The 57,253-nt window shown below is 68.4% G+C and carries 51 protein-coding genes (2 of these 51 only partly in view); 30 read left to right on the forward strand and 21 right to left on the reverse strand.

All coding sequences use genetic code 11. The annotated features are described in order from the left end of the window. From pgeF to JK358_RS25750, 8 genes are all read left to right on the forward strand, one after another. On the forward strand, positions 1-291 hold the 3' portion of the coding sequence (pgeF, locus tag JK358_RS25715; RefSeq protein ID WP_201951810.1) for a peptidoglycan editing factor PgeF. The gene continues 450 nt to the left of window position 1, outside the view; 291 of the gene's 741 nt are visible here — the last part of the coding sequence; its start codon lies beyond the left edge, outside the window; it ends in the stop codon at positions 289-291. Next, positions 288-1,070 (forward strand): YggS family pyridoxal phosphate-dependent enzyme, encoded by a 783-nt coding sequence (locus tag JK358_RS25720; protein WP_201951812.1) that lies wholly within the window; start codon positions 288-290, stop codon positions 1,068-1,070. The genes pgeF and JK358_RS25720 overlap by 4 nt, the downstream gene beginning before the upstream one ends. 104 nt (positions 1,071-1,174) lie before the next feature. Beyond that, entirely contained in the window at positions 1,175-1,963 is a 789-nt protein-coding gene (locus JK358_RS25725; RefSeq protein WP_201951814.1) for a cell division protein SepF, read from the forward strand. A gap of 276 nt (positions 1,964-2,239) precedes the next feature. After that, positions 2,240-2,542, forward strand: a complete 303-nt coding sequence (locus JK358_RS25730; RefSeq protein ID WP_181585602.1) for a YggT family protein — start codon at positions 2,240-2,242, stop codon at positions 2,540-2,542. A 72-nt stretch (positions 2,543-2,614) separates the two neighbouring features. Beyond that, entirely contained in the window at positions 2,615-3,439 is an 825-nt protein-coding gene (gene wag31, locus JK358_RS25735) for a DivIVA-like cell division protein Wag31 (protein WP_201951815.1), read from the forward strand. Positions 3,440-3,559: 120 nt separating this feature from the next. After that, positions 3,560-3,763 (forward strand): hypothetical protein, encoded by a 204-nt coding sequence (locus tag JK358_RS25740; protein ID WP_201951816.1) that lies wholly within the window; start codon positions 3,560-3,562, stop codon positions 3,761-3,763. Between the two features lie 281 nt (positions 3,764-4,044). Further along, positions 4,045-7,236, forward strand: a complete 3,192-nt coding sequence (gene ileS / locus JK358_RS25745) for an isoleucine--tRNA ligase (RefSeq protein ID WP_201951817.1) — start codon at positions 4,045-4,047, stop codon at positions 7,234-7,236. A 378-nt stretch (positions 7,237-7,614) separates the two neighbouring features. Next, a complete protein-coding gene (locus JK358_RS25750) occupies positions 7,615-8,154 on the forward strand; it encodes an NlpC/P60 family protein (protein WP_201951818.1) in 540 nt (179 codons plus the stop codon). A gap of 12 nt (positions 8,155-8,166) precedes the next feature. Here JK358_RS25750 and JK358_RS25755 read toward each other — a convergent pair whose 3' ends face one another. Further along, positions 8,167-8,580: an organic hydroperoxide resistance protein gene (locus tag JK358_RS25755; protein ID WP_201951819.1), complete on the reverse strand. Its 414-nt coding sequence runs from the start codon at positions 8,578-8,580 to the stop codon at positions 8,167-8,169. Positions 8,581-8,656: 76 nt separating this feature from the next. On the opposite strand from JK358_RS25755, the gene JK358_RS40115 reads away from it, so the two are divergent. Continuing rightward, positions 8,657-9,199 carry a TetR/AcrR family transcriptional regulator gene (locus JK358_RS40115; RefSeq protein WP_201951821.1) on the forward strand — a complete coding sequence of 181 codons (543 nt, stop codon included), beginning with the start codon at positions 8,657-8,659 and terminating at the stop codon, positions 9,197-9,199. A gap of 14 nt (positions 9,200-9,213) precedes the next feature. On the opposite strand, the gene JK358_RS25765 is transcribed toward JK358_RS40115, so the two are convergent. Beyond that, positions 9,214-10,260, reverse strand: coding sequence for a hypothetical protein (locus JK358_RS25765; protein ID WP_201951824.1), 1,047 nt, complete (start codon positions 10,258-10,260; stop codon positions 9,214-9,216). A gap of 56 nt (positions 10,261-10,316) precedes the next feature. Between JK358_RS25765 and JK358_RS25770 the strand changes: the two genes are divergently transcribed. Then, on the forward strand, positions 10,317-10,775 hold the full coding sequence (locus JK358_RS25770) for a MarR family winged helix-turn-helix transcriptional regulator (protein ID WP_201951828.1): 459 nt from the start codon (positions 10,317-10,319) through the stop codon (positions 10,773-10,775). Positions 10,776-10,893: 118 nt separating this feature from the next. Then, complete coding sequence (locus tag JK358_RS25775; RefSeq protein WP_201951831.1) at positions 10,894-11,901, forward strand: SMP-30/gluconolactonase/LRE family protein; 1,008 nt, start codon at positions 10,894-10,896, stop codon at positions 11,899-11,901. A gap of 17 nt (positions 11,902-11,918) precedes the next feature. Here JK358_RS25775 and JK358_RS25780 read toward each other — a convergent pair whose 3' ends face one another. After that, on the reverse strand, positions 11,919-12,800 hold the full coding sequence (locus JK358_RS25780; protein WP_201951833.1) for a UTP--glucose-1-phosphate uridylyltransferase: 882 nt from the start codon (positions 12,798-12,800) through the stop codon (positions 11,919-11,921). A gap of 125 nt (positions 12,801-12,925) precedes the next feature. Between JK358_RS25780 and JK358_RS25785 the strand changes: the two genes are divergently transcribed. From JK358_RS25785 to JK358_RS25795, 3 genes are all read left to right on the forward strand, one after another. Next, positions 12,926-14,251 (forward strand): DNA polymerase IV, encoded by a 1,326-nt coding sequence (locus JK358_RS25785; protein ID WP_201952591.1) that lies wholly within the window; start codon positions 12,926-12,928, stop codon positions 14,249-14,251. A 179-nt stretch (positions 14,252-14,430) separates the two neighbouring features. Beyond that, a complete protein-coding gene (locus JK358_RS25790; protein ID WP_201951835.1) occupies positions 14,431-14,931 on the forward strand; it encodes a WKL family lipoprotein in 501 nt (166 codons plus the stop codon). A gap of 92 nt (positions 14,932-15,023) precedes the next feature. Beyond that, entirely contained in the window at positions 15,024-18,338 is a 3,315-nt protein-coding gene (locus JK358_RS25795) for an arabinosyltransferase domain-containing protein (protein WP_307817741.1), read from the forward strand. Between the two features lie 50 nt (positions 18,339-18,388). Here JK358_RS25795 and JK358_RS25800 read toward each other — a convergent pair whose 3' ends face one another. From JK358_RS25800 to JK358_RS25810, 3 genes are all read right to left on the reverse strand, one after another. After that, the gene (locus tag JK358_RS25800) at positions 18,389-18,859 is read right to left on the reverse strand and encodes a VOC family protein (protein ID WP_201951837.1); all 471 of its coding nucleotides are present in this window, start codon (positions 18,857-18,859) and stop codon (positions 18,389-18,391) included. 78 nt (positions 18,860-18,937) lie between these two features. After that, on the reverse strand, positions 18,938-19,660 hold the full coding sequence (locus tag JK358_RS25805; RefSeq protein WP_201951839.1) for a sensor domain-containing protein: 723 nt from the start codon (positions 19,658-19,660) through the stop codon (positions 18,938-18,940). A 47-nt stretch (positions 19,661-19,707) separates the two neighbouring features. Then, entirely contained in the window at positions 19,708-20,712 is a 1,005-nt protein-coding gene (locus JK358_RS25810) for a hypothetical protein (protein WP_307817742.1), read from the reverse strand. Between the two features lie 78 nt (positions 20,713-20,790). On the opposite strand from JK358_RS25810, the gene lspA reads away from it, so the two are divergent. The 4 genes from lspA to JK358_RS25830 are packed head-to-tail and all read left to right on the forward strand — an operon-like array spanning position 20,791 to position 23,639. Further along, the gene (lspA, locus tag JK358_RS25815) at positions 20,791-21,432 is read left to right on the forward strand and encodes a signal peptidase II (protein ID WP_232851903.1); all 642 of its coding nucleotides are present in this window, start codon (positions 20,791-20,793) and stop codon (positions 21,430-21,432) included. Further along, positions 21,429-22,355: an RluA family pseudouridine synthase gene (locus tag JK358_RS25820; protein ID WP_201951844.1), complete on the forward strand. Its 927-nt coding sequence runs from the start codon at positions 21,429-21,431 to the stop codon at positions 22,353-22,355. The genes lspA and JK358_RS25820 overlap by 4 nt, the downstream gene beginning before the upstream one ends. Positions 22,356-22,386: 31 nt before the next feature. Beyond that, positions 22,387-23,034 carry a hypothetical protein gene (locus JK358_RS25825; protein WP_201951847.1) on the forward strand — a complete coding sequence of 216 codons (648 nt, stop codon included), beginning with the start codon at positions 22,387-22,389 and terminating at the stop codon, positions 23,032-23,034. 41 nt (positions 23,035-23,075) lie between these two features. After that, complete coding sequence (locus JK358_RS25830; RefSeq protein ID WP_201951850.1) at positions 23,076-23,639, forward strand: SRPBCC family protein; 564 nt, start codon at positions 23,076-23,078, stop codon at positions 23,637-23,639. A gap of 37 nt (positions 23,640-23,676) precedes the next feature. Here JK358_RS25830 and JK358_RS25835 read toward each other — a convergent pair whose 3' ends face one another. Further along, positions 23,677-24,195, reverse strand: a complete 519-nt coding sequence (locus JK358_RS25835; protein ID WP_201951853.1) for a pyridoxamine 5'-phosphate oxidase family protein — start codon at positions 24,193-24,195, stop codon at positions 23,677-23,679. 73 nt (positions 24,196-24,268) lie between these two features. Then, entirely contained in the window at positions 24,269-24,844 is a 576-nt protein-coding gene (locus JK358_RS25840) for a winged helix-turn-helix transcriptional regulator (protein ID WP_201951856.1), read from the reverse strand. An 86-nt stretch (positions 24,845-24,930) separates the two neighbouring features. On the opposite strand from JK358_RS25840, the gene JK358_RS25845 reads away from it, so the two are divergent. The 4 genes from JK358_RS25845 to JK358_RS25860 all read left to right on the forward strand — a co-directional run bounded on the left by JK358_RS25845 (position 24,931) and on the right by JK358_RS25860 (position 29,432). Then, entirely contained in the window at positions 24,931-26,148 is a 1,218-nt protein-coding gene (locus JK358_RS25845) for a pyridoxal phosphate-dependent aminotransferase (protein WP_269811904.1), read from the forward strand. Between the two features lie 161 nt (positions 26,149-26,309). Further along, the gene (locus JK358_RS25850; protein WP_201951859.1) at positions 26,310-27,227 is read left to right on the forward strand and encodes an ADP-ribosylglycohydrolase family protein; all 918 of its coding nucleotides are present in this window, start codon (positions 26,310-26,312) and stop codon (positions 27,225-27,227) included. A gap of 14 nt (positions 27,228-27,241) precedes the next feature. Next, positions 27,242-28,120, forward strand: coding sequence for an ABC transporter ATP-binding protein (locus JK358_RS25855; protein ID WP_201951862.1), 879 nt, complete (start codon positions 27,242-27,244; stop codon positions 28,118-28,120). Positions 28,121-28,265: 145 nt separating this feature from the next. Continuing rightward, positions 28,266-29,432: an ABC transporter permease gene (locus tag JK358_RS25860; RefSeq protein ID WP_201951866.1), complete on the forward strand. Its 1,167-nt coding sequence runs from the start codon at positions 28,266-28,268 to the stop codon at positions 29,430-29,432. Between the two features lie 15 nt (positions 29,433-29,447). Here the strand turns inward: JK358_RS25860 and JK358_RS25865 are convergent, their stop codons facing one another. The 5 genes from JK358_RS25865 to JK358_RS25885 form a co-directional block, all read right to left on the reverse strand. Beyond that, on the reverse strand, positions 29,448-30,275 hold the full coding sequence (locus JK358_RS25865) for a PhzF family phenazine biosynthesis protein (protein ID WP_201951869.1): 828 nt from the start codon (positions 30,273-30,275) through the stop codon (positions 29,448-29,450). A gap of 132 nt (positions 30,276-30,407) precedes the next feature. After that, complete coding sequence (locus JK358_RS25870) at positions 30,408-32,900, reverse strand: cation-translocating P-type ATPase (protein ID WP_201951873.1); 2,493 nt, start codon at positions 32,898-32,900, stop codon at positions 30,408-30,410. Between the two features lie 82 nt (positions 32,901-32,982). Continuing rightward, positions 32,983-34,470 (reverse strand): serine/threonine-protein kinase, encoded by a 1,488-nt coding sequence (locus tag JK358_RS25875; RefSeq protein WP_201951876.1) that lies wholly within the window; start codon positions 34,468-34,470, stop codon positions 32,983-32,985. 10 nt (positions 34,471-34,480) lie between these two features. Further along, positions 34,481-35,677 (reverse strand): DUF7373 family lipoprotein, encoded by a 1,197-nt coding sequence (locus tag JK358_RS25880; RefSeq protein ID WP_201951879.1) that lies wholly within the window; start codon positions 35,675-35,677, stop codon positions 34,481-34,483. Continuing rightward, positions 35,664-37,115, reverse strand: coding sequence for a serine/threonine-protein kinase (locus JK358_RS25885; protein WP_307817743.1), 1,452 nt, complete (start codon positions 37,113-37,115; stop codon positions 35,664-35,666). Before JK358_RS25885 ends, JK358_RS25880 begins: the two co-directional genes overlap by 14 nt. A 125-nt stretch (positions 37,116-37,240) precedes the next feature. Here JK358_RS25885 and rarD point away from each other — a divergent pair, with 125 nt between their 5' ends. Continuing rightward, positions 37,241-38,185, forward strand: coding sequence for an EamA family transporter RarD (gene rarD, locus JK358_RS25890; protein ID WP_201951882.1), 945 nt, complete (start codon positions 37,241-37,243; stop codon positions 38,183-38,185). A 7-nt stretch (positions 38,186-38,192) separates the two neighbouring features. Here the strand turns inward: rarD and JK358_RS25895 are convergent, their stop codons facing one another. The 3 genes from JK358_RS25895 to JK358_RS25905 are packed head-to-tail and all read right to left on the reverse strand — an operon-like array spanning position 38,193 to position 40,943. Beyond that, positions 38,193-39,245 carry an ABC transporter substrate-binding protein gene (locus JK358_RS25895; protein ID WP_232851904.1) on the reverse strand — a complete coding sequence of 351 codons (1,053 nt, stop codon included), beginning with the start codon at positions 39,243-39,245 and terminating at the stop codon, positions 38,193-38,195. A 5-nt stretch (positions 39,246-39,250) separates the two neighbouring features. Further along, positions 39,251-40,147 carry an ABC transporter permease gene (locus JK358_RS25900; protein ID WP_307817744.1) on the reverse strand — a complete coding sequence of 299 codons (897 nt, stop codon included), beginning with the start codon at positions 40,145-40,147 and terminating at the stop codon, positions 39,251-39,253. After that, positions 40,137-40,943: an ABC transporter ATP-binding protein gene (locus tag JK358_RS25905; RefSeq protein WP_201951885.1), complete on the reverse strand. Its 807-nt coding sequence runs from the start codon at positions 40,941-40,943 to the stop codon at positions 40,137-40,139. Before JK358_RS25905 ends, JK358_RS25900 begins: the two co-directional genes overlap by 11 nt. Positions 40,944-41,102: 159 nt before the next feature. On the opposite strand from JK358_RS25905, the gene JK358_RS25910 reads away from it, so the two are divergent. The 4 genes from JK358_RS25910 to JK358_RS25925 all read left to right on the forward strand — a co-directional run bounded on the left by JK358_RS25910 (position 41,103) and on the right by JK358_RS25925 (position 44,392). Next, complete coding sequence (locus tag JK358_RS25910; RefSeq protein ID WP_307817745.1) at positions 41,103-42,947, forward strand: Spo0B domain-containing protein; 1,845 nt, start codon at positions 41,103-41,105, stop codon at positions 42,945-42,947. Continuing rightward, complete coding sequence (locus JK358_RS25915) at positions 42,929-43,618, forward strand: response regulator (protein WP_201951891.1); 690 nt, start codon at positions 42,929-42,931, stop codon at positions 43,616-43,618. Before JK358_RS25910 ends, JK358_RS25915 begins: the two co-directional genes overlap by 19 nt. Before the next feature lie 53 nt (positions 43,619-43,671). Continuing rightward, positions 43,672-43,878, forward strand: coding sequence for a hypothetical protein (locus JK358_RS25920; protein ID WP_201951893.1), 207 nt, complete (start codon positions 43,672-43,674; stop codon positions 43,876-43,878). A 112-nt stretch (positions 43,879-43,990) separates the two neighbouring features. Further along, positions 43,991-44,392, forward strand: a complete 402-nt coding sequence (locus JK358_RS25925; protein WP_201952617.1) for a VOC family protein — start codon at positions 43,991-43,993, stop codon at positions 44,390-44,392. Positions 44,393-44,464: 72 nt separating this feature from the next. On the opposite strand, the gene JK358_RS25930 is transcribed toward JK358_RS25925, so the two are convergent. Beyond that, a complete protein-coding gene (locus tag JK358_RS25930; RefSeq protein ID WP_201951896.1) occupies positions 44,465-45,082 on the reverse strand; it encodes a class I SAM-dependent methyltransferase in 618 nt (205 codons plus the stop codon). Positions 45,083-45,137: 55 nt separating this feature from the next. Further along, positions 45,138-46,322, reverse strand: coding sequence for an alpha/beta hydrolase family protein (locus tag JK358_RS25935; protein WP_201951899.1), 1,185 nt, complete (start codon positions 46,320-46,322; stop codon positions 45,138-45,140). A gap of 198 nt (positions 46,323-46,520) precedes the next feature. On the opposite strand from JK358_RS25935, the gene JK358_RS25940 reads away from it, so the two are divergent. The 3 genes from JK358_RS25940 (at position 46,521) to JK358_RS25950 (ending at position 52,682) form a co-directional block, all read left to right on the forward strand. Further along, the gene (locus JK358_RS25940; protein WP_201951901.1) at positions 46,521-47,771 is read left to right on the forward strand and encodes a serine hydrolase domain-containing protein; all 1,251 of its coding nucleotides are present in this window, start codon (positions 46,521-46,523) and stop codon (positions 47,769-47,771) included. Positions 47,772-47,917: 146 nt separating this feature from the next. Then, positions 47,918-51,463, forward strand: a complete 3,546-nt coding sequence (gene dnaE / locus JK358_RS25945) for a DNA polymerase III subunit alpha (protein ID WP_201951904.1) — start codon at positions 47,918-47,920, stop codon at positions 51,461-51,463. Between the two features lie 100 nt (positions 51,464-51,563). Beyond that, the gene (locus JK358_RS25950; protein ID WP_307817746.1) at positions 51,564-52,682 is read left to right on the forward strand and encodes a cellulase family glycosylhydrolase; all 1,119 of its coding nucleotides are present in this window, start codon (positions 51,564-51,566) and stop codon (positions 52,680-52,682) included. On the opposite strand, the gene JK358_RS25955 is transcribed toward JK358_RS25950, so the two are convergent. The 3 genes from JK358_RS25955 to JK358_RS25965 all read right to left on the reverse strand — a co-directional run. Beyond that, the gene (locus JK358_RS25955; RefSeq protein ID WP_307817768.1) at positions 52,683-54,353 is read right to left on the reverse strand and encodes an ArnT family glycosyltransferase; all 1,671 of its coding nucleotides are present in this window, start codon (positions 54,351-54,353) and stop codon (positions 52,683-52,685) included. Positions 54,354-54,439: 86 nt separating this feature from the next. Then, entirely contained in the window at positions 54,440-55,912 is a 1,473-nt protein-coding gene (locus JK358_RS25960; protein ID WP_201951910.1) for a glycosyltransferase, read from the reverse strand. Then, positions 55,909-57,253, reverse strand: partial view of a YoaK family protein gene (locus tag JK358_RS25965; protein ID WP_201951913.1) — the 3' portion only. 164 nt of this gene lie beyond the right edge of the window; the window shows 1,345 of its 1,509 coding nt (coding positions 165-1,509); the start codon falls outside the window, past its right edge; it ends in the stop codon at positions 55,909-55,911. Before JK358_RS25965 ends, JK358_RS25960 begins: the two co-directional genes overlap by 4 nt.

The raw sequence follows: 57,253 nt of genomic DNA on the forward strand, positions 1-57,253 counted from the left end.
GCGTTCCTCGGCCCGGCCGCGAGTGGCAGGCAGTATGAAGTGCCCGCCGCCATGCGCGCCGACGTCGACGCCCATCTGCCGGGCAGTGCGACCACCACCGCCAAGGGCACGCCGGGCCTGGATCTGCGCGCGGGCATCCGCCGCCAGCTGGAGGCGGCCGGTGTCGGCGCGGTGGCCGTGGATCCGCGGTGCACCATCGAGGACAAGACCCTGTTCAGCCACCGGCGCGGCGCGCCGACGGGACGACTCGCCGGTGTGATTTGGATGTCATCCGAAGGAATCGCAGAATGACCGAGACCCCCATCGCCGCAACAGCTTCCGCCGGAGCCGAGGTGGCGCGTGTCACCGGGGACGAGGATCGGGTCGCGGAGCTGTCGGCTTCGCTGGCCGCGCTCGGCGACCGCATCCACGCAGCGTGCCGGGCCGCCGACCGTGATCCGCGCACCGTCCGCCTGCTGCCGGTGACCAAGTTCTTCCCCGCCTCGGATATCGAGATCCTCTATGGCCTGGGCCGCCGCGAGTTCGGCGAATCCCGCGAGCAGGAGGCCGCCGCCAAGGTGGCACAGCTGGGCCAGCTGTCCCAAATACGCTGGGAATTCATCGGCCGCCTGCAGCGCAATAAGGCGAAATCCGTTGCACGCTGGGCCGATACCGTCTACTCCGTCGACAGTGACCGCTTGGCAACCACCCTGGACGCCGGGGCGGAGGCGGCGCTGGAGGCGGGGGAGCGCTACACCCCCTTGCGCGTACTGCTGCAGGTGAGTCTCGACGGCGACACCGCGCGCGGCGGCGTCACCGAGGCCGACCTCCCTGCCCTCGCCGATCGGGTCGCGTCGCTGCCATCGCTGCAGCTCGGGGGCCTGATGGCGATTCCGCCGCTGGAGTCCGATCCCGAGGCCGCGTTCGCGCAATTGCAGTCGGTCCACTCCTATCTCTTGGCCTCACATCCCGAGGCCAGGGAGCTGTCGGCGGGTATGTCGGGGGATCTGGAGGCCGCGATCCGCCACGGATCCACATGCGTGCGTGTCGGTACGGCGTTGATGGGCGCGCGACCGATAACCTCGGCGTAGCAAACAAACCTCATCAGTCACATTTGAAACATATGCTTGGTGACAGAAGAGGGCTGAGCAGGACAACACCCCAGGCCAACCGGGGCCGAAGGAAGGTCGACCAGATGAGCACGCTGCATAAGTTCAAGGCGTACTTCGGGATGGTTCCGCTCGAGGATTACGAAGACGATTACGTCGACGATCGCGGACCCGCGCCCCGGAGCGCCGATGAACGCGGTCAGCGCCGCCCTCGGCCTTATGCCGATCGGGATTACGACCGGTACGAGCACGAGCGCGACCGGTACGAGGACGAGCCCGCGTACGAGCCGTCGTACAAGGCCCCCTACAAGCCGGGCTACAGCGTGTCGCGTCGTGACGACTATGCCGAGGACCGTTACGAAGACGAGCGTGACCGCTACGACGCCCCGCGTCGTCCCACCCGCATCGACACCGCGCCGTCCAGCCGCACCCGCGGTATGGGTGGTCCTGGTGGCGCGTCCATGGTGCGCGGCACCACGCGCGGTGCGCTCGCGGTGGACCCGGAGGCCGAGCGGCGCATGGAAGAACTGCGGATGGAGGAGCGCCGGATCGACACCGCGCCTCGCCGTTCTCAGATCTTCGAGGACGGAGGCCCCTTGTCCAAGATCACGACGCTGCGTCCGCGGACGTACGCGGAGGCCGCCATCATCGGCGAGCGTTTCCGCGACGGCACCCCGGTGATCATGGATCTGGTGGAGATGAGCAACGCGGACGCCCGCCGGCTGGTGGACTTCGCCGCGGGACTCGCCTTCGCCCTGCGTGGTTCGTTCGACAAGGTCGCCACCAAGGTGTTCCTGCTGTCGCCGGCCGATGTGGACGTCTCCGCCGAGGAGCGCCGCCGGATCGCCGAAACCGGCTTCTACAACCAGAAGTAAGCCGCTGTCGCAATCGAGTAATCGATGCGACAGCCGGATTCGGCGCAAACGGGCCGAAAACCAACGCGCTCACCGTAATGCGCGTGCGTCAACGGGGGTTGCGACAGGTTCGCTGTCGCATGCAGGGGGACTCATGAGCCTGGTGTCCAGGCCGCTGGGCAACATTGTGGCGGCCCGCACCGGTACCCACACTCAGAGCCATCGAAACCGGTTTGTGAGCGGCGCGATCCCGCGTCTTATTTTGCAAGGCACCGTTTCTGAGGCAGAGTGAACGGCGTGGCCCTGTTCCAGGTGTTGAACCTACTGCTGTTCCTCTTCTGGCTGCTGCTGATCAGCCGAGTCATCGTCGAGTTCATTCGCAGCTTCGCGCGCGACTGGCGGCCGACCGGCTTCGTCGTGATCGTGCTGGAGGTGATCTTCACGATCACGGACCCGCCCGTGAAACTTCTGAGGCGTTTGATACCTCCAGTGAATCTTGGGGGAATTCGGCTCGATCTGTCGATTATGGTCCTGCTATTCATCGTCTTCATCCTGATGTCGATCACCGGCTCGCTCGGGCAGTCGGTAGCTCAGGTGTGACAGAATGGGCCCAAAGAAAGCTTGCCCAGATCTACCGCTAGATCTCCATACGAAGCGTGAAGGGATCGTTCCATGCCGCTGACCCCCGCCGATGTTCATAACGTCGCGTTCAGCAAACCACCGATCGGGAAGCGCGGATACAACGAGGACGAAGTCGACGCCTTCCTCGACCTGGTCGAGCAGGAGCTCTCACGCCTCATCGAGGAGAACGCGGATCTTCGCCAGCGCGTTGCTGAGTTGGACGCCGAGCTGGCCGATGCGAAGAAGAACCGGGGTCCGGTTCAGCAGGTCAAGCAGCCGCCCGTGCCGGAGCCGGTGAAGCAGGCGCCGGTCGCGCCGCCGCCGCCGATGCCCGCCCCCGCGCCCATGCCGGTCAAGGCCGAGGCCCCCTCCGCGGATGCGAATCTGCAGGCCGCCAAGGTGCTTTCGCTGGCTCAGGAGATGGCCGATCGCCTCACCTCCGACGCCAAGACCGAGGCCGAGCAGCTGCTGGCCAACGCCAGAGCGAATTCCGAGCGACTGGTCAGCGACGCCCGCACCCGCTCCGAGGCCATGATCGCCGACGCCCGCCAGAAGGCCGAGGCCATGCTGTCGGACGCGCAGACCCGCAGCGATTCCCAGCTTCGCCAGGCCAAGGAGAAGGCCGACGCCCTGCAGGCCGACGCCGAGCGCAAGCACACCGAGATCATGGCCACCATCACCCAGCAGCGCAGTGTGCTGGAGAGCCGGATCGAGCAGCTCAAGACCTTCGAGCGCGAGTACCGCGTGCGCCTGAAGTCCTACCTGGAATCGCAGCTGGAGGAGCTGGAGAACCGTGGTTCCGCGGTCCCGGTCGACGGTGGAGAATTCGGCGGGGAAGCCGCCGGCAACGGCGCACTTCTCAAGGGCGGCAAGTAAAGTCGTACGTACGGCCTTCGGTGCCGCGCTGATCCCCGTCCCCGGACGGGGAAGCGCAGCGTGGTGCCGCCACCTGTCCGGCCGACGCCGCTATGAACACCGCACGAGGGGTGGGTCCTCATGCTCGTGGTGACGCTCGTTCTCGCTGCTATCGGCTTCGGTCTGCTCGTGACCGCCTTGACCACCGGTTCGGTGATCTGGGCGTGGGGCTGCATCATCGTGTGCGTCATCGGCGCGGTGCTGCTGCTGACGAGCGCGTTGTCGATGCGAGAGGACGACGACGATTCGCAGTCGCATCCGGGCGGTAAGCACGCCCGGCATTGAGCTCGTGAACGTGGGGGGAGGGTCCAGGGAATATCCGCTGGACCGTCCTGGCTAGACTGGTGACAGCTACACGGCGTCGATCCGGCCATCACCGGGGAGCCTTCGGAAGAACGGCAGCCCGCGCTGCTCACTAGAACCGAACGGGTGAGCCCGTCACAGCTCGCAACGAAGAGGCCCGGTCTCGCGCCGGGCAAGCGGGGTGGTACCGCGGTCACGACGCATCCGCGTCGGAATCGTCCCCGTGCCAATGGTTTTCGGCACGAGGAGACGGAGAGCCCGCGATGGCGGACGAGGCGTTTGAAGCGAACACAGCCACCCGCGACGCATACCCCCGCGTCGATCTGACCCAGGCCGGCTCCGGCCAGGTGTCCTTCCCTGAGCTGGAACAGCGGGTTCTCGCCTACTGGGCCGCCGACGACACCTTCCGTGCCAGCATCGAGAACCGTTCCGATGCAGAGGAATTCGTCTTCTACGACGGTCCGCCGTTCGCGAATGGCCTGCCGCATTACGGTCATCTGCTCACCGGTTATGTGAAGGATTTGATCCCACGTTTCCAGACGATGCGCGGAAAGAAGGTCGAACGGCGTTTCGGCTGGGATACTCACGGCCTGCCCGCGGAAATCGAAGCCGAGAAGCAGCTCGGTATCACGGACAAATCACAGATCGACGAGATGGGTCTCGCGGAATTCAATGCCGCGTGCAAATCCTCGGTCCTGCGCTACACGAATGAGTGGCGCGAGTATGTGACCCGCCAGGCGCGCTGGGTGGACTTCGACAACGACTACAAAACCCTCGACCTCGACTTCATGGAGTCGGTCATGTGGGCCTTCAAGTCGCTGTACGACAAGGGCCTGATCTATCAGGGCTTCCGGGTGCTGCCGTACTCCTGGTACGAGCAGACCCCGCTGTCCAACCAGGAGACCCGGCTGGACGACGCCTACAAGATGCGTCAGGATCCGGCGGTCACCGTCGACATGGTGCTGAGCGTGCCCGCGGAGCATCCGCTGCACGAGCTCGACGGCGCGAACGCGCTCATCTGGACCACCACGCCGTGGACTCTGCCGTCCAACCTCGCCATCGCGGTGCATCCGGATGTGACCTACGCCCACCTCGAGGGCAAGGACGGCAAACGCTACCTGCTTGCCGCCGAGCGGGTTTCGGCCTACACGCGAGAACTCGGCGAGGAACCGACCGTCCTGTCCGAGCATGCGGGCGCGGCGCTGAAGGATCTGCACTACCGGCCCCCGTTCGACTTCTTCGTGGGTCACCCGAACGCACACCGCGTGCTGAACGCCGACTACGTCACCACCGACTCCGGCACCGGCATCGTCCACCTCGCCCCCGCCTTCGGTGAAGAGGATATGGACGTGGCCTCGGCCGCGGGCATCGAACTGGTGCAGCCCCTCGACCCGGGCGGCAAGTTCACCTCGATGGTGCCGCCGTACGAGGGCCTGATGGTCTTCGACGCCAACCCGGTCATCATCAAGGATCTCAAGGCCGCCGGAAAGCTGTTGCGGCACGAGACCATCGAGCACTCCTACCCGCACAGCTGGCGGTCGGGTCAGCCGCTGATCTACATGGCGGTGCCGTCCTGGTTCGTCGCGGTCACCAAGTTCCGCGACCGCATGGTGGAGCTCAACCAGCAGATCACCTGGGTGCCCGAGCACATCCGCGACGGCCAGTTCGGCAAGTGGCTCGAGGGCGCGCGCGACTGGAACATCAGCCGCAACCGCTACTGGGGTTCGCCCATCCCCGTGTGGGTGTCCGACAATCCGGAGTTCCCGCGCGTGGACGTGTACGGCTCGCTCGACGAGCTCGAGCGCGACTTCGGCGTGCGCCCGGCCGACCTGCACCGCCCGATGATCGACGATCTGGTGCGCCCGAATCCCGATGACCCGAGCGGGAAGTCGATGATGCGGCGCACCCCCGAGGTGCTGGACTGCTGGTTCGAGTCGGGCTCCATGCCCTTCGCGCAGGTGCACTACCCGTTCGAGAACAAGACCTGGTTCGACGGCGGCCACGGCGACGACAACGGCAACGCGGTCCCCGGCCACAATCCGGGCGACTTCATCGTCGAGTACAACGGCCAGACCCGCGGCTGGTTCTACACGCTGCATGTGCTGGCCACCGCGCTGTTCGATCGTCCGGCGTTCAAAACCGTTGCGGCGCACGGCATCGTGCTCGGCGACGACGGCCTGAAGATGTCCAAGTCCAAGGGCAACTATCCGAACGTCAACGAGGTCTTCGACCGCGACGGCTCCGACGCCATGCGCTGGTTCCTGATGGCCTCGCCGATCCTGCGCGGCGGCAACCTGATCGTCACCGAGCGCGGCATCCGCGAGGGGGTCAGCCACGCGCTGCGCCCGCTGTGGAACGCGTGGACCTTCCTGCAGCTGTACGCCTCGAAACCCGGTACCTGGCGCACGGATTCGGCGAATGTGCTGGATCGCTACATCCTGGCCAAGCTGGCGCAGACCCGCGACGCCATCACCGCGGCGCTGGAGATCTACGACATCGCCGGAGCCTGTGACGAGCTGCGCTCGTTCGCCGACGCGCTCACCAATTGGTATGTGCGCCGGTCGCGTTCGCGCTTCTGGGAGGAGGACCGCGACGCCATCGACACCCTGCACACCGTGCTGGAGGTGACGACCCGCCTCGCCGCGCCGCTGCTTCCGCTCATCTCCGAGGTGATCTGGCGCGGGCTCACCGGCGGTCGTTCGGTGCATCTGGCCGACTGGCCGGCGGCCGCGGATCTGCCGCACGACGCCGAACTGGTGTCGGCCATGGACGAGGTGCGCACGGTCTGCTCCACGGTGCTGAGCCTGCGCAAGGCGCAGAACCTCCGGGTGCGGCTGCCGCTGTCGGAGGTCACCGTGGCGGCCTCGGATGCCGAGCGGCTCACCCCGTTCGTGGATCTGATCGCCGACGAGGTGAACGTCAAGAAGGTCGACCTCACCGCCGATGTGGCGTCGCACGGCCGCTTCGAGCTGGTCGTCAATGCCCGCGCCGCGGGTCCGCGCCTGGGCAAGCAGGTGCAGACGGTCATCAAGGCGGTCAAGGCGGGAGAGTGGAGTGAGGCCGCTGACGGCACCGTCACCGCCGCCGGGATCGCGCTGCTGCCCGAGGAGTACACCCAGCGTCTGGTGGCCGCCGAACCCGAGTCCACCGCCGCCCTGCCGGGCAACTCCGGCCTGGTGGTGCTGAACTCGCAGGTCACCGAGGAGCTGGAGGCCGAGGGCTGGGCCCGCGACCTCATCCGCGACCTGCAGGAGACCCGCAAGGCCAAGGGCCTCGACGTCTCGGACCGCATCACCGTGGTGCTCGACGTCCCGGCCGAGCGACTGGCCTGGGCGCAGACCCACCGCGAGCTCATCGCCGGTGAAATCCTGGCCACCGCACTGACTTTCGGTGACGCGGGCACGGAGGCCGCCGAGATCGCGGGCGGGGTGAAGGCGTCGGTCAGCAAGAACTGACGCGCGCGGCGCAACGCCGGGCGGACAACGAGGGGCGGGGCCATGACGGCCCCGCCCCTCGGCTGTTCCGGCGTGGTCAGAGCGTCCGGCCTGCCGGCGCCAAAGTCTGAAAGTGTCTTGCCTCACATACTGCTGAGACGTGTCGGCCCTTGTGTGACTGCTGTTGCGTGCGATACAACAGCTATACGCTAGCAACTTTCAACGTCTAGTTGAGCTTGCGTGTTCTGCTGATCGACACAACTGATAGAAGCGCACTGCCAGGCAAGTCGTACCGGGTGGGATGCCATGGGGAAGTGGTTCATCCCGCACAGGAGAGTTTGCTGTGCTGTCGCCGTATCGGCTCGTCGGGTGGGTGCCACACCTGAAGGGCGTAGTTGTATGAGCAGTCGCTGGATTCGTCGTACCGTCAAACTCCTGGCCGCCGTCACCGTGACCACCCTGGCCGTCCCGATCTGGGCCGGAATCGCCCACGCCGACACCGGAAGCGGCACCGGGTCCGCCTCCTCCGGCAGCGCCACCGGATCCTTCTCCGGCAGCGCCAGCGGGTCGGCGCAATTACCCGTCACCAGTCCCCGCGCCGTCGCGGCGCTCGGGGTGGCCGCCACGCAGATCGGCAAGCCCTACGAGTGGGGCGGCACCGGACCGGATGCCTGGGACTGCTCCGGCCTGGTGCAGTGGGCCTACCGCCAGGTGGGCATCAATCTGCCCAGGACCACCTGGCTGCAGGTGGATTCGGGCCTCGAGGTGCCGTTCTACGCCCTGCAGCCCGGCGATGTCGTGATCCTGAACGGGGACGCCTCGCATGTGGGCATCTACGCCGGGTTCGGGCAGATCCTCAATGCCTACGACTGGGGTGTGCCGGTGGGCTTCACCCCGCTGTCCCAGTTCGAGATCTACGACATCCGCCGCTTCTACTGAACCCGAATTCCCTTACTCCACAACCAGTTCCACGGGGATGTTGCCGCGGGTGGCCTTGGAGTAGGGGCAAACCTGATGCGCGGCCTCGACCAACGCCCGGCCCTGCTCGTTCTGCAGGGTTTCGGGCAGCTCGACGCGCAGCACGACGGAGATGCCGAAGCCGGTCTCATCGTCCTTGTTCAGGCTGACGTCGGCGGTGACCGAGGTGTCGCCCAGGTCGATCTTCTGCGTGCGGGCCACGACCTGCAGTGCGCTGGCGAAGCAGGCCGAGTAACCGGCCGCGAACAGCTGCTCGGGGTTGGTGCCGTCGCCGGTACCGCCGGCGGCCTTGGGCTGGGCCAGCTTCAGGTCGAGGTAGCCGTCGGAGCTCAGGGTGCGGCCTTCGCGGCCGACCGAGGTGGCGGAAGAGGTGAAGAGTGTGGTCATTGCGGTCCTCCTAGACAGACTTGTCTGTTCACGTCCTGACTCAGAGTAGACAGATCTGTCTGCTAGAGTCAAGGGCATGAGTGAAGCCCGCGAACGCCTGCTGGACACAGCGACCCGGCTGTTCTACGCCGAGGGCATTCACACCGTGGGCATCGACCGCATCATCGCCGAGGCGGCCATCGCCAAGGCCACCTTCTACCGGCACTTCAAGACCAAGGACGACCTGGTCGTGGCATATCTGGAACGCGAATACGCGCGGCAGAAGGAGATGCTGGAGTCGGTACCGGGCGAGGGGGCGGACTCGGTCGCGGCCATCTTCGAGCGGCTCGGCAGGCTCAGCGGCGAGCCCGGATTCCGCGGGTGCCCGTTCCTGAACGCGGCGGTGGAGTTCGCGAATCCGGAGCATCCGGTGCGCGCGGTGGTGGAGAACTATCGCGGCTGGTTCCGCGAGCTCATGGCCGAACGGCTGCGCGCGGCCGGACACGAGGATCCCGAGGGGGCCGCCCGGGTGCTCCTGCTCACCCGCGACGGCGTCACCATCAGCGGCGGTGTCGGAGACGCCGAAACCGTCCGGGTGGGAATCCGGACGGCCTTGGCGCAGGTGGGAATTCGGGCCTGAAGGTCGCGGCGTGCTCACACGCCGACCGATTCCTCCATCTCCTCCTCGGCGGTCTGATGCTTGTCGGGCTCGACCGCGTGCTCGGGAGCCGTTGCGGCCCGGCGCTTCTCGTACCGTGCCGCCGCGAGCATGAGCGCCAGTCCGGCCGCGAACCACAGCAGCAGGCTGGTGATCCGCCCGCCGAAGCCCGCGCCGTCGAAGTACATCAGGCTGCGCGCCCCCTCCACGAAGCCCGCGCCGTTCCAGAACCCGTGCAGCGCGCCGAAGAAATCGTTCTGCAGCCACGGGCTGTACACGCCACCGGAACTGGTGAAGTTCAGCATGACGAACAGCACCATCATCACCAGTGTGGTCCAGCGCTGCAGGAAGGTGTGCAGTCCGATGCCGATGGCCAGCACGCCGGCCGAGTACAGCCACGACAGCGCCCACACCGCGCCCGCGTCGTGGTCGACCACATGGAATACCGGCCCGGCGACCACGAGCCCGATGAGGCTCACCAAGAACGAGGTGACCAGGCCGAACAGTGCGCGGATCGCCATGGACAGCCCGGCCCCGGCCGCGCCGATGGCCGCCACCGAACCGTAGGAGCCGATGCTCAGCGCCACCAGCAGGAAGAACAGGAAGAAGATGCCCTGTGCGGTCGGATCGCCGGGGGCGGGCGAGGTCACGTCGGTGACCTTCAGCGCCACGCCCTGCTGGTCGGTGACCCGCTGGAACACCAGTTCGGTCGCCATCGCCGTGGTGTCCGAACCGGCCTTGGCGACAAGCAGTTCCGGGTGCTGGGCGTCGGGCACGAACGCGCCCGCGAGGTCGCGGTTCCTCAGCTGTGCCACGGCGTCGTCGCGGGTGGGCACGGTGATCACGTCGAGGGCCTTGCCGCCCTCGTCCTTGAGGGTCTGCGCCAGCACCATCGTCTGCGGGCTGCCGCCCACCACCGCGATCGCCAGATGGTTGGGTTCGGGCTGATGGAACGCGCCCAGATAGGCCAGGCCCATGCCGAGGCACATGAGCAGGGGTGTCAGCAGGTGGGTGGCGACATGCCGGATCTGATGCGAGGCCATGGGTTTTCTCCGAATAGTTGGTAAATGCAACTGTGGTGAAGTTGTAGTCTACAACTATGAGTAGCGACCCGGCATTCCCCGACCGCGCCGATGCGATCGATGTCATACAGCGCGAGCTCACCGCCTTCGCCCGCCGCGCCCGGGGCCGCGCGGCGGAACTGCATCCCGGCCTGTCCCTGGTGGCGTCGAGCATTCTCGACCTGGTCATCGAACGGGACGGCTGCCTGGCCGCCGAGCTGGCCGGGCATTTCCATCTCGACAAATCCACGATGAGCCGCCAGGTCGCGGCGCTGGAGCAACTCGGTTATCTGGACCGCGAGGTGGATCCGGCCAATCGGCGCAATCACGTCCTGCGGGCGACGCCGGAGGGGAAGCGGGTGGCGCGGGAGGCGGCGCGCAGGCGGGCCGACGCCTTCGCCGACCGCTTCCAGGATTGGGACGATTCGGATGTATCGCGGCTGGCGGCCTATCTGGTCCGCTACAACAGCGCCGACGAGCACGCGCCGAATAGTTGATAAGTGCACTAAAGGAGTTGGAGTTCAACCGAATTCGATGAACCGGCGCGCCTGCGCTGGATAGACTTGGCGCGCGTCTCGCCGGTCGGGGCGAGACCTTCCGCTGGAGGTGGACGCCATGTCCCAGGGGTCGAAAGGTTTCACCAGCGCAGGCCGTGGTCGTCGCGGCCGGATTCTCGCCGCGATCGGCGGCGCACTACTGCTCGCCGCGGCCGGATGCGGGGCCGAGCCCGATCCGGACGCCACCGTCCCGGCCGAGGGCACCCGCGTCAGCGGGGCGCCCGGCACGGTCGCCAGACCCGGTTCCCTGGAAGGCTTCTCGTCACCGGAGAGCGTGCTCTTCGCCGAGGACCGGTGGTTCATCTCCAATGTGGGCACCGCCCGCGACCCCCTCGCCAAGGACGGCGACGGCTACCTCACCGAACTCAACGCGGTGGGCACCGTGACGGCCCGGCGTGCCATGCCGCGCCAGGGCGATCCGCCGCTGCACGCTCCGAAAGGTATGGCGCACACCGGCAATCGGGTCTTCGTGGCCGATATCGATCGGGTGGTCGGCTACGACGTCGACACCCACGGCCAGGTGTTCGAGGCCCCGCTCTCCGGCGCCGAACCCGCCATGCTCAACGACATCGCCCTGCTCGACGACAAGACCCTGCTGGTCAGTGATTCGCTGCGCGGCATCGTGTATCGGCTCGACCTGGAGTCCAAATCCTTCGAATCCCTGGCCACCGCGATTCCCGGCGCGAACGGCATCGCCCTCGATCCGTCCGGAAAGGTGGCCTATGTCGCCGCCACCGGAGCCGATTTCACCGGCGGCGATCTGTGGCGGCTGGATCTCACGCAGAACCCGGTGGTGCCGCAGCGGGTGGGCTCGGTGCACGGCGTCCTGGACGGAATCGCGGTGCTGCCCAACGGAAATACCGTGATCTCGGACTGGGTGTCGAGCACCCAGCCCGATCAGGTCGGCACCATCCAGATCTACAATCCGGACGGCAGTCCCGGCGCCACCGTGAAACTGCCCGAGAATCTGCACGGCCCAGCCGATTTCGGGCTGGACGGCACCGGGCGCAATATCTGGATTCCGGCGATGCCCGACAACCGGGTGGTCGTGGTGCCGCTGCCGTAATCCGTTGCGCTGTCGGGCTACTGCTCTTCGACCAGCTGTCGCAGCAGCGGCCCGTACTCGGGATGCGCCAGCGCCGAGGCGAATTGGGCCACCAGGTAGTCGCCCGGGTTGCCGGTGTCGTACCAGCGGCCGCGAATCACCTGTCCGTACACCGGATTCTCGGCGGCGAAGATATTGATGGCATCGGTCAGGTACACCTCGCCGGTGCGGTGGGTGTACCAGTTGTCGACCTGTCCGCGCAGCTCCTCGATGATGCCGGGGGTGACCACGTACCCGCCGATGGCCGCGTACGCCGAGGGCGCGTCGGCGGTCTTGGGCTTCTCCTTGAGCCCGCTGATGCGCATGAGCCCCTCGCCGACGGTCTCCTCGACCACGGGCACGCCGTAGCGCTGCGATTCGGCCGGATCCATCGGCATGAGCGCGAGCACCGGCGCGCCGGTCTTCTCGTAGGCGTCGATGAGCTGCTGGGCGCGCGGCACCTCGGCGACGAACACGTCGTCGGGCCACAGCACCAGCATGGGTTCGTCACCCAGATTGCGGGCGGCATTGAGCACCGGGGTGCCGTTGCCGTAGGGCCCGTGCTGGTCCAGATAGGTGATGTGGCCGAGCCGCCCGAGTTCGTAGACCTCTTCGACGGCGTCGGCGTAGGCGGCCTTGCCGTCGGCGCGCAGCTGCGCCACCAGTTGCGGGTTGGGGCGGAAATGGTCCTGGATCAACGACTTTCCGGCGCTCACCACAATGGTGATGTCGGTGATGCCGGAGGCGACCAGTTCGCGAACCGTGTGCTCGATGACGGGCTTGTCACCGACCGGGAGCATCTCCTTCGGGATCGCTTTGGTCAACGGCAGCAGCCGGGAGCCGATGCCTGCGGCGGGGATCACGGCCTTGCGAATCGTCATGATCCGATCATCACATATCGCAACAGACGTACCTGTCGGTAGTGGCGCGTAGCCTGCCCTGTGTGGATACCTCCGTTGATCGCAAAACCGCTGGTCACAGCGCGCGTTGGGTGATCCACATCGATATGGACGCCTTCTTCGCCTCGGTCGAGCAGCTGACCCGTCCGACCCTGCGCGGGCGGCCCGTCCTGGTGGGCGGGATGGGCGGGCGCGGCGTGGTCGCCGGGGCGAGTTACGAGGCGCGCGTCTTCGGGGCGCGCTCGGCCATGCCCATGCATCAGGCGAAACGGCTCGTGGGCGTGACGGCCGTGGTGATTCCGCCGCGCGGGTCGGTGTACGCGGAGCTGAGCGGGCGGGTCTTCGACACACTGCGCGAACGCATTCCGGTGCTGGAGACGCTGTCCTTCGACGAGGCGTTCGGTGAACCGGGGGAGCTGGCCGGAGCCGGGCCGGAGGAAGTCCTGGAGTTCTGCGAGGACCTGCGCGCGGCGGTGCGGGCGCGCACCGGACTGGTGGCCTCGGTGGGCGCGGGCAGCGGTAAGCAGCTGGCCAAGATCGCCTCCGGTCTCGCGAAACCCGATGGGGTGAAGGTGATTTCACCGCTCGAACAACAAGCATTCCTCGCCGCCCTGCCGGTGCGCAAGCTCTGGGGCGTCGGCCCGGTCGCCGAAAGCCGTTTGCGCACACTGGGTATCGAGACCGTGGGCGCGTTCGCCGCGCTGCCCGAATCGGAGGCCGCCTCGATTCTGGGCTCCGCCCTGGGCATCGCCCTGCACCGGCTGGCTCGCGGCATCGACGATCGCCCGGTCGCCGAACGCGCCGAGGCCAAACAGATCAGCGCCGAAACCACCTACGAGACCGATATCGTCACCCTCGCCCAGCTGCGGCCCGCCATCGACGCCATGGCGGCGTCGGCGCATCGGCGGCTCACCCAGGACGGCCGGGCCGCGCGCACGGTGGTGCTCAAACTCAAGCGGGCGGATATGAGCATCGTGACCCGCTCGTCCACCCTCCCGTACGCCACCGAGGATCTGACCACGCTCACCGCGGCCGCGCAGCGCTCGGCACTGGATCCCACCGAACTGGGCGCGATTCGATTGGTGGGCGTGGGTTTCGCGGGTCTGTCGGAGATCCGGCAGGAGTCGCTGTTCCCGGAGCTGGATCAGACCGTCGACGCCGGTGAATCCGTCTCGGAGGAGCCGACGCTGGGCCTGGCGCTCGGCCCGGAACCCGAGGTGCCGCCGCCGACCCGCTCCTACACCACCCAAACCTGGTATCCCGGACTGGATGTCGAGCATCCCGAGTTCGGGCACGGCTGGGTGCAGGGCTCCGGCCACGGCGTGGTCACCGTGCGCTTCGAAACCCGTTCCACCGGCCCGGGTCCGGCGCGCACCTTCACCGCCGCCGATCCCGCCCTCACCCGCGCGGATCCACTCGGCAGCCTGCGCTGAGCCCGAGCCTGTGAGGGCATTGCGTGAATTATGAGGATTCGGCCTGAAAGTGCCTTCGGACCGGTTTCCGGGTCGGATTTCCGCGTGTCTCGTACTAGTGTCGGGCCTCGTGCAGCGCTGCCGTCGGGTGGCGCCTGTCTCGTAGTCCAGGGACCTACTCGAACGCAAAGGACGAGCAGTTGAAGCTTCAGAAGACCGGACGTATCGCGGTTGCCACGCTGGCCATCGTTACCGCCCTCGGACTCTCCGCGTGTGGTGAGGGTGACAAGAAGGAGACGAAGCCGAAGGCCACCACCTCGAAGGTCACCGCGGCTCCGAACACCAGCTACCCGCCGGCCCCGACCGCCGCGGAACTGAACACCGAGCTGCAGAAGGCGCTGGACCCCAACGTCCCCAATGATCAGAAGCTCGACATGATGCAGGGCGTCTCCGCGGATCCGAGCCTGCCGCAGCGCCTCACCGAGGCCTACCAGCAGAACAACGCCACCATCACCGTCACCGGCGTGACCGACCTGGGCAACGGCACCATCACCGCCGACGCCGAGGCCTCCATCAACGGCGGCCAGCCGCAGGTGATGGTCGTGCCCTTCGTGGCCGAGGACGGCAAGTGGAAGGTCCAGAAGGAGTGGATCTGCAACACCCTCTCGCTGGCCAACCAGACCTCTCCGGCCTGCGCATAGTCGGCTGACCGGCCTGTGATCGGCGTCACGGTCACAGGTTCGGTCGCATCCGAAAGGCGCGCGGTCCGGTTTGCCGCCTAATATCTGCGGTCGTGACCGACGTGTTGGAGAGGGCGGAGAGCGATTCCGCCGGCAGTGCTGAACCCGATCCCGCGAGACCGCAAACGGGGGGCTGGGAGCGGCCGCTGGCATTGATCGCGGGCCTGGTCGCCGTCCTGGCGGCCGTGGCGATCCCTTTCCTGCCCGTGCGGATGGACGCGACCACCCTGGCGTGGCCGCAGGGCAATTCGACGCAGAGCATCGAGGCCCCGCTCGTCTCCTACGCCCCGCTGAGTTTCGACGCGACCATCCCGTGCGCGGCGGTGGCGCAACTGGGTGCGCAGGGCGGCACCCTGGTGGCCACCACGCCGAACGGGGCCCCGGACCGCTGGCGCTACGGCTTCCTGGCCTGGGTCCAACCGGCGAGCACCGCCGACGACGGGACCGTCAACCCGGCTCGATTCGAAGCGGTGCTGCGCGATCAGACGCTGATCAGCGTGCCCGTCGCGGACCTGGGCGCGGACTGCGCGTTCACCGTGCACGCGGGCATGACCGAGACCACCGCGACGCTCACCGGCACGACCCTCGGCGCGACCACCGTGGCCCCGGTGCGGCTCGACGGTGATCACCGGCCGCAGCTGGTCGGCATCTACAGCGATCTGGCCGTGTCGGACGGTGCGCAGGTCACCGCGCAGGTCGACAGCCGATTCTCCTCCACGCCCGCACTGCTCAAGCGGATCGCCATCTGGACCGCGCTGGCGGGCACGGTGATCGCGCTCGTCGCGCTGTACCGGCTCGATCGCCGCGACGGCCGCCGCACCCGCCCGTTCCTGCCGCGCCGGTGGTGGCGGTTGCAGCCGGTCGACGGCGTGGTGCTGGGCACGCTGGTGCTCTGGCATTTCATCGGCGCGACCACCGCGGACGACGGCTACCTGTTCGGCATGGGCCGGGCCTCCATCCCGTCCGGCTATATGGCCAACTACTTCGCGTACTTCGGCGTTCCGGAGAATCCGGTGGGCCTGTACCACTCGCTGTTCGGCTATCTCGCCCTGATCTCGCCCGCCAGCCCGTGGGTGCGACTACCCGCCCTGCTCGCGGGTCTGCTGTCCTGGTTCGTGATCAGCCGCGAGGTGATTCCCCGTCTGGGAGTGCGCATTTCGCGTAACCGGGTGGCGGTGTGGACCGGCGGCCTCGGTTTCCTGGCGGTGTGGCTGCCCTACAACAACGGCCTGCGACCCGAAGCCGCCGTGGCGATTTCGGTGCTGCTGACCTGGGTTTCGGTGGAGCGCGCCATCGCGACGCGCCGCCTGCTGCCGTACGCGGTCGCCATTCTCATCGGCGCGTTCGCCTGCACCGCCGGTCCGTCCGGCCTGATCTGCGTCGCGCCGCTGCTGGCCGGAATCCGGCCGGTGTGGCGGATTGTCGACGCACGGGCGCGGGAACTGAGCAGGCCGGTCGCGCCGGATGCCGGATTCGCGACTGTCCTGCGTGCCCGGCTCGGCTCTTACCTGGCCCTGCTGGCTCCGCTGGGCGCGGCCGGAACCGTGGTGCTGGTGGCGGCCTTCGGTGATCAGACCATGGCCGCCATGCTCGAGATGCAGCGCGTGCACGAGATTGTCGGCCCGAATGTCAAGTGGTACAACGAATATCTGCGCTACCAGTACCTGTTCATGCCGACCATCGATGGTTCGGTGGCGCGCCGCTTCGGCATGTTCGTGTTCTGGCTGGGCCTGATCGTCTGCGCGCTGGTGCTGCTGCGCCGCGGCGGCCGGATTCCGTTCACCGCCGCCGGGCCGGTGCGCCGCCTGCTCGGCAGCAGCGTCGGCGTCATCCTGCTGATGATGACCACCCCCACCAAGTGGACCCACCACAACGGCGTGTACGCCGGGCTCGCGGGTTCGGTCGCGGTGGTGACCGCGGTGGCGGTCGGCCCGCGGGTGCTGCGCTCCCCGCGCAACCGCGCGCTGTTCGCGGCGGTGGTGGCCTTCCTGCTCGCCATGACGTTCTCCACCATGAACGGCTGGTGGTACGTCTCGAACTGGGGCATCCCGTGGAACGACAAGCCGGTGGTGCTGGCCGGCACCGGGGTCAACAAGCTGTTCCTGGTACTGGCGCTGCTGCTGCTCGCGCTGGCCGGGTGGTTCCATGTGCGCGCGCCCGAACCCGGTACGCCGCACCGTATCTCGGGTCGCGGCCGGCGGCTGATGGCCATCCCGCCGCTGACGCTGGTGGCGGCGTTCATGGTGCTGTTCGAGGTGGGTTCGCTCGCCAAGGGCGCGGTATCGCAGTACCCGGGCTTCTCGCTGGCCAAGTCGAATGTGAACGCGGTGCTGGGCAAGCCGTGCGGTATCGCGAACGACGTTCTGGTCGAGAGCGATCCGAACGCGGGCATGCTGGCTCCGCTGACCGGTGACGCCTTCAGCGCCTTCGCGGGCGAGTCGACCGGCTTCGTCCCGGGCGGCGTGGCCCCCGATCTCAAGGCCGACGACGAGGTCGACACCAGTGCGATCGTCACCGCGCTCAACAGCGCCGAGCGTGACGAGTCGGCCGGAACCACCACGGCCGCACTGCCGTTCGGGCTGAACCCGGCCACCACGCCGGTGCTCGGCAGCTACGGCACGAGCGAATCGGTCGCGAACCTCACCACCGGCTGGTACCGGCTGCCCGCGGCCGGTGAGCGCACCGGCATCATCGCCGTCACGGCGGCGGGCCGGATCCGCTCGGTGGACGCGAGCGGCGTCGTCACCCCGGGCCAGTCCGTCGAAATCGAGTACGGCACAGCCGATTCCACCGGTGGCGTGCAGCCGCTGGGCAGCGTCGCGCCGATCGATATCGGCCCGGCCCCGACCTGGCGGAACCTGCGGGTGCCGTTCACCGACATCCCGGCCGAGGCCACGGTGATCCGCCTGGTGGCGAGCGATCGCGAACAGAACCCGAAGCAGTGGGTCGCGCTGACCCCGCCGCGGGTGCCGCAGACCCGCACGCTGCAGCAGGTGGTCGGCTCCGACGCGCCGGTGCTGCTGGATTGGGCTGTGGGACTGCAGGTTCCGTGCCAGCGGCCCTACGAGCACCACGACGGCATCGCGGAGACGCCGCAGTGGCGCATCCTGCCCGATCGGGGTGGCGCCAAGGACACCAACCTGTGGCAGAACCACGACAGCGGCGGCCCGCTGGGCTGGAGTTCGCTGCTGCTGCGCCCGCAGACCGTGGCCACCTACCTGGACAAGTCCTGGCGCACCGACTGGGGCGAGCTGCAGCGGTTCAGCCGCATCGACGATTCGGCGGCGGTGGCGCGGCCGCAGGTGACCGTCGAAACCCGCTCCGGCATGTGGACGCCCGGCCCGATCGACGTACTCGGCTGGCGCTGACAGTGGTCCGCACCCGTTTCGACGCTGAAGCGGGTGCGGAGGCGGTGGGATTACCCGGCGCCGCCCTGCATGTCGGCCATGCGCTTGTCCATTTCCTCCGGGGTGACGTCTTCGACGTGGGTGGACACCGACCAGCGGTGACCCCACGGATCCTCGAAGACGCCGACCCGGTCGCCGTAGAACTGGGTGGCCGGGGCCTGGAGTTCCTTGGCTCCGGCGGTCAGCGCCGCGGCGAACGCGGCATCGCAGTCGTCGACGTAGGCGTAGAGGTTGACCGGGGTGCCGCCGACCGCCTTGGGGTCGAGGAAGCCCATCTCGGGCGCGGGGTCGCCGAGCATGATGACGGAGTCACGGAACTGCAGCTCGGCGTGCGCGACCTTGCCGTCGGGTCCGGGCATGCGGAAGCGCTCGGCCGCGCCGAAGACGTGCTTGTAGAAGTCGATGGCCTGGGCCGCGCCGTCCACGGCGAGCGCCGGACAGACGGCGGGGTAGCCCTCGGGAATGGGATTGACATCGGACATGGTGGACCTCCGATTCGAATGTGTCGGACGTCTCGAAACCTACGCCTGGGGTCCGACAAAAGAATCGGGAGTTCAGCCCTATGAACCGGTTGCGGCCCGCAATTGCTTCACCTGTTCGGCGGTGATGTCGCCGAGTTTCTGCGGGTCGGGTTCCGACGCACCGGACATGGCGATCTGTACGACCGTCGATCCGACAACGGTCAGGCTCACGGCGGTGTAGAGGGTGAATCCCTGACTCGACGTGTGCACCCGGAAAGCGGTCGAGGCGTCCCCGGCCTTCGGAATTTCCAAACCGCCCAGCCGGAATTCCACGGTGATATTGTCGGCGTCCTTACCGGAATATGCCGCGCACCCCTGCAACAGCGATTGCACCAGCGAAAAAGCCTGTGCCGAACCACCGTTCGCATACGAGGCGGCATCGATATCGATACTCGCGAAATCCGTCCCGCTGAACTGCGCGATGGCCTGCGCGCGGGCGCCGGGGGCCTGCTCGGCCACGGGGGACAGCACCTTCGCGCACTGCGACGGGTCGGTGGCGGTGCCCGCCCCGGTGACCGTGCCCGGCGGCGGGTCGTTCAGCGCCGTGTAGCCGGTCAGCACCGTCTCGTCCAGCAGGCTGTTGCGCAGCGTCACATCATCCAGCGCCGGGGCGTTCGACGCCGTCGGCGGCTGCACGGTCGGCAGCAGCGACGGCAGCGGATCGGTGGAATCGCCGGAGCCGCACGCCGATACGGCCACCGCCAGGACGGCGGCGAGCGTCGCGAGCGCGGTGCGGCCGGTGCCGGATTCGATCAGTGCCACGTCAGGCACTGTAGTTCAGGACTGCGACGGTTCCGGGACGCGGCAGCTCACGCACCCCACTGCACCTGGGTGCGCAGGGTCTGGCGCAGCGTCACCGCACTGTTGGGATCCCGGTAGGTCTGATTGCCGCCGACCTCCACCGAACCCGAAACCGGTAGCGGCAGGCCGAGATCCACGGTGATATCGCCCGCCCCGTGCATGAGGTAGTCGACGATCTCCAGTTGCCCCGCCTGATTGGGCAGTTGCCACACCGTGGTTTTCGGCGTCTGCACCACATTCAGGCGGATGGTCAGCAGGCTGCCCTCGCGGTGCGTGAGCGTCGCGGTGGTCACCTGGTCCAGCGGCACACTGCCCGAGACCTGCTGGCGCACCGTCCATACCGCGCCCACCCCGACGGGTTCGTCCGGGAACGTGATGGACTGGTACACCGCCTGATAGAACGCCTGCTCCAGTGCGGCCCGCGCGGCATCGGAGGTGGCGGGCTTGGGCGCGAGCCGCAGCGCGGTGATGGCCCCGAGCTCGCTGATGTCGAATCCGGCCCGCGATCCGTCGGCCGGCAGCAGCGCCTTGGCCAGCGCCGGATCCGGGGAGGTCACGGTGCCGAGGGTCAGCTCGATGTCGTCGTCACCGGCCTGGGCGGTGAGCGGAATGGTGATGGCGGGCGGCGAGAAGTCGCGCACCGCCTGCGCGTTGATCTGCTGCTCGATGTGATGGTCGGTGCGCAGCGTCACCTGCTGGGTGACGCCGGGCGCGACCTCGGGCCGTAACGCCGCACGCGGTTCCGCGCCGTACTCCAGCACCGTGGTGGTGACCGCGGAGATGGGTACGGTGACCTCTCTGCCGATCCCGACGAGGGGATCCGCGCCGTCGCCTTCGACGGTCGTCTCCGAACCGTCGCTGCACCCGGTGCCGAAGGCGGACAGGGCGAGGGCCATCATGACGAGCAGGACACTGGATCTCGCGCCGCGCGCACCGGGGCGCGGTCGACCGGAGGAACCGGTACAGCGTGCGGTGGCGTTCGCCGAGCTGGGGGATGAAGACAACACCGTCACGTCGAACAGGTTACGGCCCGATCCTGATAATCAGCTGGGATGCGTGCATGTGCGGATCCGGATTTCGGATAGGGAATGATGTCAGGGGTGAGTACCGACCGGCCGAGCGAATCCGGCGCAGACGAACCAGCCGAGCAGGCGCCCGCCGAGGCGGTGGCGCAGCCCGTCGAGGAGACGGGGCGGCAGCCGCGTCGCCTGCGCACCGTGTTGATCATCGCCGCGGTGCTGTTCGCGCTGGACCTGCTGATCAAGTGCATCGTGGTCGCGACCATCGAGCCGGGGAAGCCGATCTATCTGATCGGTGACTTCGTGCGGTTGAGCCTGGTGCGCAATCCGGGTGCCGCCTTCTCCATGGCCACCGGCATGACCTGGCTGCTGACCCTGATCGCCACGGCCGTGGTGATCGGCGTCATCCGGATCGGCCGCACGCTGCGGTCGCTGCCGTGGGCCGTCGGTCTGGGCATGGTGCTCGGCGGTGCACTGGGCAATCTGGTCGACCGGTTGTTCCGCGCGCCGGGACCGCTGCAGGGCCATGTGGTCGACTACATGGCCGTCGGCTGGTGGCCGGTCTTCAATGTCGCCGATTCGGCGATCGTGTGCGGCGCGATCCTGCTGGTGGCGCTGACCGTGTTCGGGTTCGAACCCGATGGCACGCGCGCCGGTGACCAGAAGCAGGAGCGGGACGCCGCGGACGAGGATGCGGAGGGGAAGGCAGCATGAGGGAAACGCGCAGTATGCCGGTGCCGGACGGGCTCGACGGGATGCGGGTGGACGCCGGATTGTCACGGCTGCTGGGGCTTTCGCGGACCGCGGTCGCGGCCATGGCCGAGGACGGCTCGGTGCAGCTGGACGGCATCGCCGCCGGCAAGTCGGATCGGCTCAGCGCTGGATCCTGGCTGGAGGTCGAATTCCCGGAGCCCAAGCGCGAACTCACCGTCGAGGCGACCCCGGTGGACGGGATGAAGATCCTCTACGCCGATGACGACATCGTGGCCGTGGACAAGCCGGTCGGGGTGGCCGCGCATACGGGGGTGGGCTGGACCGGGCCGACGGTGGTGGGCGGGCTGGCCGCCATGGGCTACCGCATCTCCACCTCCGGTGCGCACGAGCGTCAGGGCATCGTGCACCGCCTGGATGTCGGCACCTCCGGCGTCATGGTGGTGGCGCAGTCCGAGCACGCGTACACCATGCTCAAGCGCGCGTTCAAGCAGCGCACCGTGGACAAGCGGTATCACGCGCTGGTGCAGGGACATCCGGATCCGAGCAGCGGCACCATCGACGCGCCGATCGGCCGGGCGCGCGGCAACGACTGGAAGTTCGCGGTGACGGCGGACGGTCGTCCGTCGGTCACGCACTACGACACCATCGAGGCGTTCCAGTCGGCGAGCCTGCTCGACATCCACCTGGAAACCGGTCGCACACACCAGATTCGGGTGCACTTCTCCGCGATCCGGCATCCCTGCTGCGGTGACCTGACCTACGGCGCGGATCCGCGCCTGGCCGAACGCCTCGGCCTGGAGCGGCAGTGGCTGCACGCGCGTCAGCTGGGCTTCAACCATCCCGCGGACGGCCGCTGGGTGGAGATCACCAGCGAGTACCCGGCGGATCTGGAGCACGCCCTCGACGTGCTGCGCGCGCACTGACGGGCCGTCGTTGAACCTCCGATCGGCAACCGTGCGCCGGGCCGGGATCGCCGCTGCCGCAGTACTTCTCGCGGTTGTGATCGTGGTGCTCGGCTGGGCTTTCCCGCCCCGCGCGGCGGTGATCGGCACCGACCGTCTCGGCCCGGAGAACGGCGAGTCGGTGGCCGAGTACCTGGCCTTCGCACAGGAGTCCCTGCGCGGTGCCGACACCGGCGCGCACTGGGCGCTGATGTCGTTGCGCACCGGCATCGCCGCCGCGCAGATCCCCGAATACAGTGGCGGCCTGCGTATTTCGCGGGCGATCTATCATGTGGCCCTGGACCGGGTGGCCACGCAGGTGATCGGGATCTCGCTCCCGTCCACGCCGTCGGCGGCGCTCGCCTCGGAAACCGCTGCGGCGGAACTGATCGCGGCCACCCCCGCGTTCACCGAACGCGCCACCCGCACCAATGCGGTCGTCTCGGCCCGGCTGCGGTCGGGTTGCGCATGTCTGGTCGGCCTGGTTCTGCACGGCACGCTGCCCGAGCTGCGCGCGCTGGCCGCGCTGCCCGGCGTCCGGGCTGTCGAGGCGCTGCCCGCGGATGCGCCCGCGGCGGTATTCGCCGTCTCCCCACTGCTTCCCGAGCACGGGGAGTACGTGAAGCCGGGACCGGACGACGGGCCGGTGCCCGACAACTGATCGAGTGGGGTTGCGCCGGTGCGTCATGGAGGCGCACGCTGATGCTGTCTCAGTCAGTCGGCTACCCGCGATTCGGGGGTCCCATGTTCACCGAACTCACCACACGCCCGCCCGGGGTGGTCCGCACGACCACCCCCGAGGGGCTGAACGATGAATACTCCCTGCACATCTCGGCTCCGCCGGAGCGGCTGTGGGATCTCGTCTCCGATATCACCGGCATGGGCCGCTGGAGCCCGGAGAATCGGGGCGCGCGCTGGCTGACGGGTCCCGGTGCGCCGATCGTCGGCGCGTGGTTCCTGGGCGTCAATCGCATCGGCCCGGTGGTGTGGGCGACCCCGTGCCGGGTGACGGTGGTCGAGCCGGGCCGGCATTTCGAGTTCCGGGTGTATGTGATCGGTACTCGCTGGGGATACCGGCTGCAGCCCTCCGGAGGCGGCACGCTGGTCACCGAGTACCGCCAATGGCTCAGTGGGGCACCGCTGCTCGCGCTCCTGAAGGTGTCCGGACCGCTCGGGAAGCCGCGGGACAATCTGGCCCTGCACGGGCTGAAGCGATCACTGCATCGGCTGCGGCGGATCGCCGAGGCTCGTGAGGTCGACCGGTAGCAGATTGTGCTCGCGGGGCGCGGTGTCGTCCGGCGCGCTAGGCGAAACGCCAGCGGGTCGCGCCGTGCGGTTCGGTCAGGGCGACGCCGACGGCGGTGTGGATGGTGAAGCGGTAGAGGTCCCACGGTCCGGGCCCGGCGCTCTGCGCGCTGTAGGGGGCGGTGACGGAGTCGCCGTCTCGGGTTGCGGGCCAGCCGAATTGCCGATACAGCGCGGTGACACGGTCGATTTCGGCGTGGTCGACGGTGCGGTGCGCGTGCCCCTCGAAGACCAGGTCCACCTCCGGGAACCGGAACGACAGCGCGCAGGCCGGGTTGGCGATCACGTTGCGGGACTTGCGGGTTCCCGGTCCGCTGGTGAAGTACAGGTAGCCGCCGTCGGCCATGGCTCCGATGCCGGTGGAGTGCGGTTGCCCGCCGGGGCCGACGGTGGCCAGGAAGCTCGGTGTCTCGGCCTGGGCGATACCGGTTTCCACGGCCTTGGCGGCGGTGCTCCAGGGCAGTGCGGCGTCGCCGTAGATGTTCAGGTCTTTCGCGTCGATCGGTTCGGGCAGCATCGGTCCTCCTCGGATCGGTATGTCAGCGGTGATACCTGTCGAGACGGTGTGCGGCGGTGGAACTCATCGGCGCTCAGCGCGCGGTGGCGGGCTCGGGGAGGGGCCGGGTCCCGGTGGCCACCTCGATGGCGGTGGCCAGGTCGAGCTGGAATTCGAGGTCGGGGGCGGTGGCGGGGCCGTCGTAGTGGGTGATGCCGGTGTCGTCCACGACGTAGTGCAGCACGGTGTCGCCGATGTGGACGGTGGCGGTGCCCGCGGGCAGTACCTGGGCGACGGCGCGGCCCAGGGGCAGGGCGAACCAGTGCGCGCGGACGGCGTCGGTGGCGCGGCGTTCGCCGAGCAGCGGGGTGCCCCAGGTGGAGAGGGCGTCGAGGACCGGGCGCAGGGTCAGGCCGGTCTCGGTGAGTTCGTAGACGGCGGTGGCGGCGCGGGTGCCGGTGCGGCCGCGGGTCAGGATGCCTTCGCGTTCCAGGTCTTTGAGCCGGGCGGCGAGCATATCGGTGCTGATGCCGGGCAGGTCGGCGAACAGGTCGCTGTATCGGCGTGGGCCCGAACACAATTCGCGCACCACCAGCAGGCTCCACCGGTCGCCGACGAGGTCGAGGGCCCGGCTGACGGCGCAGTAGTGGTCGTAGCTCCGACGTGGCATGATCCCACTGTAACGAATCGCTTGGAAATTCCAAGTGCAAACTTGGAAAATCCAAGTAGAGTGTGCGGCAACCGGAACGAGAAGGGATGGCCATGCAGGTCAAACAGTCCAGCAAGCTGTCGGGTGTGTCGTACGAGATCCGTGGACCGGTCGCCGAACACGCCGCACGGCTGGAGGCCGAGGGCCATCACGTGGTGAAGCTGAACACCGGCAATCCGCTGCCGTTCGGTTTCGAGGCCCCCGCGGAGATCCTGCAGGACATCGTGCGCAATCTGCCCGTGTCCAGCGGCTATTCCTCCTCGAAGGGTCTGCTCTCGGCGCGGCGCGCGGTGGTGCAGTACTACCAGACCCTGGGCCTCGCCGATGTCGACGTCGAAGAGGTGTTCCTCGGCAACGGCGTCTCCGAATTGATCATGATGGCCATGACGGCCCTGCTGGAGAACGGCGACGAGGTCCTGGTACCCGCCCCGGACTTCCCGCTGTGGACGGCCTCGACCGCGCTCAACGGCGGCCGGCCGGTGCACTACATCTGCGACGAGTCCTCGGACTGGTACCCGGATATCGCCGATATCGAATCCAAGATCACCGACCGCACCCGCGCCATCGTGATCATCAACCCGAACAACCCCACCGGCGCGGTCTACCCGCCCGAGGTGCTGCGCCAGATCCTCGAGGTGGCCCGCCGGCACAGCCTGGTGGTGTTCTCCGACGAGATCTACGACAAGATCCGCTACGACGAAACCCCGCACACCGCAACGGCTTCCCTCGCCCCTGACCTGCTCTGCCTGACCTTCTCCGGCCTGTCCAAGGCCTACCGCTGCGCGGGCTTCCGCGGCGGCTGGCTGGTGGTGTCCGGGCCGACCCAGCACGCCGAGAACTACCTGGAGGGCCTGACCATGCTGGCCGGGCTGCGCCTGTGCGCGAATGTCCCCGCGCAGCAGGCGATTCAGGCCGCGCTCGGCGGGCATCAGAGCATCTACGACCTGACCCTGCCCGGCGGCCGCCTGCGCGAGCAGCGCGACCGCGCGTGGGAGGCGCTCAACGCCATCCCCGGCATCTCGTGCGTGAAGCCGCAAGGCGCGCTCTACGCCTTCCCGCGAATCGAACTGGACAAGTACAAGATTCACGACGACGAGCAGTTCGTGCTGGATCTGCTGCTGCAGGAGAAGATCCACATCGTGCAGGGCACCGGCTTCAACTGGCCGCGCCCCGACCACTTCCGCATCGTCACGCTGCCGCACGCCGACGACCTCGAGGCCATCATCGAGCGCATCGGCCGCTTCCTGGCGACCTACCGGCAGTAGGTGATCCGGCCCCGCGCTTCCCGGGCTATAGGCGGCCTTCGACGTAGTGTGTGTCTCAGTGAGCAGGTGTGCCGCGGCCGTGGCCGCCGCGGCGTTTCGCAGGATGCGGCGCATCACGGTGCACGAGTGGGCGCTACGCATCGAAGGGAAAGGCAGCGTCGATGGATTTGAGCGCGGAGCAGGCCGACCGGGCAGCCGGGGTGCTGCTGGGCACGGCCACGGGGGACGCGCTGGGCGCGGGCTACGAGTTCACGCACCCGGGGCCGGAGGTCGTCATCGACATGATCGGCGGCGGACCGTTCGACTGGGCGCCGGGGGAGTGGACCGACGACACCTCGATGGCCGTCGCGGTCGCCCGCGCGGCGGCCGAGGCCGGGAACCTGCACGAGGTCTCCGGATTGGACGCCGTGGCGGCCGAATTCGTGCGCTGGTGGGATTCCAAGCCCCCGGATGTGGGCAACCAGACCAGCCAGGTGCTGCGGTGGCGCGACCGGACCGGCCGCGAAATGCAGGTCCACGCCCACGAATTGAGTGGACTCAAGGCCGGTAACGGCTCGCTCATGCGCACCGCGCCGGTGGCGCTGGCCTATCTCGGCGACGCCCACCTGTGCGCCAAGGCGGCGGCGAAGGTGAGTTCGCTGACGCACTACGACGATCAGGCCATCGGCGCCTGCAAACTGTGGTCGCTGGCCATCCGGCACGCCGTGCTGCACGGCACCTACGACGGTGTGCGGGAAGCGCTTTCGGTGGTGGACGACGGATTCTGGGGTCCGCTGCTGGATCGCGCGGAAACCGGTACGCCGCAGGACTTCCCGAAGAACGGCTGGGTGGTGCACGCCCTGCAGACGGCCTGGTGGGCCATCACCAACGCCGACACGCTGCCCGCCGCACTGGAACTCGCGGTGCGGGCGGGCGGTGACACCGACACCACGGCGGCCATCGCGGGCGGGCTGCTGGGCGCGCGCTGGGGCGCGTCCGCGATTCCGGAGCGCTGGGTGGCCGTGCTGCACGGCTACCCCGGACACCGGGCCGACGATCTGCTGGCGCTCACTCGCCGTCTGACCGCGAACACACTCTGAGGCAGGGGTTTTCGATGTTGGAAGTCGAACATCTGGTGCGTCGCTTCGGCGACAACACCGCGGTGAACGATGTGTTCTTCACCGTCGCGCCGGGCGTGCTGACCGGATTCGTGGGCGGCAACGGCGCGGGCAAGACCACCACCATGCGCATGATCATGGGCGTGCTGGCCGTGCACGGCGGTGAGATCCGCTGGCAGAACCGGCCGGTCACGCTGGCGGATCGGCGCACGTTCGGCTACATGCCCGAGGAACGCGGGCTCTATCCCAAGCAGCCGATCCTCGATCAGCTGGTGTACCTGGCCCGGCTGCGCGGTATCGCGGCCGCCGAGGCCAAGCGCCGGGCCGGTGCGCTGCTGGACCGCTTCGATCTGGGTGGCCGGGCCAAGGACAAGCTGGAGTCGCTGTCGCTGGGCAACCAGCAGCGCGTGCAGATCGCGGCCGCCGTCATCGCGGAACCGTCGCTGCTGATCCTGGACGAACCGTTCTCCGGCCTGGATCCCACCGCCATCGACGCGATGGCCGAACTGCTGCGCGAGTACGCGGCGCGGGATGTCCCGGTGCTGTTCTCCTCGCATCAGCTGGATCTGGTGGAGCGGCTGTGCGACGACCTGGTGATCCTGGCCAAGGGCCGGGTGGTGGCGGGCGGGCCGGTGCAGGCGCTGGCCGGCAACGGCCCGGCCCGGTACCGGCTGGTGTTCGACGGCGATCCGGGCTGGCTGGCGGCCTTCGACGGGGTCACCGTGCTGTCGGTGGAGGGTCCGCGAATCCTGTTGGAGCTCACCGGCGCGACCAGCGACGCCCTGCTGTCGGCGGCCCTCACGCACGGCTCGGTGCGGGAATTCAGCCAGGCGCGGCAATCGGTGTCGGAAATCTACCGGGAGGTGACAGCGTGAGCGGTCAGGCGCGGAGGCGGCAGCGGAGCGTGACCACGGAGCGCTCCGCTCACGCTCGAAAGGACACCGGCGTGAGCGGTCAGGCGCGGAGGCGGCAGCGGAGCGTGACCACGGAGCGCTCCGCTCACGCCGGAAAGGTGACAGCGTGAGCGGGGCTTGGCGGATTGTCGCGGCACGGGAGATCTCGGTGAAGCTGCGTGATCGCAACTTCCTCATCTCCACGCTGATCACCATCATCGCCATCGTGGCCTCGCTGGGCATCAGCGGTTTCGTGGCGAACAAGACCGAGCGCATCGGGGTGGCCATCACCGGCGTGGATGCCGGGCAGGTGGTGCTGACGGCCAACGCGCTGGCCGAAAGCGCGCACAAGAAGGTGGAATTCACCGCGCAGCCGGTGGCGGGTCCGGCCGAGGTGGATCAGCTGGTGCGCGACGGTGACGCGGAAGTCGGCCTGGTTCCGGCCGACGGCGGCTGGCGGCTGATCGGCAAGACCGGAGAGAACGACAACGCCGCGACCTATCTCGGTGCGGCGGTCCGCCAGATCACGGTGCAGCGCAACGCGACCGCTGCGGGCACCTCGCTGGAGCAGCTGTCCGCCGGCGCGGCCGTCGACTACATCGTGCTCGACCAGGGTTCGGTGGATCCGGGGCTGGCCAAGGTGGTGGCCTTCGTCATCGCGTTCCTGTTCTACATGGCCTCGCTGCTGTTCGGCGTCTCCATCGCGCAGAGCGTCATCGAGGAGAAGCAGAATCGCATCGTCGAGATCCTGGCGAGCGCGATTCCGGTGCGGCAGTTGCTGATCGGCAAGGTGATCGGCAATGCCGTCATGGCGGTCGGGCAGCTGGCCGTCTTCGTCGGCGCGGGCCTGATCGGCCTGGCCGCCACCGGTCGCAGCGCGCAGCTGTCCCAGATCGGCAGTGCCGCAGTCTGGTTCATTGCGCTGTTCATCGTCGGCTTCCTGGCGCTGGCGAGTCTGTGGGCGGTGGCGGGTGCGCTGGCCACCCGCACCGAGGATCTGCAGTCCACCTCCACGCCGCTGTCCATCTTCATCATGGCGGTGCTGTTCGCCGGAATCTTCCTGTCCGGCACCGGATTGGTGGTCGCCTCCTATACTCCGATCGTGTCCACGGTCGCCATGCCGAGCCGGTTGGCCGAGGGCACCGCCGCCTGGTGGGAACCCGTTGCGGCACTGCTGGTCACGGCGGCCTTCACCTACGGCGTGGTGGTGCTGGCGGAGAAGATCTACCGGCGCTCGCTCATGCAGACCCAGGCCCGGCTCACCATTCGCCAGGCACTGGCCGTCGAGGACTGAGCAGGGCCGGGAAGGCTAATCGGCAAGGCGTACAACGCCGTCCAGGTAGCGGCGGCAGCGTCCGGACAGCCGGACGCGGTCGCCGGTCAGGGTGCAGCGCATGGCCCCGCCGCGTTTGGACAGCTGGCGGGCGGTGAGGGTGGTGCGGCCCAGTTCGCGGCTCCACAGCGGGGTGAGCTGGGCATGCGCCGAACCGGTGACCGGATCCTCCGGGATGCCCTGACCGGGCGCGAAGAAGCGGGACACGAAGTCGCTGGATTCGCCTGCGGCGGTGAGGATCACGCCGCGGTGCAGGGTGGGGAAGGCGCCGAAGTCGGGGCGGGCGTCGCGCACCTCGAGTTCGGAGGTGACCAGCAGGACGATATCGGTGCCGTCGTAGACGCGCAGCGGCCGCACCCCGAGCGCGTGTGCCAGCGATTGCGGAATGTCGTCGTGCACATCGATTTCCACCGAGGAGACGGTGGGCAGGTCCAGGACCAGGTTGTCGTGGTCGCGGTCGACGCGTAGCCAGCCGGAGCGGGTGTAGAAGTGCACGCGGTCCGCGCCGGGATGCATATCGTCGAGGATCTGCGCGGCGCAGGCGAGGGTGGCGTGCCCGCACAGGTCGACCTCCACGGTGGGGGTGAACCAGCGCAGGTGGAAGGCGGGCGAGTTGTCCGGCGGCGCACCGGCGTCGGCGGGGATGGCCGAGGTGTAGAAGGCGGTTTCGGCGAGATTGTTCTCCTCGGCGAGCCGCTGCAGCAGGTCGTCCGGTAGCCACGAGAGTAGGGGCATGACCGCGGCGGGGTTGCCGGAGAACGGTTCGTCGGCGAACGCGTCGATCTGATGCAGGAGGACCTCCATAGGGCTGAAGGTACCCCGGTATTCAATGTCTGCACAGGACAAGGCCGTTCACGGCGAGCCAAACCATGCGACCAGTTGGATCGAAAAGGGCGGCCGCACCGGAGTGGTGCGGCCGCCCTGGAATTTCCCGAATCAGGCCGGGGTCAACGGCTTTTCGCCGGGTGAGTTGGGCAGCAGATGCGGCGTCTCGCCCTGCAGGCGCGCACTCACGTACCAGGCCACCTCGACCAGCACAATGCCGATACCGCCCAGTATGAAAGCGGCGGTGGTGAGCGCGACATTGCTCGGATCCAGCTTGAAGAACTCGCGGGTGAACGGCAGCGAGAACAGGATCAGGTATCCCGCAACGGAACCCGCGACCAGCAGGATCTTCCACCAGTTCCACGGCCGCGCCACGATGGCCAGCACCCACACCGCGATGATCAGCAGGGTGATGAGCGCGGTGGTGCCGGCCTGCACCTTCTCGGTCTGCGAGGCGTCCGGGCCCTCGTAGGCGAACAGGTAGGCGATGAACGTCATGACACCGATAACCAGACCGGAAGGTATGGCCAAACGCATGACGCGCCCGACGAATCCGGTCCGCGCCCGCTCGTTGTTCGGCGCCAGCGACAGGATGAACGCCGGAATGCCGATGGTGAACCAGGCCGCGATCGTCACATGCCGGGGCAGGAAGGGATAGCCGATCGCCTCGTAGTGGAAGATCTGCGAGCCGACACCGGCGATGCCGATGAGGAAGGCCAGCACCACCGAGTACACGGTCTTGGTGAGGAACAGGTTGGAGACCCGCTCGATATTGCCGATGACCCGGCGGCCCTCGCCGACCACATAGGGCAGCGTCGCGAACTTGTTGTCCAGCAACACGATCTGCGCCACGGCACGGGTGGCCGGGCTGCCCGAACCCATGGCGACGCCGATATCGGCGTCCTTGAGCGCGAGTACGTCGTTCACGCCGTCACCGGTCATGGCGACGGTGTGCCCGCGCGACTGCAGCGCGGAGACCATGGCGCGCTTCTGATCCGGGCGCACCCGGCCGAACACGGTGTCGGTGTCGAGCACGTCGGCGAGCTCGTTCTGATCGGTGGGCAGCCTACGGGCGTCCACCGGGTGTTCGCCGCCCTCCATACCGAGCGAGGTGGCTACCGCGCCGACCGAGACGGCATTGTCGCCGGAGATGACCTTCGTCGAAACACCCTGGGAGGCAAAGTAGTCCAGGGTGGCCTTGGCGTCGGGCCGGACCTTCTGCTCCAGCACGACCAGTGCGGCCGGGGTGACCCGACCGGGCGCGTCGGCGGCGTCGACGGATCGGTCACTGCGCGCCAGCAGCAGCACGCGCAGGCCCTTGGCGCCGATCTCCTGTGCGAGCGAAGCGCTTTCGGATTCGGGATCCAGCAGCACATCGGGTGCGCCGATGAGCCAGTTGCCGTGCTCGCCGTAGGAGAAGCCGCTCCACTTCTTGGCCGAGGAGAACGGGGCGACGCCGCTGGGCCGCCAACCGGGGGAGTCGGGCAGCGCCTCGGCGATGGCGGCGATACTCGCGTTGGGGCGCGGATCGTCGGCGGCCATGGCGGCCAGCACCTGCCGCAATTCGGCTTCCGCGCTGGAGGTTTCGCCGTTCGAACCGGCCTTGTCCGAAGCCGGGGCGGCGGCGACGGGCATGATCTCCGACAGTCGCATGCCGTTCTCGGTCAGCGTGCCCGTCTTGTCCGCGCACACCACGTCCACGCGCGCCAGGCCCTCGATCGCGGGTAGCTCCTGCACCAGGCATTTGCGCCGCCCCAGCCGCACCACGCCCACCGCGAAGGCGATGGAGGTCATCAGCACCAGGCCCTCGGGCACCATGGGCACCAGCGCCGCGACCATGCCGTTGACGGCGGGCCGCCACGATTCCTTACTGGAGACCAGCTGGTTGTAGATCGACAGCAGGCCCGCCGGAATCAGCAGGTAGGTAATAACTTTCAGAATCGTGTTGATGCCGTTGCGCAGTTCGGAGTTCACCAGGGTGAACTTGCTGGCCTCATCGGCGAGCTTGGCCGCGTACGCGTCCTTGCCGACCTTGGTGGCCCGGTACGCGCCACTGCCCGACACCACGAAGCTGCCCGACATGACCTGCGCCCCGGTGGCTTTGTCGATCGGATCGGCCTCACCGGTGAGCAGCGACTCGTCCACCTCGAGCAGTTCGGACTCCACCACCTCGCCGTCGACCACGATCTGATCGCCCGGCCCCAGCTCGATGATGTCGTCGAGCACGACCTCCTGTGGCGCGACCTCGGTGGCCTTGCCCTCGCGTCGCACCACCGGCTTGGCCTGCCCGACGATGGCCAGCTGATCCAGGGTCTTCTTGGCCCGGACCTCCTGAATGATGCCGACCGCGCTGTTGGCGACGATCAGCAATCCGAACATCCCGTCGATGATCGACCCGGTCGCCATCACGAGAATGAACAGCACCCCCAGGATCGCGTTGATCCGGGTGAACACATTGGCCCGCACGATGTCGCGCACGGAGCGACTGGCCCGCTCCGGCACATCATTGGTGAGCCCGTCACGGCGACGCTGCTCGACCTCCGCCGAGGTCAAACCTGTCGCTGGCGGGCTGGGCGGACTCGCGGCCTGCGCGGTGATCGACATGTCCGACAGCCTAGATGTTCGCGGAGATTTTGCAGGTAGGTGCCGCTGGGATCGGGTGACGGCGAACGTCGTGACCCGGGCCTCAGACGGGCGCGTCCTTCCACCAGCCGTCGATCAGTTCCTGTCCGAGCGCGCCACCGTACGCGTCGATCACGCAGAACGCGCGTTCCCCGTCGAAGGTGAGGGACAGTCGGCCGGAGCTCAGATCCGGCATCGGTTCGGTGCGATGACTGGCCACCAGGGCGCCGCCGCCCGAGGCGCGCGTCCAGGGTTGCCGCGACTCGATCGTGTGGCTCGAGAATCCGGTCGGCGCCGGCATCGGCGAACGATCGGAGTTGCATGCGACGAGGAAGAACTCGAGCGGATCGTTGCGGCCCTGGCAGGACATTCTGTTCACCGGGACGGGCGTGGACAGCGGTGCCTGCAGCAGATCGCCGTCGACCGCCCGGCAGCTCACGGCGGCGTAACCGGTGTCCTGCGGCAGGGCGGGCAGCAGTTTCGGGAAGGTGTCCACCACGAATTGATAGGCGCCCCAGGGTGCGGCCGCGGTGGTCGTGGTCGCGGGGCCGGTGCTTCTCGGCGCGGAGCTGCTGTCCGGACCGCCGTCCCCGCCCCGGGACAGTTGCACGCCCGCGGCGGCGGTGACCGCGACAGCGAGGACCGCGGCTCCGGCCAGCAGTCCGGCGCGACGGCGGCTGGATCGGCTGGGGCGGCTCGCGCGAATCGGAATCGGCGCGGGGCCGCCTCGCAATGCCGCGTCCGCGGCGGCGGCGAGTTCCCCGCAGCTGCCGTAGCGGTCCCGCGGATCCTTGGCCAGCGCTGCGGCGATCACCCGGTCCAGTTCGGCGGGTAGCGCCGGATCGAGTTCCGATACCCGGGGCGGCGGCTCGGTCAGATGCGCGTACATGACCGCGGCGGCGCTCGCGCGCGGGAAAGGCGTTCTGCCGGTCAGCATCTGGTACAGCGTGCACCCGAGCGCGTACACATCCACCCGGTGATCGATGCGTCCGCCCTCGATCTGTTCCGGCGCGGCGTACGGCAGCGAGGCGAGTACGACCCCGGCTTCGGTGAGGGCGGAGCCCGCGCCGGTGCTGTGCGCTATTCCGAAGTCCGCCACCAGCACTCGATTGTCGCCGGCGGAGATCAGCAGGTTGGCCGGTTTCACGTCGCGATGCACCAGGCCGTGGCGGTGGGCCTCGTCCAATCCGGCCGCCGCCGCCGCGAGAATCTCGATCGCCCACCGTGGTGACACCCGCCGCTGGTCGATCAGGCGTGCCACATCGGAGCCGTCCACGTACTGCATGGCGATCCAGAAGTGGCCCTGTTCGAACCCGCGATCGTGGACCGACACGATATTCGGATGATCAAGGCGCGCAGCCGATTCCGCTTCGCGCAGGAAGCGTGCGCGGGCTGCGGCGTCGGCCGCGATGTCCGCGTCGAGCACCTTCACCGCGTCCCGGCGCGGCAGGCGCGGATGCCGCGCCAGATAGACCGTGCCCATGCCGCCCGCACCGAGCCGGCGTTCGATGCGATATCCCGCGAATTCCGTACCCGGCGTCAGCGCGACCATGACACGGTCCTCATCGGGTGTTCCTCAGCAGCGCGTACTGGGCCGCGGTCTTGCGGCGCACATCGTCGTCGTCGGCGCCGTAGACGATGGCGACGTAGCGGTCGTAGGTGAGTACGCAGCTGTGCCGCACGAAGCGCGTGATGGGGAGCTTCTCGTTCAGCGGTGCGCGGAAGCAGGTCGTCTCCGGAATCGGGGGTGCGGTCAGCGGCTCGTCCGTGCTGCGGCTCTCGGCGACCATGGCCGCGTACCGGCGGGCGGCCTCCGGATCTCGCAGGCGGTCCAGGGTGTTTCCCCAGCCGACCAGGGCTTGCCGATCCCAGCCCAGTTCGGCGCGCTGCGCGGCGGACATCTGGCCCACGCCCGCCGCCCGCGGGCCGAGCACCACGCCGGAGACCATGAGCTCGTCGAAGGCGATGAAATCGATTGCGGGATAACTCCATCGGCCCGTGCGGGCCGGAATCATCCGCGCCAGCATGCCATCCGAGTCCACCGGCAGGGTGGCGATCCGGTCGGTGGGGGTCGGTTCGAAGGTGTCCAGCAGTGCCAGTTGCCGATCGAAGGCGGCCCGTGCGGTGGCGGTGAGCGCGGTGAGGTCGATCGAGGGTTGCCCGACGTACACGACGACGACGTACACGCCGTGTGCGACGGTCGCCCCCAGGGTGGGCACCGAGGGCCGCCAATGACTGTGTGCCCCGGGATATCCGGGTATGTCGACCGCGACATTCTCGGCGCTGACGGTGAAGTCGGCGGCGTCGAGTTCGCGGGCGGCCTGGCGTGCCGTTTCCTCGTCCCGGAAGCGGAGGATGTTCAGGGTGATGGTGCGCTGCTTCGAGCGGTCCGCCGTGTACGCCTCGGCATCGTCACCGGTGGTCGCGACACCGGCCATCATATTGTGCTTCTCCAATACCGGCTTCATCACATCGGACAGCGTCACCATGGCGAAAGGCGGTGTGGCCAACGGGATCACCACGCCGTGCCGGGTGAGGGCCGGGTCGATATCGGCCGGTACGGCGACGGCCTCCATCATCCGGACCGATTCCAGGATCCGCCCGTGGTACTCGCTGCCGTGGGTGGGCGCGATCAGTGGGCGGCTGCTGTACCGGCCCGTATCGAGGGTGGTGAGGTCGAGCTCCGAGGGGGTGTCCCATCGGCAGCCCGCCAGGGTGAGCAGGGCGACGAGCAGCAGACAACGGCTAGATCCGAGCATCGGGCCACCAGGTCTCTCGCAGTGCGGCGCCGGTCGAGTCGTTCATCGCGGTGACGGTGCAGGGGCTGCGGACCGAGTCGTAGAAGTAGACGCGCAGCATGCCGTGCCCGGTGCCGTCGGAAGCGGTGAATTCGTTCCAGACCAGCTGCCCGCTGCCCGAAGCCCGGGTCCAGTCTTCTTTCCGGTGCGGTGTGGTGGGTGTGACCGTGAATCTCGGTACGCCACTGGCATTGCACGTATACATCACACTGGGCACCGCGCCCGTGCTGGTGCAGTGGATGCTCAATTCGGAGCTGGGTACGTCGACCGCTGCGGCGAGCCGCTTCTCGTTCATCGCGTAGCACCGGCTGTCGCCGTGACCACTGCCGGTGGGCGTCGTGGGAATCATGTCCGGAAACGTCTCCGCCACAACGGTGTAGTAACCCCACGGCTTTCCGCTGTCGTCGATCGGGGCGACCGGGTCGGGCGGCCGGTGGGCCGAGGTGTCGTCCCCGACGCCGAAGACGAGGGCCGCCGCGACCATCAGCACCGCCACTGCCGCGGCTACCGCCACCGCGGTGGCCCGAGCGGTGGAACGTCCTGTGCGCCGGGGAGTTTCGAGGGTTCCGTGCAGGGCGGCGTACGCCGCTTCGGCGAGCGCGCCGCAGCTGGGATAGCGGTCGGCCGGATGCTTCGCCAGCGCCCGCGCGATCACCGCGTCGAGTTGCCGCGGCACGCCGGCCTCGCGCCGGGACGGTGCGGGCGGCGGGTCCTCGAGGTGCGCGCGCATCACCGCTATCGGCGATTCCCGTACGAAAGGCTGTGCGCCGGTGAGCATCTGGTACAGCGTGCAACCCAGTGCGTACACGTCGGCCCGCTGATCGACGGGCTCGGCCCGGATCTGTTCCGGGGCGGCGTATCCGAGGGTGGCCAGGACGGAGCCGGCGGCGGTGAGCGCGTGCGAGTCGGCCATGGGCCGGGCGATGCCGAAGTCGGTCACCAGGACCCGGTCGGCGCCGTCCGGTCGAGGGGAGATCAGGATATTGCCGGGCTTGACGTCCCGGTGCAGCAGGCCGGCCCGATGGACCGCGTCCAGCCCGCGTGCGGCCTCGCCGACGATGTACACCGCCCGCGCGGGGGTGAGCACGCCCGGTCCCTGGGCGATGAGCTGGGCCGCGTCGAAACCCTCGACGTATTGCATGGCCAGCCACAGCACCTCGCCGTCGAGGCCGCGATCGTGCACGGCCACCAGGTTCGGATGGCTGAGCGCGCCCGCGAGCTCGGCCTCGCGGATGAACCGGGCCCGGAACTCCGTGTCCTCGCCGAACCCGGCGAGCAGGATTTTCACCGCGACCTGACGGGGCAGCCGGGGATGCTGGGCCAGGTACACCGCCCCCATACCGCCCGCGCCGAGTTGCCGGATCAACCGGTACCCGGCGAACACCTCACCCTGCCGCACACACGCCCCTCATCGAACAGCCGATCGATCGGATGCTAACACCGGAACAGGCTTCCGAACTGGTCGTCCGATATCCGCCGGATAAATGAGTACGGCCAGATAATTGCCTACGCTAACGTTGGGTAGTGACGCCCAGACCCCCGCACTCGGAGACCGCTGCCCGTCCACACTCCGCCGCGTCCGGCCGGGATCTCGGCGTCGGATTCGGTATCGGCGCGTACGCCATCTGGGGCTCGTTTCCCGCATTCTTCGGACTGCTCATCTTCGCGAGCCCCATCGAGGTGCTGGCCGAGCGGATCCTCTGGACGCTCGTGGTCTCGCTGACCGTGCTGCTGCTCGTGGGCCGGATCAAGGAACTGCGGAGCATCGACCGGCGGACCTGGGGCCTGGCGGCGGCGGCCTCCCTCGCCATCTCGATCAACTGGGGCGTCTACGTCTACGGCGTCATGTCCGGGCACGTGGTGGAGTGCGCCCTCGGATATTTCATCAACCCGCTGGTGACAGTGGCCTTCGGCGTCCTCATCTTTCGCGAGAAGCTCCGCCGGATGCAGTGGGCCGCTTTGGGATTGGGCGCGACCGCGGTCGTGGTGCTGACCATCGACTACGGTCGCCCGCCCTGGATCGCGCTCATCCTGGCGTGCTCGTTCGCGTGTTATGGCTTGATCAAGAAGGTGATCCGGCTCGACGCGCTGCCGGGCTTGGCGGCCGAGGGCATCGCCGCGGCCCCCTTCGCCGTCATCGCCGTGGTGGTCATGGGCCTCGCGGGCACCCTGACCTTCGGCTCCAGCCTCTCCCACTCGGCGCTGCTCATGGCCACCGGGCCGGTCACCCTGGTGCCGCTGGTGCTGTTCGCCCTGGCCGCGCCGCGAGTCCCGCTGTCCACCATGGGAATCCTGCAGTACCTCACCCCGGCGCTGCAGCTGTCCTGGGGCGTGTGGGTGGTGCACGAGTACATGCCCGCCTCCCGCTGGGCCGGATTCGGGCTGATCTGGCTGGCCCTGGCCGTCTTCACCGTCGACGCACTGCGACGGGCCCGGCGTGCCGCCGAGCCCGTCGCGGAGATCGTGTGAGATCCGGTTACTGCGGTTGCGCTTTGTGCGCCTGCTCCACGAAACGGTTGGTGTAGGTCTTGTCCAGGTCGATGCGGTCGGCCACCGGCTTCACATTGCGGGAGTACCGGCCGAGGATGCGCAGGACGTTTTCCGCGCCTTCGCGTTTCATCAGGCCGTCACCGTTGAACATGACGATGGAGTCGCGGACCGACTTGATGTACAGGTCCGGGTTGCCGCCCGCGTACTGCGAGGGCATCGCGGCGGCGATCTCCTCCGGGGTGTGGGTGTCGATCCACCGCAGCGTCCGCACGAAGGCGTCGGCCAGCTTCTGGACGATATCCGGATGGGCTTCGACGGTCTCGCACCGCATATAGAGGGAGGCCGCCGGGTAGAGCCCGCCCAGCGCGGCGCGGGTGCCCTCCTCGTTGCGCATATCGATGAGGATCTCGGCCTCGCCGGAGCTGACCATCTTGGCGACGGTGGGGTCGGTGGTCATGCCCGCGTCGATGCCGTCATGGTTCATCCCGGCGATGAAGGTCTGGCCCGCACCGACTTTCACGCGGGTGTAGTCGGAGGTGTTCAGGCCCGCCTGCCCGGCCAGCGCCTGGGTCAGGAAGTCCGTCGACGAGCCCAGCGAGGTGACGCCGAGGTTGCGGCCCCTGAAGTCGGCGGGGGACTTGATGATTCCCGCATCCGCCTTCGAGACCAGTTCGACTTCGCCGGGGACATCGGCGAACTGCACCACCGTCTGGATGCACTGATCCTTGGCCTGCAGATCGATGGTGTGGTCGTAGAAGCCGACCACGCCCTGGACATCGCCGGTCAGCAGTGCGGTTTCGGCGTTCGCGCCGGACTGTTCGCCCAGCAGTTTCACGTCGATATCGTTGCTGTCGAAGAAGCCCAGCTGCTGGGTCAGCATGGCGGGCAGGTAGATGACCTTCTCCAGACCGCCGACCATGATGGTGATCTGCGGGCGGCCGTCCTTGACCGGAATGGTGCGCGAATCGCGGCAGCCGGTGGCCAGCAGCAGCGCGCTGACGGCCAGCAGCACCACGGCGATGTGCTTGCGATACGTCATGCCGATCACACCCCGTGGCCCGAGCCGGCCTGCGACGGACGCCATTTCAGCAGCCGGTTCTCGGCCAGGCCGATCACCCACTCCGCCACCAGCGCGACCACCGTGATGATGATCATGCCCGCGTAGATGCCCGCCGCGTCGAAGGTGCCCTGCGCATTCGAGATGAGCAGGCCCAAACCCTTGCTCGCGCCGGCGTATTCGCCGACCACCGCACCGATGAGCGCGAAACCGAAGGCGGTGTGCAGCGAGGACAGGATCCAGGTGGTGGCGCTGGGCAGCACGATGGCGGTCAGCACCTGGCGGCGGCTCGCACCCAGGATCCGGGCATTGTTGATGACATTGCCGTCCACCTCGCGCGCACCGGTGAAGGCGTTGAAGAACACCGCGAAGAACACCAGCACCACCACGGTGGCGACCTTGGAGCTCAGCCCCAGGCCGAACCAGATGATGAACAGCGAGGCCAGCACGATGCGCGGAACCGCGTTGAGCGCCTTGATGAACGGGGCCAGCACATCGGCCCAGTAGCGGCTGCGGCCCAGCAGCACGCCCAGCACCACACCGGCCACGGTGCCGATGACGAAGCCGAGCACGGCCTCCTGCACGGTCGTGTACAGCTGCAGCCAGATGGAACCGAATTGCGTTCCCTCGGTGAACCATTCGACCAGGCGATCCCAGATCAGCGAGGGCTTGGAGTAGAAGAACGGGTCGATCCACAGCGAGGCGGTGAGCTCCCAGGAACCCAGCCACAGCGCCACCAGCAGGGCGCGCAGCCCCCAGGTTCGGGCCTTGGCCCGGCGCGCGTTGTTGCGGACCCGCGCGAGAATCTGCTCCTCGGTCTCCACCTCGTATTCCGGTGCGGCTTCGGCGATCTCGGTCATGGTGTCTTTCACATCAAGCGACACGGGAGGCTCCCTTCCTGCGCGCCGCCTCGACCTCATCGCGCAGCGTTTCCCAGATTTCCTTGTAGAGATCGCGGAATTCCTCGGTGAGCCGGACCTCCTCGACATTGCGGGGGCGATCCAGCGTGACGGTGAAGTCGCCGCAGACGGTGGCGGGGCTCGCGGTCATGACCACCACGCGGTCGGCCAGCACGATGGCCTCTTCCAGATCGTGGGTCACGAAGATGACGGCCGCGTTGGTGCCCGACCACACCCGCAGCAGTTCGTCCTGCATGAGCTGGCGGGTCTGCACGTCGAGCGCGCTGAACGGCTCGTCCATGAGGATGATCTCGGGGTCGTTCACCAGGGTCTGGGCCAGGGCCACGCGCTTGCGCATACCGCCCGAGAGCTGATGCGGGTAGTAGCCCTCGAAGCCGCCGAGGCCGACGATGCGCACCCATTCGCCCGCGCGTTCACGGGCTTCCTTCTTGCCGATGCCCCGGAAGTTCGGGCCGAGGGCCACATTGTCGAGCACCGTCTTCCAGGGCAGGATCGCGTCCTGCTGGAACATGTAGCCGATGCCGTCGGGGATGCCGCGCACATCGGCGCCGCGCACCAGGGTGCGTCCGGCCGAGGCGGGTTCGAGGCCGGAGACCAGTGACAGGGTGGTGGACTTGCCGCAGCCGGTCGGGCCGACGACGGCGACGAATTCGCCTGGGGCGACGGTGAAGTTCAAGTCGCGCACCGCGGTGTGGATGCCACCGTCGGTTCCGGGGAAGCGCTTGGTCGCGCCCCGCAACTCGATGAGCGGTTGGGTCATTTCTGCTCCTGTTTCCGTGCCGCTGCCGCGGCGTTGGACCGAAGCTACGTGGCCCGGGTCACAGTGCGCCCCCTTGTGTGCGCTAGCCGCGCAAGTGGCAATTCGGACGTTTTGCGCGTTCTGCTCATGTGTTTGCGGACGGTTGTCTATGCTGTCGGCGTGCTGTCGCTCGCCCCCCGCTCGGTCCGGCTCCGGACCCAGATCGTGCTCCTGCAGATCGGCGTGGTGGGCGTGACCCTCGGCCTGGCCTTCGGCGTCTTCGCCTATGTCGGCGGGCAGCGGCTCTCCGACGAATACGGGCAGCGGGCCCTGGCCATCGCGCGCACCGTCGCCTCCGATCCGGATGTGCGCGCCCAGGTCGCCCGGTACGCCGAAACGCCGCTGACCGCCGGGCCGGAGCTGCGCCGGGAACTCGCCGATGGGGAACTCGAGGCCATCGCCGACGATGCGCGGGTGCGCACCGGCGCGCTGTTCGTGGTGATCACCGATGATGCCGGGATCCGGCTCGCACATCCGGACCGCACCCGGCTGGGGGAGAGGGTGAGCACCGACCCCTCGCGGGCCCTGGCCGGTGACGAGGTGGTGATCCAGGAGCACGGCACGCTCGGGGAGTCCGTCCGGGCCAAAGTGCCTGTGCTGGAACCGGATATCGAGGCCGCCGATCAACTGCGGGTGGTGGGCGAGGTGAGCGTCGGCATCTCCACCACCGCCGTGCGCAGCCAGCTGCGCGGAGATCTGCGCCGCGCGGGGCTGCTGATCGGCGGCGCGCTGCTCGCCGGTATCGCAGGGTCGGTGTTGCTGGCCCGTCGCTGGCACGGGCTGACGCTGGGTCTGGAACCCGCCGAACTGGCCGAGCTGGTGCGCGAACAGGACGCGGTGCTGCACGGTATCGGCGAGGGCGTGGTGGCCGCCGACTCGCGGTGGCGGGTCACCGTCGTCAACGACGAGGCGCGGCGGCTGCTCGGCATCGATCCCGCACCGGGCCGCCCCGTGGACGAGATAGGGCTCACGCCAAGGGCTTTGGAGACCTTCCGGGCCGCCGACGGGCAGCCGGTGCAGGCGGCGGTGGGGGAGCGCATCGTGGTGCTCACCGCGCGCACCGTGCTGCGCGACGGGCGGCCGCTGGGCGCGGTGCTCAGCGTGCGCGACCGCACCGATGTGGAATCACTGACCCGGCAACTGGACGCCGTGCGGTCCATGAGCACCGTATTGCGCGCCCAGCGGCACGAATTCGCGAATCGGCTGCATCTGCTCAGCGGCCTGCTGCACACCGGACGCCCGGACGAGGCCGCGCACTACCTGGACGAACTGCTCGGCTCCGGACCGCTCGGCGCGGCGCTGCCCGGTATCGATGCCATCCGCGACCCGTATCTGCAGGCGTTCCTGTCCGCCAAGGCCGCGCACGCCCGCGAACAGGGCGTGCGGCTGCGGCTCGGACCGAATACCTGGGTGGACGCGAATCTCGTAGCGCCCGTGGAGGTTACGACCGTGCTGGGGAACCTGCTCGACAATGCGATCGCGGCCGCCAAGCGCGGTGCGGCGGACAGCGCGGACGCCGAGCGAGCCCGGGGCGCGCAGGGCGTCGGAGTCGATGCCGGCCGCGACGACGCCGCCACCGGCAAGATCGTCGAGCTGGAGCTGCTCCAGGAGGATCGGACCCTGCACATCGTGGTGCTCGACAGCGGCCCCGGTGTACTGGCCGGTCTCGTGGATTCGGTGTTCACCGAAGGGGTTTCGACCAGCCCCGCCGAGGGCGTACCCGGTGGGCGCGGCGTCGGTTTGGCGCTGAGCCGCCAGGTGGCCCGGACGCTCGGCGGCGATGTGCTGCTGGCCCATCCGGGCGGCGTGCCGGTGGCCGGTGCCGGGGCCGCGGGCGAGAACGCCGAGTGCGCGGGTGGGCGGGCCGAGGCCGCGGGTGAGAAGACTTTGGCGGGAGCGATATTCATCGCCGTCCTGCCCGAGGTGCTGACGGAGGGAGAACCGGCGTGGGCCGAGGAGATCTGAACGTTCTGGTGGTCGACGACGACTTCCGGGTGGCCAACCTGCATGCCGGAATCGTCTCGGCGCTACCGGGATTCACCGTCGGCGCGACCGTGCACACGCTGGCCGCGGCCCGCGCCGCCATGGCCGAAGCGGTGTTCGATCTGGCGCTGGTGGATGTCTACCTGCCCGACGGCTCCGGCGTCGAGCTGGTGCGTGAGATGCGCTTCGACGCCATGATGCTCACCGCCGCAACGGAATCCGAGACGGTGCGGGCGGCCCTGGCCGCCGGTGCGCTCGGCTACCTGGTGAAGCCCTTCGACCACGCCACGTTGGCCGCGCGGCTGGCCGGATACGCGCGCTTCCGCCGCCTGCTGGCCGAGGCGGAGGTGTCGGCGGCGGAGGTCGATGCCGCGCTGGCGGCGCTGCGGCCCCCGGTCACCCCGGCGGGACCCGCCGCGCAGTCCGCCGCGATGGCCCAGTCGCCCACGAAAGATTTGGTGCTGCAGGCGATTCAGGGATCGCGCGAGCCCATGTCGGCGGCGCAGGTCTCGGCCGCCATCGGCATCTCACGCGCCACCGCTCAGCGCTACCTGGCCGCCCTGGTCGGTGCGGGGAGCCTGCGCATGCAGCTGCGCTACGGCAGCACGGGCCGTCCCGAGCAGGAGTACTCCGCCGCCGGTCCGGCCCGGTGACCCGGATATTCACGGGTTGTCTGAAACGCCCCCTCGTCACTAGGTTGGCCCTCATGCGTACTCGTTTCCGTGCCGGTGTCCTCGTCGGCGCCCTGCTGCTTGCCCCGCTCGGTGCCGCCGCTACCGCCTCGGCCGTCCCCCTGGCCCCCGCGGCCGAACCCGAACCCGTTGCGACCGTGTGTGTTCAGCAGTGGCCCGACAGCCTGATCTGCCTGCTGACCTCCTTCTCCGCCGACTCCAGCAGCGCCGAGAAGAAATAGGGAGTTGGCGAATCGGCCGGACTTTGGTTAATTTCGAAGGCGTGGCGATGCTCCCGTAGGCCGACTTGTACCGGTCCGGGGTCGGGATCGTCACGACCACAGGAGAAATCCACTGTCCATTCAGTTCAACCACACCATCGTCGGATGCACCAACAATCAGGATTCCGCGGAATTCTGGGCAGACATCCTGGGATTGGAGGTGGGAGACCAGTGGGGTCCGTTCATTCCGATCACCACGGCGAACGGTGTCACCTTCGACCTCGCGAACACCCCACCCGATCTCCCCGGCGGCATCCAGCCGCAGCACTACGCGTTCCTGGTCTCCGAGGACGAATTCGATTCGGCCTATCAGAAGATCCAGGAGCGCGGGCTCACCTACTGGGCTGATCCCCGTCAGCAGGGCGTCAACCAGATCAATCACAACGACGGCGGTCGCGGCATCTACTTCCAGGATCCGTCCGGCCACTTCATGGAGCTGATCACCGTCCCGTACGGTGGCTGGCCCACGACGTAACCGTCCGCCGCACGCCCGCCATGTCGACATGGCGGGCGTGTCTGATTTCCGGAGCGTGCACCGCGCCGGCCGCTAGGCCGAGGTGGCGACGGCCACCGTCATCGCACCCCACGGCCGGGGCACGCCCGGCTGATAGAACTGGTCGATACTGCTCAGCTCGAATCCAGCGTCCTCGACGATGGCGCGCATATCGCGATTCAGGTGGCAGCCGCCCGCGATGGTCTTCTGCAGCGGGTTGAATCGCCGCTGCCAGATCTGGATGCCCGGATCCGGGGCGAGCCCGTGCTCCACGAAATGCAGTGTGCCGCCCGGTGTCAGCACCCGCCGCAACTCGCGCAGCGCCGCCGACACATCCGGGATGGTGCACAGCGTCCACGTCGACAGCGCCGACTCGAAACTGTTGTCGTCGAACGGCAGCGCCTGCCCGTCCAGTCCGGCGCGCTCCACCGGAACCTTCGACGCGGCCAGCCGCTCGGCGGCCATCTTCCAGCCGAGCCCGGCCGGTTCGACGGCGCTGACCGAGGTCACCGTCTCGGGATAGAACGGGACATTGCGGCCGGATCCGAACCCGATCTCGACGACCCGGCCGCTCAACTCCGCGCAGGCGCGGTGGCGCAGCGGATTCAGGAAAGACGAGCCGCAGGTCAGATCGACCATTCGCGGCAGGACATGCTCTTCGTAGATTCCCACCCCTCCACTCTTCCCCGTCCCGTCGATCCGGGCCAGTAGCACGACGCCGAACAGGTCAGGCCGCGGGCGCGAAACGCTGGGTGAGCCAGGCGGTGAGATAGTCCAGGACGGCGGGGTCCATGGTGGTCTCGAGGGTGGCGTATTCGGCGGGCAGACCACTGCCCGCGGGCTGGAACAGGTGGTTGAGGCCGTCGAAGACGTGCACGGTGGCGTCCGGGTCCGCGGCCAGGTGCGCGCGCATGGGGCCCTCGCTCTGGGCCGGTGGGACCTGCAGATCCTTACCGCCGTAGACGGCCAGCACCGGGATGCGCAGCGCCGAAAGCGCTGGGGCCGGATCGTAATTGGAGAGGGCGGCCATATAGGGCGAGCCCATGTCGTCGACCGCTTCGGCGGGGGCGCGTTCGCCCTCCGGAAGGCTGTCGTTGCGCTGGTGCGCGTAGGTTCTGGCGGCCTCCAGATCACCGATGCGCAGGATATTGGTGAGACCGGAGAGGAAACCGATCTCGGTGGAGATCTGCTCGGGCGTCGCGCCCTGGGCCTCGAGCATCAGCTGGGTTTGCTCGAGCATCACCTCGGAGCCGCGTACGGCCGGTCCGGCCAGCAGGATCGCGAAGGCCACGCCGCTGTCGGGGCGGGCGGCGTAGAGCGGTGCGAGATAACCGCCCTCACTGTGGCCCAGCAACCCGATGCGGTTGCCGTCGATCTCGGGCCGCCCACGCAGGAACGCCATTCCCGCGCCGATATCGTCGGCCAGCTGCTGATAGCTGGAATGCGACAGCGTGCCGCCGGTGCCGCCGACGCCGCGATCATCGGTGCGCAGCACGGCGTACCCGGCGCGGGTGAGCGTATCGGCGATCAGCAGAAAAGGCTTGTGCCCCAGCAGTTCCTCATCCCGGTTCTGCGGCCCGCTGCCGGTCACCAGCACCACCGCCGGATGCGGTCCCACGGTATTCGGTTCGGTCAGCGTCCCCGCGATGGTGATATCCCCGCTGGCATAGCTGACGTCCTGGGAGCTGTAGGGCCACGGCGGTTTCGGTTCCTGCGGGCGCGGCGGCCACTGCGCGGCGGGCGAGGTCGCGGGCGCACTGGTGACCGGCGTGGCCGGAGCCGCCGCCTCCCGCGCCTCGGAACACCCCGCCAGCAGCGCGCACCCGAGCAGCACCGCACACCCCAGCCGTAGTGCACCTCCCCGGGACCGGGCGGCGGTGAACAGCGTGGGCAGCGACCGTGGCGCGCGCATATTCCCAGCCTACGCATCACGATCGGCCACCGAGCCGGATCCGCCGCGCAGCGTGACGGCTGCCCGTCACGATTGCGTCCGGTTCGCGTAACGCTGTCGTCTCTCTGTGGTGGCCCGGCATAACCACTCGAGACGGGCGCATAACTCTGGGCGTGCGTCCATTGCCCGGTGCCCAAGCCCGCTCGTACCGTGGGATTCGTGAGCAATGTCGCTTCCTCCCAGGCCCTCGCGGATCTGCCCACCGGTGTGGACGGGTTCGCTTCCGCCGAATTCGGCCCGCTGGTACGCACTTTCGCGCGACGCCTCGGGAACAAGGCGGGAGGTGGGGGAGCGCTCACGGTGCATCGGCACGGGGAACCGCTGGTCGAGGTCTGGACCGGGGAATCCGGTCCGGCCCGGCCGTGGACCGCCGACACCGGTTCGGTGGTCTTCTCCGCCACCAAAGGCGTTGCGGCGACGGTGATCCACCGGCTCGCCGACCGCGGCCTCATCGACTACGCCGCCCCGGTGTCCGAGTACTGGCCCGAGTTCGCGGCCAACGGCAAGGCGAAAATCACTGTGCGGCAGATTCTCACGCACAGCGCCGGGCTCTCCGGGCTGCCCGAGATCGCCCGCGGCCTGGACGACGTGCTGGACCACCACCTCATGGAGGAGCGTCTCGCCGCCGCGAAACCCGATCGCCTGCTGGGCATTCCGGCATATCACGCGCTCACCTACGGCTGGCTGCTGGCGGGCCTGGCCCGCGCGGTCACCGGTCGCGGCATGAGCGAACTGTTCCGCACCGAGGTCGCCGAACCGCTCGGCACCGACGGCATCCACCTGGGCCGCCCACCGGCGGGCGTCCCCACCACCGCGGCCACCCTGCTCGGCAATCGCCTGGCCGTGGTCGGCACCGGCTACGTCCCCCTGTTCCTCGGCCGCTCCTACGGTCTCCCCGGCGCGATCGGCGCGCTGGCCCGCTCCCTGTTCCTGCCCGGCCTGGAAATCCTGGTCGACGGCGACGACCCCGCCGTCCTGGACACCGAACTCCCCGCGGGCAACGGCGTCTGCACCGCCACCGGCCTGGCCACCATGTACGGCGCACTGGCCAACGGCGGCATGGTCGCCGGCCGCCGCTACCTGTCCCCGCACACCATCAAGGCCATGCGCCGCATCGAGTCCTACCGGCTCGACCACACCATCCTCTACGCCCCGATGCTCTGGCACCTCGGCTACCACTCCCTGCCGATCCCCGGCGCGCACGCGGGCTTCGGTCATATCGGCCTCGGCGGCTCCTTCGGCTGGGCCGAACCGCGCCTGGGCCTCTCGGTGGGATTCGTCCACAATCGGCTGTCGGTGGCGGGCCTCGCCACCGACCAGATCGCGTCGGCGTGGGTGCTGCCGCTGGCGGTGCGGGGCGCTCGTACGACGCGTCGCACCGTCACCCGCACCCAGCCGCGCGCGGCCTAGCAGACCGGCCCTGTGCAGCGCAAATCCCAAGTCGGCGTTGAGGCTTCAGTGACCTTGGCCACGACACGCCCAACGCCACGCCGTCTCACCAGTCGCGACGCGTGGCGGACGCAAAAGCTGTCGGCGGGGACGCTTAGTATGTCGGGGTGTCAGCCTCATCGGGATTCGTTCACCTGCATAACCACACCGAATATTCGATGCTGGACGGCGCGGCGAAGATCACGCCACTGTTCAAAGAGGCGAACCGGCTGGGCATGACGGCCGTCGGCATGACCGACCACGGCAATATGTACGGGGCGTCCGAGTTCTACAACTCCGCCAAGAAGCAGGGCATCAAGCCGATCATCGGCATCGAGGCCTACATCGCGCCCGATTCCCGGTTCAACACCAAGCGCGTGCAGTGGGGCGACCCGTCGCAGAAGAGCGACGACGTATCCGGTTCCGGCGCGTACACGCATATGACGATGGTGGCCGAGAACGCGCAGGGTCTGCGCAACCTCTTCAAGCTGTCCTCGCTCGCCTCCATCGAGGGCCAGCTCGGCAAGTGGGCGCGTATGGACGCCGACATCATCGCCGAGCACGCCGCGGGCATCATCGCCACCACCGGCTGCCCCTCCGGCGAGGTGCAGACCCGGCTGCGCCTGGGCCAGGAGCGCGAAGCCCTCGAGGCCGCCGCCAAGTGGCAGGAGATCTTCGGCCCGGAGAACTTCTTCCTCGAGATCATGGACCACGGCCTGTCCATCGAGCGCCGGGTGCGCGAGGGCCTGCTCATGGTCGGCAAGCAGCTGGGCATTCCGCCGCTGGCGACCAACGACTGCCACTACGTGCACGAGCACGACGCCGCCAACCACGAGGCGCTGCTCTGTGTGCAGACCGGCAAGACGCTCTCGGACCCGTCCCGCTTCAAGTTCGACGGCTCCGGCTACTACCTGAAGTCCGCCGAGGAGATGCGCGCCATCTGGGACGCCGAAGTCCCCGGCGCGTGCGACAACACGGTGCTGATCGGCGAGCGCGTGCAGTCCTACGAGGAAGTCTGGGCGCACCGCGACCGCATGCCCATCTTCCCGGTGCCCGAGGGCGAGACCCAGGCCAGCTGGCTGCGCCACGAGGTGATGAAGGGCCTGGACTGGCGCTTCCCCAAAGGCGTTCCGCCCGAATACATCACGCGCGCCGACTACGAGATCGACGTCGTCAACGAGATGGGATTCCCGGCCTACTTCCTCATCGTCGCCGACCTCATCACCTACGCCCGGTCGGTCGGCATCAATGTCGGCCCGGGTCGTGGTTCGGCGGCCGGTTCGCTGGTGGCCTACGCCATGGGCATCACCAATATCGACCCGATCCCGCACGGTCTGCTGTTCGAGCGATTCCTCAATCCCGAACGCGTCTCCATGCCCGATATCGATATCGACTTCGACGATCGCCGCCGCGGTGAGATGGTCCGCTACGCCACCGAGAAGTGGGGCAGCGACCGCGTCGCCCAGGTGATCACCTTCGGTACCATTAAAACCAAAGCGGCGCTGAAGGATTCGGCCCGCGTGCAGTTCGGTCAGCCGGGCTTCGCCATCGCGGATCAGATCTCCAAGGCGCTGCCGCCGCCGATCATGGCCAAGGATATTCCGCTCTCGGGCATCATGGATCCCGAGCACGAGCGGTACAAGGAGGCCGCCGAGGTCCGGGAGCTGATCAACACCAACCCGGATGTCAACAAGATCTACGAGACCGCGCGCGGCCTCGAGGGCCTGATCCGCAACGCGGGTGTGCACGCCTGCGCGGTCATCATGTCCTCCGAACCGCTCACCGACGCCATCCCGGTGTGGAAGCGGGCCCAGGACGGCGCCATCATCACCGGCTGGGACTACCCGAGCTGTGAGGCCATCGGCCTGTTGAAGATGGACTTCCTGGGTCTGCGCAACCTCACCGTCATCGGTGACTGCCTGCAGAACATGAAGGCCAACCGCGGCATCGACCTCGATCTCGACACCCTGCCGCTGGAGGACACCGCCACCTACGAATTGCTGGCGCGCGGTGACACTCTCGGCGTGTTCCAGCTCGACGGTGGGGCCATGCGCGATCTGCTGCGCCGCATGCAGCCCACCGGCTTCGAGGACATCGTCGCCGTGCTCGCGCTGTACCGCCCCGGTCCGATGGGCATGAACGCCCACAACGACTACGCCGATCGCAAGAACGGGCGGCAAGAGGTCAAACCGATTCACCCCGAGCTGGAGGAACCGCTCAAGGACATCCTGCGTGATACCTACGGCCTGATCGTGTATCAGGAGCAGATCATGCAGATCGCGCAGAAGGTGGCCGGGTACTCGCTCGGCCGAGCAGACATTCTGCGCCGCGCCATGGGTAAGAAGAAGGCCGAAGTCCTCGAGGCCGAGTTCGAAGGCTTCGAGAAGGGCATGCTGGACAACGGCTTCACCAAGCCCGCCATCAAGGCCCTGTGGGACACCATCCTCCCGTTCGCCGGTTACGCGTTCAACAAGTCGCACGCCGCCGGCTACGGTCTGGTCTCCTTCTGGACCGCCTACCTCAAGGCCAACTACCCCGCCGAGTACATGGCCGGTCTGCTCACCTCCGTCGGTGACGACAAGGACAAGGCCGCCGTCTACCTGGCCGACTGCCGCCGCCTGGGCATCCAGGTGCTGCCGCCCGACGTCAACGAGTCCGAACTCGAATTCGCCTCCGTCGGCAACGACATCCGCTTCGGCATGGGCGCGGTGCGCAACGTGGGCGCGAACGTGGTGGCCTCGATCATCGCCGCGCGCAAGGAGAAGTCGAAGTTCACCGACTTCTCCGACTACCTGAACAAGATCGACGCCGTGGCCTGCACCAAGAAGGTCGCCGAATCCCTCATCAAGGCAGGCGCTTTCGACTCGCTCGGGCATCCCCGCAAGGGCCTGATGCTGGTGCACTCCGACGCCATCGACGCGGTCATGTCCACCAAGAAGGCCGAGGCCATGGGCCAGTTCGACCTGTTCGGCGGCATGGACGCCGACGAGTCGGTGGCCAGCGTCTTCAATGTGAAGGTGCCCGAGGAGGAGTGGGACACCAAGCACAAACTCGCCCTGGAGCGGGAGATGCTGGGCCTCTACGTCTCCGGCCATCCGCTGCACGGCGTCGAGCATGTCCTTGCGGCGCAATCGGATACGCCGATTCCGGCCATCCTCGAAGGCGATGTGAAGGACGGCGCCCAGGTCACCGTCGGCGGCATTCTCTCCACGGTCACCCGGCGCATCAACAAGAACGGCCTGGCCTGGGCGTCCTGCCAGCTGGAGGATCTCTCCGGCGGTATCGAGGTGCTGTTCTTCCCGCAGTCCTACTCGGTCTACGGCATGGACGTGGCCGAGGACGCCATCGTCCTGGTGAAGGCGCGCGTCAACATGCGTGACGACCGCGTCTCCCTCATCGCCAACGACCTTGTGGTGCCGGATCTTTCGCATATCGGCGTGGAGAAGCCGGTCTCGGTGACCATCCCGACCCGGCTGTGCACCCCCGACAAGATCGGCGCGCTCAAGCGGGTGCTGTCCAGCCATCCCGGTACCGCGAACGTGCACATCCGCCACGTCGGCTCGCGCGAGCGCACCACCCTGTTGAAGGTGGCCGACAATCTGCGGGTGTCGCCGTCCTCGGCGCTCATGGGCGATCTGAAGGCGCTGCTCGGCCCCGGCTGCATGGCGGGGTAGGCCACCCGGCCCGAGTGGCTTCCCAGCGTCGGCCGATCCCGCCGGTAGGGTTCGCCGCATGGTTGCTATTGGGCGCGTTCGCCGGTGCGGAGTGGTGCTCGTGGCAGCCGCGCTCGCCGTGAGCACGGGGTGCGGCGAGGACACCCCGTATTCGGTCCGGACCACCACCGGCGCGTGGGCGGCGGCGGGCGCGCCCGCCGCCCCGGCCGCGGTCACGGCCGCGCCCACCGGGCTGCGTTTGCGCGGACAGCCCTGGTGGCCCACCGGATTCAACGGCCCGCAGCTGGCGACCGACTACACCATCAACTTCGGCTGCGGCGCCGAAGTCGATCTCGACGCCTTCTTCCGTCGGCTGCCGGACAACACGCTCACCCGATTCGCGTTGTTCCAGGCATTCGTGGTGGACAAGGAATCCGGTGAACTCGATTTCACCGCCGCGGACGCGGTGTTCGAGGCGGCGGAGAAGTACGGCCGGATCATCCTGCCGGTGCTGACGCCGCAGACCGGCGAATGCGGTGACGAGATCTTCAAGCAGCGCCAGTGGTACGTGGACGGCTGGACGAAAACCCGTCCGGTGCCGGGCCGTTCGGTCATGAGCTTCCGCGACTGGATGCGCACCGCCGTCGAGCGCTGGCGCAGCTCCCCGGTGCTGGCGGGCTGGGAGCTGGTCGGCGAGCCCGAACCCAGCAATTGCGGCGCCACCTGTGATCTCAAATCCCGCACCTGCCCCAAGGACGCGGCCCAGGTGTTGCGGACCTTCCTGGACGAGGCCGGTGAGGTGGTCCGTGCCCTCGACCCGCAGCGGCTCCTGTTCGCCGGCTTCATCGGTGGCACCCAGTGCGGTTTCACCGGCGACAAATACCGCTACGTCAGCGAATCGAAGAATGTGGACGTGCTGTCCTATCACGACTACAGCGAGGAGAACATCGCCCTGCCCGGAGATCCCCGCAGCGGTCTGGCGGCCCGGCTCGCGCAGGCGCGTGAACTCGGAAAGCCCTTGCTGGTCGGTGAGATCGGCGAGTACGCCGGATCGTGCCTGCCGCTGGCGGAGCGCCGCGAGAATCTGGACATGCGCATGTCCGGGCAGCGTGCGGCCGGTTCGGCGGGCGCGCTGATCTGGGCCTATGTTCCCGATCCGCGCCTGGACGAATGCACCTACGATGTCGGCCCCGACGATCCGCTGTGGGAGCTGGTGGCCCAGCGCTCCACCCTGGGCTGATCAGCTTCCGATCACCCGGTACAGCCGCCAATCGGGCTGTCCGGCACCGTCATTGGGGATTTCCAGCACCAGGGTGGCGATCTGCGCGCCGTTCTCGTACACGGTCGGATAGCGCCGGTTCAGGGCGTCGGAGGTGCCGCGCCCGGTATTGGGGACGGTCAGCAGGTAGATCACCCCGTGCTCGCCCGGGTGGTTGAGCGTTCGCACGAAATCGCGGTCGGAGGGAATGACGAAGCGCTGCGGGTACTTCGAGGCGATCTGGACGGCGAACCCGTACACGGTGTCCATGACGATGGAACCCGGCGGCAGGTCCATGGCGTCGAGGTATGCGGCGAGCCGCCGCTCGGTCGAGAAGGTGGTCGCGATGTGCACCTGGTCCAGGTGTTTGTCCGAGACGCTGTCCGGATCCGGGACGAGCACCTCGCCGAGCGCGTACTCCTGCACCGCCATGAGCTGACTGTTCATCCCCACCGCGGTCACCGGCAGCGCCGCGATGAGCAGCACCGCCACGGCCGCCAGCCCCGCCGCCGTCCCGCGCCCGGTCGTCCCGGCAGGTTCCCGCCCGCCGGAAAGCGGGCCGGAATTCGGGTGGAGCGGTGCGGTTTCGGCGTACTCGCCGCGACGTTTGCTGGGCGGAAATCCCTGTGCCGGAGCCAGCAGCAGCGCCAGCACCGCTGCGAGCGGTACGGCCGCGATATAGAAGCGCAGGAACGCGAAGGTCGACCCGGCCGCGAAACTGAGCGCCTGGAAGCCGAGCACCGACCCGTACAGCAGGATCGGCGGCAGCGGTGTCAGGTCGCGGCGGCGTACCGCCAGCGCACCGGCGATCGGCAGCAGCAGCGGCAGCACGGGCGCGAGAATCAGGGTGGCCCCGACGGAGTACTGCAGCGCCTCGACCGGATGGCTCGGCGCCTGCGCCCCGGACTGCGCGAGAATCGCGGAGTTCCCGTACTGCGAGGTGAACTGCTGGAACGCCTGCCCGGTGATGAGCCAGCTGGTGGCCGCCCACACCAGGAACGCCAGCGCCGAGGGCGCGGCGATCAGCACCAGATCCATTGCCGCCCCGGCGAACCGGTGCGCGTCGCCGCGCCGGCGCTGACAGCTCAGCGCGAAGACCAGCACACCGGCCGCCGCCGCCGGGGCGAGCGCGTCGTAGCGGGTCAGATAGCCGAGCCCGAGCGCGACGCCGCAGGCCACCAGATCGTGCACGCCGTCGGTGCGCACCCAGCGCATGAGCCGCCGCACCGCCCAGCACAGGCAGAACAGGAACAGGGCCTCGCTCATCCCGTTGCCGCCGTAGAACACCACCATCGGGTTCAGTGCGAACAGCGCGGTCACCAGCCCGCACAGCCAGGGCGGCGCGCCGCGATCGGTGCCGATGCCCCAGACCATCACCACCGCGCCCGCCATGAACAGCGCGGTCATCAGCACCCCGGACAGGCCCCAGCGGGTGATGGCCGGAAACCATTGGGCCGGAAAGACGAAGGGCAGTTGCGCCAGGGAGGTCAGCGGCGTGAAGACGAATCCGATGGCCGACAGATGCGGATCCCGGCTGAACAGCGCCGACTCGGTGGCCGACACCCGGCTCAGCGCGTCGCCCATGAGATAGCCGCGCCCGGCGGTCAGAAACGTTCCCGTCGACAGGTACAGCAGGGCGGACCCGGCGAAGATCCAGCGCGGCGCACGCGGGGTCCGGCGGCGGTCGGCGGCGATGTCGCCGCGCGGGAGTGGCCGGGTCCGCTCGTGGGCTCCGGCGGTCACTTCGTGGCCTCCGTCGTCGTGCCCAGTCCGTGGAAGGTCTTCTCCCAGTAGGACGGATTGCGCAGCAGCTGCCAGCAGCCCTTGGCCGAGGCGACCGCCATGAGCAGCCAGTACAGCGGCGAGGTGAGGCAGGCCAGCAGCAGGTCGGGCCGGCCGTTCTCGCGGCAGGCGACCAGGTTCATGTACACCGTCGCCGCATTGCCCAGCACCAGGGCGAGCAGGGCGGGGAAGTACACCGCGGCCGGGAACATGTCCTCGATCACGCTGGGCTGCCCCAGAATCCAGGCCAGCGTGACGAACCAGAACACCAGATTCAGGTAGGCGATGATCGGCGTCCCCGCCAGAATCAGTGTGAAGCGCAGGAAACTGACCGGGCCGATCTCGCGCCACAGCGCGAGCGGCCGCCGGATGTGCACCAGCCAGCTCTGCAGATAACCCTTGTACCAGCGCGAGCGCTGCCGGATCCAGTTGATGGCGTCCGGATTGGCCTCCTCGAGGGTGACGGAATCGATGACGGCCGTGGCATATCCGCGCGCGGCGATCCGCACCCCCAGGTCGGCGTCCTCGGTGACGTTGTACGGATCCCAGGCCCCGATGTCCACCAGCACGTTGCGCCGGAAATGATTCGAGGTGCCGCCCAGCGGAATCGGGGCGTCGCTGCGCATGAGGCCCGGCAGCAGGAAGCTGAACCACAGCCCGTAGTCCATGGTGAACCAGGCGGTGAGCAGATTCTGCCGGGCATTGTGGAAGGCCAGCTTGGCCTGGACGCACACCACCGAGCGCGGCAGGGTGGCGAAGGCCGCCACCACCCGGCGCAGCTGGAGCGGGTCGGGGATGTCCTCGGCGTCGTAGATGGTGACGATATCGCCGGTGGCGGCGTGCAATCCGTAGTTGCAGGCCTTGGGTTTGGTGCGTGGATCGGCGGCGGGCACCAGCACGATGGTGATGTGCTCGCTGCCCGCCTCACCGATTCCGGCGCGGTGCGCGGCCTCGATGGTGGGCGCGTCGTCCTCCTCGAGCAGCAGCAGCGCCTGCATCTTGTCGCGCGGATAGTCCAGGCCGTTGAGCGCGGCGACGAGATCGCCGACCACCTCGGGTTCGCCGTAGGCGGGCACCAGGATGGTGTAGGGCGGCAGTTCGGAATCCGGCAGGGCGCGCGCGGTGTCGTCGTCGACGGTGAGGATGGCGTCGCGGGACATGCCGCGCGCGAAGATCACCACCCGGTCCAGCATGACCGCGGTGTAGCCGAGGGTGCACACCGCCATCACCGTGACCAGGGCGGGCAGCGGGAACGCGAGCGCGAACGCCACCATGGCGACCAGCGTCGCGATGGCCGTATTCCGTTGCCACGGTAGGAAAGCCACCGCGGCCGAGGCCAGGGGGTCGGTTTCGCGCAGGCCCCCGACCGCCGCGCGGAGCGCGTGTTCGCGTTCGGCGGGGGTGGCCAGGCCGGGCAGCTCGGTCGTCATCCGCCCACTCCGTTCCGCACGATCTCGCGCGCCACCGTCGTGAGCATGTCGCGGTCCTTGTGTTCGGCGCCGATGTCGATGTCGTCGGCCTCGGGGTCGAGTTCGACCGCCCGCCCGCGCAGGATCTGATGCAGGAAGGTCTCGAAGGTGCGGGGCACCGAGGGTTCCGGCTGGGGGAAGCGTGCGTCCGGCAGGTGATTGTCCGCGGCGATGAGGCTGATCCGCTGCGCCCCGTCGGGGCCCTGCCAGCGCCAGCTCAGCCAGGTCCAGCTGAGCAGCTGCCGGTCGTCGAGCACGGTATTGAGCCGGGCGGTGATGCCGTGCCCGATGTCGACGTGCACGGGCGCGCTGACGCGCGGCTCGTTCAGCTGGTACATCATGAATTCCGGATACCGGTCGATGGTCGTCGCGTTGTCGGCGCGCACAATGTCGACCATGAGGCGGCGGCGTCGGGATTCCTTGTCCCACTCGGGATTTCCGCGTTGCGCTTGCCACTGCTGGCGCGCCCAGATTGTTCTGGGACCGAAATACCGCGGCGCCCAGGGGTATTCCCGTTCGCCCAGCAGCTTCCAGCCCGGGGCGACGGCCGGTGTGCCGGGCATCCGCAGTCCGGGGAAGTACGGGGACGCCTGCACGTACTCCCTCGGATTGGGAATGAAGGCGATGAGCCCGGCCGCGACCAGGATGGTGACCGTCGCGCTGCGCGAGCGTTTGGCGGTCGGCGGCAGGATCGGGCGGTCCAGCGCCCGCAGCGTGGCCCACTCCCGCTGATGGAAGTACATGACCGTGGTGGAGGTGTACGTGCCTGCGATCGGCGGGATCAGCTGGTAGGCGATGATCGGCGCGCTCGGGAACCACACCGTCATGGCCGCCAGCACGATCGCGCCCGCACCCAGCGCGATGACACCGCCCGCCAGCGCGCGCGGGCGAGTGCGCCCGGCCGCGATGGCCCCGGCCGCGAACGCCGGAATCAGCATGGCCGCACCGTCGGCGAAGCGGGTGCCGCCGAGCGTGATGACCGCCTCGCGGTACAGCGTGGGAATCGACATGATCAAGGCCAGCAGCCAGACCGGCCAGTAGCGGAACACCGGCCGCAGCCCGAAGGCCAGGACGCTCGCGCTCATCAGAAACAGCGTGGCCGCGAGCAGGTCCAGATGCAGCACCTCGTACTCGTAGGGGTAGCGCAGCACCAGCAGTCCCAGTAGCGCCGCGGTGCAGCACAATCCGAGCAGGCCGACGATGACGTCCGTCTGCCGGTCGTAGATGGGCAGTTCGGGGCCCCGTCGCAGCGCGATGCCGATCGCGGCGAGCGTGGCCAGCGCGGGCACCGCGAAGACATAG

It is taken from the genome of Nocardia acididurans (genome assembly GCF_016741815.1).
Taxonomy (GTDB): domain Bacteria; phylum Actinomycetota; class Actinomycetes; order Mycobacteriales; family Mycobacteriaceae; genus Nocardia; species Nocardia acididurans.

What these genes read in the sequence shown, in the direction of transcription:
- JK358_RS25720 (WP_201951812.1), top strand. Translation starts at nt 288, where the DNA reads ATGACCGAGACCCCCATCGCCGCAACAGCTTCCGCCGGAGCCGAGGTG.
- JK358_RS25850 (WP_201951859.1), top strand. Translation starts at nt 26,310, where the DNA reads ATGGATTTGAGCGCGGAGCAGGCCGACCGGGCAGCCGGGGTGCTGCTG.
- JK358_RS25875 (WP_201951876.1), bottom strand. Translation starts at nt 34,470, where the DNA reads ATGGTCGCGCTGACGCCGGGTACGGAATTCGCGGGATATCGCATCGAA.
- JK358_RS25770 (WP_201951828.1), top strand. Translation starts at nt 10,317, where the DNA reads ATGAGTAGCGACCCGGCATTCCCCGACCGCGCCGATGCGATCGATGTC.
- JK358_RS25725 (WP_201951814.1), top strand. Translation starts at nt 1,175, where the DNA reads ATGAGCACGCTGCATAAGTTCAAGGCGTACTTCGGGATGGTTCCGCTC.
- JK358_RS25835 (WP_201951853.1), bottom strand. Translation starts at nt 24,195, where the DNA reads ATGCTGCCCGAACCGATCGACGCGAAAGACCTGAACATCTACGGCGAC.
- JK358_RS40115 (WP_201951821.1), top strand. Translation starts at nt 8,657, where the DNA reads ATGAGTGAAGCCCGCGAACGCCTGCTGGACACAGCGACCCGGCTGTTC.
- JK358_RS25935 (WP_201951899.1), bottom strand. Translation starts at nt 46,322, where the DNA reads ATGCGCGCGCCACGGTCGCTGCCCACGCTGTTCACCGCCGCCCGGTCC.
- JK358_RS25920 (WP_201951893.1), top strand. Translation starts at nt 43,672, where the DNA reads ATGCGTACTCGTTTCCGTGCCGGTGTCCTCGTCGGCGCCCTGCTGCTT.
- wag31 (WP_201951815.1), top strand. Translation starts at nt 2,615, where the DNA reads ATGCCGCTGACCCCCGCCGATGTTCATAACGTCGCGTTCAGCAAACCA.
- JK358_RS25865 (WP_201951869.1), bottom strand. Translation starts at nt 30,275, where the DNA reads ATGGAGGTCCTCCTGCATCAGATCGACGCGTTCGCCGACGAACCGTTC.
- lspA (WP_232851903.1), top strand. Translation starts at nt 20,791, where the DNA reads ATGTCAGGGGTGAGTACCGACCGGCCGAGCGAATCCGGCGCAGACGAA.
- JK358_RS25895 (WP_232851904.1), bottom strand. Translation starts at nt 39,245, where the DNA reads ATGACGTATCGCAAGCACATCGCCGTGGTGCTGCTGGCCGTCAGCGCG.
- JK358_RS25840 (WP_201951856.1), bottom strand. Translation starts at nt 24,844, where the DNA reads ATGCCACGTCGGAGCTACGACCACTACTGCGCCGTCAGCCGGGCCCTC.
- ileS (WP_201951817.1), top strand. Translation starts at nt 4,045, where the DNA reads ATGGCGGACGAGGCGTTTGAAGCGAACACAGCCACCCGCGACGCATAC.
- JK358_RS25800 (WP_201951837.1), bottom strand. Translation starts at nt 18,859, where the DNA reads ATGTCCGATGTCAATCCCATTCCCGAGGGCTACCCCGCCGTCTGTCCG.
- JK358_RS25740 (WP_201951816.1), top strand. Translation starts at nt 3,560, where the DNA reads ATGCTCGTGGTGACGCTCGTTCTCGCTGCTATCGGCTTCGGTCTGCTC.
- JK358_RS25870 (WP_201951873.1), bottom strand. Translation starts at nt 32,900, where the DNA reads ATGTCGATCACCGCGCAGGCCGCGAGTCCGCCCAGCCCGCCAGCGACA.
- JK358_RS25960 (WP_201951910.1), bottom strand. Translation starts at nt 55,912, where the DNA reads ATGACGACCGAGCTGCCCGGCCTGGCCACCCCCGCCGAACGCGAACAC.
- JK358_RS25755 (WP_201951819.1), bottom strand. Translation starts at nt 8,580, where the DNA reads ATGACCACACTCTTCACCTCTTCCGCCACCTCGGTCGGCCGCGAAGGC.
- JK358_RS25830 (WP_201951850.1), top strand. Translation starts at nt 23,076, where the DNA reads ATGCTGTCTCAGTCAGTCGGCTACCCGCGATTCGGGGGTCCCATGTTC.
- JK358_RS25765 (WP_201951824.1), bottom strand. Translation starts at nt 10,260, where the DNA reads ATGGCCTCGCATCAGATCCGGCATGTCGCCACCCACCTGCTGACACCC.
- JK358_RS25780 (WP_201951833.1), bottom strand. Translation starts at nt 12,800, where the DNA reads ATGACGATTCGCAAGGCCGTGATCCCCGCCGCAGGCATCGGCTCCCGG.
- JK358_RS25785 (WP_201952591.1), top strand. Translation starts at nt 12,926, where the DNA reads ATGGACGCCTTCTTCGCCTCGGTCGAGCAGCTGACCCGTCCGACCCTG.
- JK358_RS25820 (WP_201951844.1), top strand. Translation starts at nt 21,429, where the DNA reads ATGAGGGAAACGCGCAGTATGCCGGTGCCGGACGGGCTCGACGGGATG.
- JK358_RS25855 (WP_201951862.1), top strand. Translation starts at nt 27,242, where the DNA reads ATGTTGGAAGTCGAACATCTGGTGCGTCGCTTCGGCGACAACACCGCG.
- JK358_RS25905 (WP_201951885.1), bottom strand. Translation starts at nt 40,943, where the DNA reads ATGACCCAACCGCTCATCGAGTTGCGGGGCGCGACCAAGCGCTTCCCC.
- JK358_RS25880 (WP_201951879.1), bottom strand. Translation starts at nt 35,677, where the DNA reads ATGCTCGGATCTAGCCGTTGTCTGCTGCTCGTCGCCCTGCTCACCCTG.
- JK358_RS25775 (WP_201951831.1), top strand. Translation starts at nt 10,894, where the DNA reads ATGTCCCAGGGGTCGAAAGGTTTCACCAGCGCAGGCCGTGGTCGTCGC.
- JK358_RS25845 (WP_269811904.1), top strand. Translation starts at nt 24,931, where the DNA reads ATGGCCATGCAGGTCAAACAGTCCAGCAAGCTGTCGGGTGTGTCGTAC.
- JK358_RS25750 (WP_201951818.1), top strand. Translation starts at nt 7,615, where the DNA reads ATGAGCAGTCGCTGGATTCGTCGTACCGTCAAACTCCTGGCCGCCGTC.